This window comes from Acinetobacter sp. DMC2, assembly GCF_056314305.1.
In genome coordinates this window covers 115343-170780 of the sequence record NZ_JBQUYP010000008.1, presented here as the reverse complement: position 1 = coordinate 170780, position 55438 = coordinate 115343, and the positions used below count along the sequence as shown (strand labels likewise).

General features: G+C 40.5%; 52 protein-coding genes, 2 tRNA genes and 1 pseudogene (1 of these 55 only partly in view). 18 read left to right on the top strand and 37 right to left on the bottom strand.

The window, feature by feature from the left end; translation table 11 throughout:
• Positions 1-210: 210 nt before the first annotated feature.
• Positions 211-778, bottom strand: a pseudogene (locus ACT53H_RS17495) (TetR/AcrR family transcriptional regulator).
• Between the two features lie 88 nt (positions 779-866).
• Between ACT53H_RS17495 and ACT53H_RS17490 the strand changes: the two are divergent.
• Entirely contained in the window at positions 867-2081 is a 1215-nt protein-coding gene (locus ACT53H_RS17490; protein WP_476009761.1) for an oxygenase MpaB family protein, read from the top strand.
• 68 nt (positions 2082-2149) lie between these two features.
• Here ACT53H_RS17490 and ACT53H_RS17485 read toward each other — a convergent pair whose 3' ends face one another.
• From ACT53H_RS17485 to def, 4 genes are all read right to left on the bottom strand, one after another.
• The gene (locus ACT53H_RS17485) at positions 2150-2362 is read right to left on the bottom strand and encodes a hypothetical protein (protein ID WP_174731527.1); all 213 of its coding nucleotides are present in this window, start codon (positions 2360-2362) and stop codon (positions 2150-2152) included.
• Positions 2363-2416: 54 nt separating this feature from the next.
• Positions 2417-4531 carry a TonB-dependent copper receptor gene (locus ACT53H_RS17480; RefSeq protein ID WP_476009760.1) on the bottom strand — a complete coding sequence of 705 codons (2115 nt, stop codon included), beginning with the start codon at positions 4529-4531 and terminating at the stop codon, positions 2417-2419.
• A 72-nt stretch (positions 4532-4603) separates the two neighbouring features.
• The gene (locus ACT53H_RS17475) at positions 4604-5029 is read right to left on the bottom strand and encodes a DUF2946 domain-containing protein (protein ID WP_476009759.1); all 426 of its coding nucleotides are present in this window, start codon (positions 5027-5029) and stop codon (positions 4604-4606) included.
• A 43-nt stretch (positions 5030-5072) separates the two neighbouring features.
• Complete coding sequence (def, locus tag ACT53H_RS17470) at positions 5073-5603, bottom strand: peptide deformylase (protein ID WP_004795267.1); 531 nt, start codon at positions 5601-5603, stop codon at positions 5073-5075.
• A gap of 122 nt (positions 5604-5725) precedes the next feature.
• Here def and ACT53H_RS17465 point away from each other — a divergent pair, with 122 nt between their 5' ends.
• Genes ACT53H_RS17465 through tsaC form a run of 3 tightly spaced genes read left to right on the top strand, consistent with a single transcriptional unit; the run spans position 5726 to position 8654 of the window.
• Positions 5726-6880, top strand: coding sequence for a LysM peptidoglycan-binding domain-containing protein (locus ACT53H_RS17465; RefSeq protein ID WP_476009758.1), 1155 nt, complete (start codon positions 5726-5728; stop codon positions 6878-6880).
• A gap of 20 nt (positions 6881-6900) precedes the next feature.
• Entirely contained in the window at positions 6901-8034 is a 1134-nt protein-coding gene (dprA, locus tag ACT53H_RS17460) for a DNA-processing protein DprA (RefSeq protein WP_174731515.1), read from the top strand.
• A 50-nt stretch (positions 8035-8084) separates the two neighbouring features.
• The gene (gene tsaC / locus ACT53H_RS17455) at positions 8085-8654 is read left to right on the top strand and encodes an L-threonylcarbamoyladenylate synthase type 1 TsaC (protein WP_013199176.1); all 570 of its coding nucleotides are present in this window, start codon (positions 8085-8087) and stop codon (positions 8652-8654) included.
• 390 nt (positions 8655-9044) lie between these two features.
• Here the strand turns inward: tsaC and ACT53H_RS17450 are convergent, their stop codons facing one another.
• A complete protein-coding gene (locus tag ACT53H_RS17450; protein WP_476009757.1) occupies positions 9045-9965 on the bottom strand; it encodes a DMT family transporter in 921 nt (306 codons plus the stop codon).
• A gap of 111 nt (positions 9966-10076) precedes the next feature.
• Positions 10077-10730: a TetR/AcrR family transcriptional regulator gene (locus ACT53H_RS17445; protein ID WP_151767486.1), complete on the bottom strand. Its 654-nt coding sequence runs from the start codon at positions 10728-10730 to the stop codon at positions 10077-10079.
• A gap of 135 nt (positions 10731-10865) precedes the next feature.
• On the opposite strand from ACT53H_RS17445, the gene ACT53H_RS17440 reads away from it, so the two are divergent.
• The 4 genes from ACT53H_RS17440 (at position 10866) to ACT53H_RS17425 (ending at position 14271) form a co-directional block, all read left to right on the top strand.
• Positions 10866-12080, top strand: coding sequence for an MFS transporter (locus ACT53H_RS17440; RefSeq protein ID WP_004795280.1), 1215 nt, complete (start codon positions 10866-10868; stop codon positions 12078-12080).
• A gap of 21 nt (positions 12081-12101) precedes the next feature.
• Entirely contained in the window at positions 12102-12866 is a 765-nt protein-coding gene (locus ACT53H_RS17435; RefSeq protein ID WP_174759164.1) for an AraC family transcriptional regulator, read from the top strand.
• A 120-nt stretch (positions 12867-12986) separates the two neighbouring features.
• Complete coding sequence (locus ACT53H_RS17430) at positions 12987-13532, top strand: glutathione peroxidase (RefSeq protein WP_476009756.1); 546 nt, start codon at positions 12987-12989, stop codon at positions 13530-13532.
• Between the two features lie 142 nt (positions 13533-13674).
• Positions 13675-14271, top strand: a complete 597-nt coding sequence (locus ACT53H_RS17425) for a hypothetical protein (protein WP_476009755.1) — start codon at positions 13675-13677, stop codon at positions 14269-14271.
• 45 nt (positions 14272-14316) lie between these two features.
• Here the strand turns inward: ACT53H_RS17425 and ACT53H_RS17420 are convergent, their stop codons facing one another.
• The 11 genes from ACT53H_RS17420 to ACT53H_RS17370 form a co-directional block, all read right to left on the bottom strand.
• Positions 14317-14799: a DUF2846 domain-containing protein gene (locus tag ACT53H_RS17420; RefSeq protein WP_238612778.1), complete on the bottom strand. Its 483-nt coding sequence runs from the start codon at positions 14797-14799 to the stop codon at positions 14317-14319.
• 154 nt (positions 14800-14953) lie between these two features.
• Entirely contained in the window at positions 14954-15373 is a 420-nt protein-coding gene (locus tag ACT53H_RS17415) for a F0F1 ATP synthase subunit epsilon (protein ID WP_004795288.1), read from the bottom strand.
• A 17-nt stretch (positions 15374-15390) separates the two neighbouring features.
• Positions 15391-16785: a F0F1 ATP synthase subunit beta gene (atpD, locus tag ACT53H_RS17410; protein ID WP_004795290.1), complete on the bottom strand. Its 1395-nt coding sequence runs from the start codon at positions 16783-16785 to the stop codon at positions 15391-15393.
• Between the two features lie 30 nt (positions 16786-16815).
• The gene (atpG, locus tag ACT53H_RS17405; protein ID WP_002114131.1) at positions 16816-17685 is read right to left on the bottom strand and encodes a F0F1 ATP synthase subunit gamma; all 870 of its coding nucleotides are present in this window, start codon (positions 17683-17685) and stop codon (positions 16816-16818) included.
• 77 nt (positions 17686-17762) lie between these two features.
• Positions 17763-19307, bottom strand: a complete 1545-nt coding sequence (gene atpA, locus ACT53H_RS17400; RefSeq protein WP_004795293.1) for a F0F1 ATP synthase subunit alpha — start codon at positions 19305-19307, stop codon at positions 17763-17765.
• Positions 19308-19353: 46 nt separating this feature from the next.
• On the bottom strand, positions 19354-19890 hold the full coding sequence (locus ACT53H_RS17395; protein ID WP_004795294.1) for a F0F1 ATP synthase subunit delta: 537 nt from the start codon (positions 19888-19890) through the stop codon (positions 19354-19356).
• Between the two features lie 12 nt (positions 19891-19902).
• On the bottom strand, positions 19903-20373 hold the full coding sequence (locus ACT53H_RS17390) for a F0F1 ATP synthase subunit B (protein WP_004795296.1): 471 nt from the start codon (positions 20371-20373) through the stop codon (positions 19903-19905).
• A 38-nt stretch (positions 20374-20411) separates the two neighbouring features.
• The gene (gene atpE / locus ACT53H_RS17385) at positions 20412-20657 is read right to left on the bottom strand and encodes a F0F1 ATP synthase subunit C (RefSeq protein WP_000424060.1); all 246 of its coding nucleotides are present in this window, start codon (positions 20655-20657) and stop codon (positions 20412-20414) included.
• Positions 20658-20741: 84 nt separating this feature from the next.
• Entirely contained in the window at positions 20742-21617 is an 876-nt protein-coding gene (gene atpB, locus ACT53H_RS17380; RefSeq protein WP_004795298.1) for a F0F1 ATP synthase subunit A, read from the bottom strand.
• Between the two features lie 104 nt (positions 21618-21721).
• Entirely contained in the window at positions 21722-22120 is a 399-nt protein-coding gene (locus tag ACT53H_RS17375; protein WP_004795299.1) for an ATP synthase subunit I, read from the bottom strand.
• Positions 22121-22290: 170 nt separating this feature from the next.
• Entirely contained in the window at positions 22291-23130 is an 840-nt protein-coding gene (locus ACT53H_RS17370; protein ID WP_174729102.1) for a metal ABC transporter solute-binding protein, Zn/Mn family, read from the bottom strand.
• A gap of 127 nt (positions 23131-23257) precedes the next feature.
• Here ACT53H_RS17370 and ACT53H_RS17365 point away from each other — a divergent pair, with 127 nt between their 5' ends.
• The 3 genes from ACT53H_RS17365 to znuB are packed head-to-tail and all read left to right on the top strand — an operon-like array spanning position 23258 to position 25329.
• Entirely contained in the window at positions 23258-23755 is a 498-nt protein-coding gene (locus ACT53H_RS17365; protein ID WP_005309148.1) for a transcriptional repressor, read from the top strand.
• The gene (gene znuC, locus ACT53H_RS17360) at positions 23728-24516 is read left to right on the top strand and encodes a zinc ABC transporter ATP-binding protein ZnuC (RefSeq protein WP_476009754.1); all 789 of its coding nucleotides are present in this window, start codon (positions 23728-23730) and stop codon (positions 24514-24516) included. The genes ACT53H_RS17365 and znuC overlap by 28 nt, the downstream gene beginning before the upstream one ends.
• 3 nt (positions 24517-24519) lie before the next feature.
• Positions 24520-25329, top strand: a complete 810-nt coding sequence (znuB, locus tag ACT53H_RS17355) for a zinc ABC transporter permease subunit ZnuB (protein ID WP_476009753.1) — start codon at positions 24520-24522, stop codon at positions 25327-25329.
• 1 nt (position 25330) lies between these two features.
• Here znuB and ACT53H_RS17350 read toward each other — a convergent pair whose 3' ends face one another.
• The gene (locus ACT53H_RS17350; protein WP_174739668.1) at positions 25331-25957 is read right to left on the bottom strand and encodes a LysE family transporter; all 627 of its coding nucleotides are present in this window, start codon (positions 25955-25957) and stop codon (positions 25331-25333) included.
• 159 nt (positions 25958-26116) lie between these two features.
• Between ACT53H_RS17350 and ACT53H_RS17345 the strand changes: the two genes are divergently transcribed.
• The gene (locus ACT53H_RS17345; protein ID WP_476009752.1) at positions 26117-27037 is read left to right on the top strand and encodes a Dyp-type peroxidase; all 921 of its coding nucleotides are present in this window, start codon (positions 26117-26119) and stop codon (positions 27035-27037) included.
• Positions 27038-27082: 45 nt separating this feature from the next.
• Here the strand turns inward: ACT53H_RS17345 and ACT53H_RS17340 are convergent, their stop codons facing one another.
• Positions 27083-28780, bottom strand: coding sequence for an NAD-dependent malic enzyme (locus ACT53H_RS17340; protein ID WP_013199187.1), 1698 nt, complete (start codon positions 28778-28780; stop codon positions 27083-27085).
• 496 nt (positions 28781-29276) lie between these two features.
• Between ACT53H_RS17340 and argS the strand changes: the two genes are divergently transcribed.
• On the top strand, positions 29277-31067 hold the full coding sequence (argS, locus tag ACT53H_RS17335; protein ID WP_476009751.1) for an arginine--tRNA ligase: 1791 nt from the start codon (positions 29277-29279) through the stop codon (positions 31065-31067).
• A 154-nt stretch (positions 31068-31221) separates the two neighbouring features.
• Complete coding sequence (locus tag ACT53H_RS17330; RefSeq protein WP_013199189.1) at positions 31222-31836, top strand: SPOR domain-containing protein; 615 nt, start codon at positions 31222-31224, stop codon at positions 31834-31836.
• Positions 31837-31876: 40 nt separating this feature from the next.
• Here ACT53H_RS17330 and ACT53H_RS17325 read toward each other — a convergent pair whose 3' ends face one another.
• From ACT53H_RS17325 to guaA, 4 genes are all read right to left on the bottom strand, one after another.
• The gene (locus ACT53H_RS17325) at positions 31877-32545 is read right to left on the bottom strand and encodes a glutathione S-transferase (protein ID WP_111856369.1); all 669 of its coding nucleotides are present in this window, start codon (positions 32543-32545) and stop codon (positions 31877-31879) included.
• Between the two features lie 112 nt (positions 32546-32657).
• Positions 32658-33065 (bottom strand): OsmC family protein, encoded by a 408-nt coding sequence (locus tag ACT53H_RS17320; RefSeq protein WP_476009750.1) that lies wholly within the window; start codon positions 33063-33065, stop codon positions 32658-32660.
• Entirely contained in the window at positions 33062-34009 is a 948-nt protein-coding gene (locus tag ACT53H_RS17315; RefSeq protein WP_476009749.1) for a pirin family protein, read from the bottom strand. The genes ACT53H_RS17320 and ACT53H_RS17315 overlap by 4 nt, the downstream gene beginning before the upstream one ends.
• Positions 34010-34223: 214 nt before the next feature.
• Positions 34224-35792, bottom strand: coding sequence for a glutamine-hydrolyzing GMP synthase (gene guaA, locus ACT53H_RS17310; protein ID WP_476009748.1), 1569 nt, complete (start codon positions 35790-35792; stop codon positions 34224-34226).
• 385 nt (positions 35793-36177) lie between these two features.
• Between guaA and ACT53H_RS17305 the strand changes: the two genes are divergently transcribed.
• Positions 36178-37395 carry a DUF445 domain-containing protein gene (locus ACT53H_RS17305; RefSeq protein WP_476009763.1) on the top strand — a complete coding sequence of 406 codons (1218 nt, stop codon included), beginning with the start codon at positions 36178-36180 and terminating at the stop codon, positions 37393-37395.
• A gap of 67 nt (positions 37396-37462) precedes the next feature.
• Here the strand turns inward: ACT53H_RS17305 and ACT53H_RS17300 are convergent, their stop codons facing one another.
• Complete coding sequence (locus ACT53H_RS17300) at positions 37463-37900, bottom strand: DoxX family protein (protein WP_004795325.1); 438 nt, start codon at positions 37898-37900, stop codon at positions 37463-37465.
• A gap of 194 nt (positions 37901-38094) precedes the next feature.
• Here ACT53H_RS17300 and ACT53H_RS17295 point away from each other — a divergent pair, with 194 nt between their 5' ends.
• On the top strand, positions 38095-38742 hold the full coding sequence (locus ACT53H_RS17295) for a DedA family protein (RefSeq protein WP_111856346.1): 648 nt from the start codon (positions 38095-38097) through the stop codon (positions 38740-38742).
• Here the strand turns inward: ACT53H_RS17295 and ACT53H_RS17290 are convergent, their stop codons facing one another.
• The 5 genes from ACT53H_RS17290 to ACT53H_RS17270 all read right to left on the bottom strand — a co-directional run bounded on the left by ACT53H_RS17290 (position 38743) and on the right by ACT53H_RS17270 (position 41579).
• The gene (locus ACT53H_RS17290; protein WP_151964490.1) at positions 38743-39333 is read right to left on the bottom strand and encodes a LysE family translocator; all 591 of its coding nucleotides are present in this window, start codon (positions 39331-39333) and stop codon (positions 38743-38745) included. It lies immediately after the preceding gene.
• Positions 39334-39547: 214 nt separating this feature from the next.
• Positions 39548-39934 (bottom strand): hypothetical protein, encoded by a 387-nt coding sequence (locus ACT53H_RS17285; RefSeq protein ID WP_454667802.1) that lies wholly within the window; start codon positions 39932-39934, stop codon positions 39548-39550.
• A gap of 10 nt (positions 39935-39944) precedes the next feature.
• The gene (locus tag ACT53H_RS17280) at positions 39945-40787 is read right to left on the bottom strand and encodes a ParA family protein (RefSeq protein WP_151964489.1); all 843 of its coding nucleotides are present in this window, start codon (positions 40785-40787) and stop codon (positions 39945-39947) included.
• A 76-nt stretch (positions 40788-40863) separates the two neighbouring features.
• Entirely contained in the window at positions 40864-41259 is a 396-nt protein-coding gene (locus ACT53H_RS17275) for a SirB2 family protein (RefSeq protein WP_476009747.1), read from the bottom strand.
• Positions 41260-41270: 11 nt separating this feature from the next.
• On the bottom strand, positions 41271-41579 hold the full coding sequence (locus tag ACT53H_RS17270; RefSeq protein ID WP_000051228.1) for a BolA family protein: 309 nt from the start codon (positions 41577-41579) through the stop codon (positions 41271-41273).
• Between the two features lie 229 nt (positions 41580-41808).
• Here ACT53H_RS17270 and ACT53H_RS17265 point away from each other — a divergent pair.
• Both ACT53H_RS17265 and ACT53H_RS17260 read left to right on the top strand, forming a co-directional pair.
• Positions 41809-41884: transfer RNA gene (locus ACT53H_RS17265), tRNA-Gly, on the top strand.
• 45 nt (positions 41885-41929) lie between these two features.
• A tRNA-Gly gene (locus ACT53H_RS17260) sits at positions 41930-42005 on the top strand.
• Positions 42006-42174: 169 nt separating this feature from the next.
• Here the strand turns inward: ACT53H_RS17260 and ACT53H_RS17255 are convergent.
• The 7 genes in view from ACT53H_RS17255 to ACT53H_RS17225 are tightly spaced (at most 54 nt apart) and all read right to left on the bottom strand, a layout consistent with a single transcriptional unit that may run on beyond the window.
• A complete protein-coding gene (locus ACT53H_RS17255; RefSeq protein ID WP_476009746.1) occupies positions 42175-42936 on the bottom strand; it encodes a 4'-phosphopantetheinyl transferase family protein in 762 nt (253 codons plus the stop codon).
• Positions 42936-44789, bottom strand: coding sequence for an alpha/beta fold hydrolase (locus ACT53H_RS17250; RefSeq protein ID WP_476009745.1), 1854 nt, complete (start codon positions 44787-44789; stop codon positions 42936-42938). Before ACT53H_RS17250 ends, ACT53H_RS17255 begins: the two co-directional genes overlap by 1 nt.
• Positions 44790-44843: 54 nt before the next feature.
• A complete protein-coding gene (locus ACT53H_RS17245) occupies positions 44844-46115 on the bottom strand; it encodes a porin (RefSeq protein WP_476009744.1) in 1272 nt (423 codons plus the stop codon).
• Positions 46112-49765, bottom strand: coding sequence for an outer membrane lipoprotein-sorting protein (locus ACT53H_RS17240; RefSeq protein ID WP_476009743.1), 3654 nt, complete (start codon positions 49763-49765; stop codon positions 46112-46114). The genes ACT53H_RS17245 and ACT53H_RS17240 overlap by 4 nt, the downstream gene beginning before the upstream one ends.
• 24 nt (positions 49766-49789) lie before the next feature.
• On the bottom strand, positions 49790-53749 hold the full coding sequence (locus ACT53H_RS17235) for a non-ribosomal peptide synthetase (protein WP_004795343.1): 3960 nt from the start codon (positions 53747-53749) through the stop codon (positions 49790-49792).
• Entirely contained in the window at positions 53746-54006 is a 261-nt protein-coding gene (locus tag ACT53H_RS17230) for an acyl carrier protein (protein ID WP_004795344.1), read from the bottom strand. The genes ACT53H_RS17235 and ACT53H_RS17230 overlap by 4 nt, the downstream gene beginning before the upstream one ends.
• Positions 54003-55438, bottom strand: partial view of an acyl-CoA dehydrogenase family protein gene (locus ACT53H_RS17225; RefSeq protein WP_081399718.1) — the 3' portion only. 340 nt of this gene lie beyond the right edge of the window; 1436 of the gene's 1776 nt are visible here — the last part of the coding sequence; its start codon lies beyond the right edge, outside the window; its stop codon occupies positions 54003-54005. The genes ACT53H_RS17230 and ACT53H_RS17225 overlap by 4 nt, the downstream gene beginning before the upstream one ends.

Genomic DNA, 55438 nt, shown 5'->3' with positions numbered 1-55438 from the left:
ACTTAATTCCAAGTAACTGTTTTTCAACAAGTTCTTATCTGCATCACCGCCGATGGATGTGCATTATAGACCATTAAGATCCCTTTGCAAGCGATAATTAGAAACTTATGACTTGAGCGTTCACTTTTAAATCAACAACCAATTTAACCTATTGTTTTATATAAATAATTATTTTAATTATTTATTTTTGACTTAAATACGCCAGTATCATCATCGATAATTCTTGCTTAAGTTGTTGTTCTGATATAAGAAAATTGTTCTGACTCACATATCGCATCATCGTAAAAAGCGTACTATTAATAATTACAAAGGATTTATGCTTCACCTGTTCGAAGTCCCACTGATGAGGATTTCTACTAAATGTATATAGCCCGACTTCAAAAAAATGCTTTTCTAAAATCTGAGCAGCTTGCGAATGGCTATAGTTATGCCAATGTTTTAGTACTTCTATAAAAAATCCATGATCGGCTTTTAATGCATTAAACCCTAGCTCTATCGCCAAGGGGATGAGCAGGTCTAAAGGAATATTTCCTTGCTGCATAACTAGCTCTTTAAGTTGATGTCCTAATAGTTCGCTTTTACGGCGTAATAGTTCTTCTATGATTTGATCTTTATTCTCAAAGTATTGGTAAATCGAACCTACACTTACTCCTGATTTCTCTGCAATTTTAGGAGTTGTGGCATGTAGTAATCCATATTGGGCAATACAGTGCTGTGTCGCCTCTAAAATATGGTCAACAATAATTTTTGAACGCTGTTGCTGTGGGGATTTTCTCATCAGTTGTTTATTCGTTAAATGCGAATTGAATGCGAATAATTATTCATATTAGCCTATTTATTATTCAGTTTAATAAGTAAGTAACGATATGCAAACGATTAGCCCAACTCGACTTGCTCCTTTTAATGACATGCAAGACAGTAATTTTTTTACACGGTTTTTAAATATCTGTTGCGAAAAAACAGCTCAACCAAACTATACAGAATATGTGTCTTTACAACGCGCTCTTTGTGAAGGAGACATTGAAATGGATAAGGTGATTGATTGGGTTATGCAAGATCCCAAAGATCACCGCATGATTTTTGAAAAGATATTATTTCAAGGCCGCAATCACCTCTCTGAGCCTTTACCTACTGAGTTAGAGAATTTCTTTAATTACATTGAACAAAAGCCTGAATGGTTAGACCAGCGCCAAATTGATGAGGCTGTTAAATTTACTCATCGTTTAGGCGTAAATAATGGTTTTATCCTTAGAGATTTATCTTTAATGGCAGGATATTTATATCCTGGATTTAATCAGCCTCTAATTTTAACGGGTGCATTGAAGAAACAAGCGGGTACTCGTTTAGCAGAGACTACAAAATGGTGGGTTAATATTACTGAACCTCAAGGGCTTTCTCGTTTGGGTTCAGGCTTTACCTCAACCATTTATGTTCGCTTTATTCATGCACTCGTTCGCCGGCAATTGAAAAAGTCTGATCGTTGGAATAGCGAAGTTTGGGGAATTCCTCTTAATCAGTTTGATTTAGCAATGACCAATTTAGCGTTTAGCAGTGTGGTTTTACTCGGTATTAGAGCTTTAGGTGTATGGCCAACGAAACAAGAAGCTAAGAGTTTTTTACATTTTTGGCGTTATGTTGGCTGGTTGATGGGTATTGATGAAAAATGGCTTATTCAATCTGAAACTGAAGGTTGGCGATTACTTTACTGGATGCAGTTTGCTCACCCTCGCTCCGATCACAGCAGTGTTGAATTAGGATCGAGCTTATCTAAAGAGCCTTTTGAGAGAAAATATCTGCATTTACGCTCGTTACAGCAGAAGCTTGCATATCGACAACATTTAGAACTTACCCAATTTTTTATTGGTAAGAAAAGAATGAAACTACTTGGATTGCCTCAGCAGTCTGCTTCATGGTTTGCTTATTATTTGATTGTGCGCAATTCACTACTTTATAGTGGTGCGAAGCTTTCACCAAAAGTTGAAAAGTTTTTATCTAAGTCAGGTCGCAATATACAAAAGCTTGGCTTAACGCTTTATCAGAATCAAGGTAAGGCAAAAACCTTAGCGAGTATGCATCAATAACTTTTAAAACCTAAAAATAAAAAATGGAAGCCCGTTAACCAGACTTCCATTTTCAAATATTAAGGGGCTTATTGAGCTGATGAACTGTGCATGTGCATTTCAGCGTGGTTCATTTGCTCAGGCGACTCCATCATCTGTTTATTTTTTTGACTTGGCATATAGTCAGGTTCGTTATTGATCGCCAAGTAAAAAATGATCATAAACAATAAGCTTAAGATAGAAGCCACAATAAGTAACTTCCATCCCCACCAAGACTGCTCAGGCGATAATTTATTTGTCATTTCATTTCTCTCTTTAAATTAATTATTTCAGTTCATTTCATTCGCTACAGCTTATTAAAACTTCATGCTCATACGAACCCAGTAATTTCTTCCGATATTGTTAAACTGCTCTTCACTCGCAAATCCAAAGCCTGCACTACCCGCTTTGTTTAAGTGTTCGGTGTAGGTTTTATCTAATACATTGTCGATACCAACAGAGACATCAATATCTTTACGAAGGTTATAGCTTCCATTTAAAGAAAGGGTTGAAAAACCTTTACTTGGTTTTAGGTCATATCCCACGATATTACCTTGATGTAGACTCACACGGTTTTGCTCAGCAACAGCTCGCCACAATAGACCTAAGTTATATTTATCAGCCACATAGCGAATATTTAAACGACCTTCTAAAGGGGAAATTTGAGGTAGCGGTTTGTCATCTGTAGTGTTTTTACCCCACGCATACATCGCACTCAAATCTGCCTGAATATGGTCGGTAAATTGATATCCAATACCAGCTTCCGCGCCTGCGATGGTTGCATCGACATTTTTGGCACCCGCAGTAATATCATGGCTCATGTCATGCCCATCCATTCCCATACTTGGGTGATGGTGGTAACTCATTAAAATGTAGTCATCTACTAAGCCCGCATAAGCAGATGCCCATGTATTTAAAGCACCATGTTGCTGTTGGAAGCCCAGATCTAACTGTAGTGTTTTCTCAGGATTTACACCGTTAAATGTATTGGTTGAGCCAGCATTACCATGTTTAGGCGAGAAAAGCTCCCAATAATCAGGCATACGCTCTACATAACCTAAACCGATATAGCTTTTTAGGTCATGCTCAGGATATTGGTTTTCCCAGCGTACAAATGCACTTGGTAAAGTCTTTTCAAGTTTGGTGTTAAAACCTTGTGCTTGAGAGTCGGCACGTTCATCTTCAACTGTGACTCGATCTAAACGTGCACCTGTAACCAATTTGTTGAGATCGTTCCATTGATAACCAAGCTCACCAAAAGCACCATATGATTGAAAACGCATATCTTGACGATATGGAACATTCATAGAAGGCATATTTGGCGATGACATGCTACCGCCATGTTTATTGAATTGAGAATCTACACCTGTAATCAAACTCCACTTATTCCATTCAGAAGTCATGGCCAAACGTGCGTTTAATGTACGGCGCGTTACCTGCATTGCCATCGCGTTCGGCATCAGCATGGTCATACCACCATGATTCATTTCAACTAATGGCGGAGTACGTAAGCTAAAGTTATCCATAATATGGTCGTTATAGCTGTAGTTCACCTGCCCTTCAATTTTCTTAATGACATCAGTGATATTTTTCTTTTCGAACCGCAGACCTAAGCTTTCACGCGCAAACTGAGAACCGTCCATTGAACGCCCAGCATAAAGCGATTCACCATCAGATTTCCCACCCGTGAGTTCAATCCATGTGTCTTCATCTGGGGTGAAACCAAGTGCTACATCAGCATTCCACTTTTTCCATGCTGAAGGCACGGTATTGCCGTCACCATCTTGATAACTATTAGACTCTGAACGGTTGGCATTTAAACGAATATATTTCTTTTCATCGCCAATGGCCGCTTCAACATTATGGTCAATACGTCCATATGAACCTAATAAGACACTCGCTTGTCCACGATAAGGTTTTTCAGAGGTGAGTTTCTCAGGCTGACGTTCAAAAAGAACAGTCGCAGCAGAGCCTGTATTGGCATATTGAACCGTTTGTGGACCTTTAATGACAGAAATACGATCATAACTTTCTGGAGAAATATAAGAAGTTGGAGCATCCATACGGTTTGGACATGCACCTAGGTTTTCTGTTCCATCTGTCAAAATTTTGATGCGTGAACCAAACATACCTCGGAAGGTCACATCACCATTTGTTCCACCGCTTTGTATTGAGTTAAAACCCATAATACTTTGTAGATAATCTGCCCCATCTGTAGCAGGTACTGGCTGAATCGGCTGTTTCGGGTCGGCATGTACAATCAGACCATTTGCATCGTTACCTTGTTGTGCTGTAACAACAATAGGTGCTAATGAGTGAAGTGTTTTGGTATCAACATCATTTTTTTCTGAATCTGCAAAAACTAGACCCGAATGAGAGACAGCAAGCATCGCAACCCATAGAGGCTGTAATAAGAATTTAGAATGTGGCATTTTTATACGCTCTAAAACATAAATAAAGTGATATTGAAGTCAGTTAAGACCCCAACAAAAAATTGCTTTTATTTATGCAAATAGAGGAGGTGCACGCCCTTGCGGGAGTAGGAAAAGTCGCTGTAGCGCAAAGTAAACATGTCGAAATGCTTGTTGATAGGCAATTAAACGGACTTGTATACGGACTAAAACTTCTTTTACACCAAATTCAGGTGGTAAAACCAGATTGGCATAGACGGTACAATATTGACACTGGTGATTTGCATCATGATGGTCATGTTGCCCAGAAGCTTGTGCCTGTTCAATATGATGTTCATGATGTGAATGCACGGTATGTGACATGACTTCCGTCTGTGCTTTAGGTTTAAGCAAAGCGCGGGTAATAGTTTCACAGACCGGAGCAATTTGATATTGCTTCGGTAAAAGCGGCTGTAGAAATACCGCAACCTGTAAAAATACTGCTGCACATGCAAGCAGTAAACCACTACGAAAAACCAAAAATCACATCCACACTATATTAATGTTTCAAGAATAGAAATTTTTAACGTTTTACTGCAACTTTTTCACGCTCACGTTGACGAACAACTTTTTCGACTTTTTCTCGAGCACGCTGGCGTTTAAGTGGCGACAAATAATCCACAAATAATTTGCCATTTAAGTGATCCATTTCATGTTGGATACAAACAGCGAGAAGTCCATCAGCTTCTATCTCAAATGCTTGACCTTCAAGGTTAATTGCCTCAATTTTCACACGTGACGGGCGCTCAACTTTGTCGTATATTTGTGGCACCGATAGGCAGCCTTCTTCGTACTGCTGCTTATCTTCTGTCAGTGGAGTGATTTTGGGGTTAATAAAAACCAAGGGTTCATCTTTAGCTTCAGATAAATCTATAACGATTAACTGAATATGACGATCTACCTGTGAAGCTGCTAAACCAATACCTGGTGCGGCATACATGGTTTCAAGCATATCTGCTGCAAGTTGACGAATTTCATCAGTAACTTCTTCAACAGGCTTAGCAATGGTACGAAGACGGGGATCAGGAAAACTTAAAATAGGTAATAAGGCCATACTGACGTCCTCACTTATGCCATTGATTGAAAAACCAAATGAAGGAAATACTTCATCGAAAAATTGTGTGTAAGCCGCCTATTATAACGCATCTGCACGCATAATTTTTAGGAATTATCATAATGAAAAAGGTTTTTAACGGCATGGTTGAATTTCATGCTTTGGGGATAAAAAAGCATTTACTTGCTTTCGCACTTTTTACAGGGGTTGCAATGGGTACAGTAGTAGAGGTTCATGCTGCTAGTCCGAACCATAATCCACCCTCTTTAAAAAGTAATGCACCACATGTCTACGTTGTAAAACGCGGAGATACGCTGTGGGATATTTCCGGTCATTTCCTAAGTAAACCTTGGCGCTGGCCAGAAATCTGGGCAAATAATCAACATGTCAAAAATCCACACTGGATTTATCCTGGTGACCGATTGTTGTTATGCAGTGTAGCCGGTCGACCATTGATCGGTAAAGATGAGGGAGATGGTTGCGTTGGCATTATTCGTCGCTACACAGGCCAAATGACAAACTTGCAACCTCAAGTTCGTGTGGAATCGCTTAACGACAATGTACCTGTTATTCCACTTGAACATATCAAACAGTGGTTAGAACACAGCACAATTTTGCCAGCCGATGCAATTGAACACACTCCTTATGTAGTAGGAACTGCTGATCAACGCGTGCTTGCCGCAAGAGGCCAAACCATTTATGCGCGTGGACAAGGTTTAGTTAATGGTCAACGTTATGCAGTCTACCGTGAAGGTGAACCTTATTATTTCACAGACAGTAAAGGTAAAAAGCATAGTCTAGGTATTGAACTGCAACAAGTTGCCTCAGGGATTGCGATCTCTTCTGAAAAAGACATAACAACGCTGGAGTTAACTGATAGCTACAATTCCGAAGTACGCCGTGGTGATCGGGTTATGCCGGAGGAAGAAGCAACATTACCTACTTTATTTTATCCGGTAGACGCCACTCAAGTTACAGATGCTGGTAAGATCATTCGTGTAATGGGTTCAATTGGCAGCGCTGCAAAAAATAGTGTGGTAACTTTGGACCGAGGTACAGCACAAGGGATTCAAGTAGGGCAAGTTTTTGATATTACTCAAAAAGGCGAGACCATTCGAGACCCTAAAACCAAAGAACCAATACAGTTGCCTGGACAACAAATTGGTAGTCTGATGGTTTTTAGAACTTTTGATCAGCTTAGCTATGCCTACGTATTAGAAAGTGACTTACCTATTAAAGTAGGTTCAAGTATTCAGCCACCTCGTTTTGATGATTAACGCTGGATATACCCTTTACAATGCTTACTCAACTTTCTTCACACCATTACCACACGCTTAAAGTGTGGTATTTGGTGCAACACTCATTAGTTAGCTTCAAAAAAATTGTCAATTATTTTGGTGGCTGTGAAAAAGCGGTCCAACCTGCTGGGTTATCTCAATGGTGCAATCTCGGGTTACATGCTAATCATTTAAAACGCGTAGATGAATTTCAAACTGCTCAGGGTCAAGCTCAGTTTGAAAAACTAATTGAGCAGATCCAGCAATATACCGACTTTATTTTAACATCAGAAGACCTTGGCTATCCTACGCAATTACTACCTTATACAGACCATCCACCCATCATATTTGGAAAAGGCCAAGCTCAAGCTTTGTTACAACCACAAATTGCGATTGTCGGTAGTCGAAAACCAAGCCCACATGGCCGTCAGGTTGCTTATGATTTTGCTTATTACTTAAGTGAAAAAGGATTTTATGTAAGTAGTGGTTTGGCATATGGGATTGACGAAGCTGCTCACCAAGGGGCTTCAGCACATCAACGTACCATTGCCGTGACAGGAACAGGTTTAGATAGTACCTACCCTGCTCAAAATAAAAAACTTGCAGAACAGATCTTGGCTCAAAACGGCGCCATCATTACTGAGTTTTTGCCCGGTACGCCACCATTACAACAGCATTTCCCTCGTAGGAACCGAATTGTCAGTGGCCTGAGTTTAGGTGTGTTAGTAGTAGAAGCTACTTTAAAAAGTGGTTCTCTCATTACTGCGAACAAAGCTGCCGAGCAAGGTAAAACCGTATTTGCCATTCCTGGCCATATTTACAGTGAGTTTCATCAGGGCTGCCATCAACTTATTCGTGAAGGAGCCATTTTAGTTGATCATCCTGAACAAATTATTGAAGATCTTGCTTTACCTACTCAATGGCAAAGTCAGCAACAGAACTCAACTGAAGAGGTCGTGGTTTCTTGTGCTCCAGAAATTCCTGAACATTTGATTAACCTTTATCAGTCTTTAGACTGGGTGGGACAAAATATTGATCAGCTTGTCATACACCACTCTCAACCTGTGGCAGAACTCACCTCTTCACTCATGGAACTAGAACTACTTGGTTTATGTATGCAACAATCAGGGCTGTATTTACGTTGTCGCTCTTAGTGCTGGAGCGCACAATAAAATTCTGTCTGATTGAAAGGAAGAGTATTACCATGATTACCACCTCAGTTACCGAAGCAGCCGAATGTTTACAACAAGGTCAAGTTTTGGCATATCCAACTGAGGCAGTGTGGGGGTTAGGTTGCGACCCTTTTAATGAACAAGCTTTTCAAAAGATTCTTGAGTTAAAGCAAAGGCCTATTGAAAAGGGAGTAATTTTATTAGCAGGTCATATTAGCCAAGTTGAGCACCTGCTCACTTCGCTACCTCAAACAACCCAACAAGAAATTATTGATTGTTGGACGAATCATCAACCTTCTGAAAGAGCTACTACTTGGCTATTGCCTGCTGGCGAACATATTCCTTCTTGGATTAAAGGTGAACATCCACTTGTTGCTGTTCGAGTCACCACACATCCTTTGTGTGTGGCATTATGCAATGCTTTTCATGGTTTTATTGTCTCGACAAGTGCTAACCCAAGTGGGCAAGAACCTGCTCATTCACTACAAGATGCCTGCCAATACTTTGGTTCACAATTAAACTATCTCAATGGTGATTTAGGCCAAAGTCAGCAACCAAGTAGAATTATTAATGCTCTCACTGGAGAGATTATTCGCGCCTAATTTCAGACAAAAAAAAGCTCAGTTATATAGGGATAACTGAGCATAAAAAAGGATGGGTATATACCGCATCCAGAGGGTTTGGATATCTCTGCAACGAAAGATAATTTGCAAAAAAGCACGTCTTTCGTAGTGGTCGCTATTATGTAGTAAGAGATCAAATGAGAGAAATATATTATTTCTCTAAAAAAAGCATGAAAAGTGTAGGGAATTTACGATTTTTCACTTATAAATTAAAATTATATTAATATTTTTACTCGGCTTTTTTAATATTTATATTTCAACCTACTTTTATAAACTATTTATAAATCATATAGAAAAACTTTAACTAAGAAAAAAATGGCATATTTTCATGAGTTTTTTTCAAAATATGCCATAGTTTTTTTAACGACTTTAGTTTTGCTCTTGCATTAAGTTGCTCTTTTTAGGACTGACTTTTTTCTGAGCCATAATGATACCAATTAAGATAACAATACCACCTATTGTGTGATAGATGGTCCATTGCTCAGACAACCAAAGGCTTGCAATAACTGCTGTAAAAACAGGAACCAGGTTCATAAAAATACTTGTTCTATTCGGGCCAAGTTGTTGAACAGCCAACATCCAAACTAACGGTGCAATGAGTGAAGCAAATACACCTGCATAAATAGCACTTGGTGCATTTTGTGCATTTAAAGCATCTAGTCCAAACCAAAAAATTAAAGGAAGATGAAATATTACAGAAAATCCGATCTGAACATATAAGCTTGTCATGATTGGAAGTGGAAGCTGCCATTTTTTAAGGAAAACCCCATAAAATGCATAGAAGAATACGGCAATAATCATCAATGCATCACCAAGATGTCCGCCTCCACTTAATAAGTGGCTAATATTCCCTTGGGACATAACATATAGCAAACCAGAGAAAGATAAAATACTGCCAAAAACTGCAAATCGATTAGGCACATCTTTTAAAATCGCAAGCGAAACAAAGATTGTAAAGATAGGAATAAATGCATTCACAATTCCCATATTGGTTGCACTGGTATAATGGGCAGCCGTATAAGCAAGTCCTTGATAAAGCACCATTCCAAATGCACTTAACACAGCCAGCTTAGGTAAATATGGTATTAATAATCGTCTTTGTCTCCAAACAGGCAAAAACATAAATGGAGTCAAAATAATAAAAGCAATCAACCACCGATAAAAACTAATACTTACCGGAGAAATATAATCCGAGACATAGCGGGTGACTACAATATTTAAAGACCAAATCAGTACTGCCAAAATGGGAAAAATAAATGCCCATTTGTGATATTTCATGACCTGACTCATAGTAATACACCATCTACAAAAGAGATTTTATTTTGAAGAATGTCTTAATAAATTGAAATATCGTATTTCCGACATTGATATTGAACTTAGGACATCATCTTTTTCTAGAATCTAAAATAATGTCCAAGCTTTCACCGCATGGCCTACCACTTTATGTAATTGCTCGCTACTCGCACCATCTCTTGCTTGAATAGTCAGCCCTTGAATGACAGTGGTATAAAAATCAGTCATTTCCTGTAAAGGAGCATGAGAAGATAAATCCCCTTGCTCTACTCCTTGCTGAAGACGTTTTAATAATTTTTCTTTTGTCTTTATGCGCTTATCTAATAGATTTTGCTGTACATCTTGAGTTGCATCAGAGCAATTCATAGCAGCAACAACCACCATACAACCAGCTGGCTTATTCGGCTGAACCAGTCTTTTAACAATATCATAAAGATATAACTCAACAGCAATTTTTGCAGTTTTTGCTTCTACAAATATAGTGTCAATCGGACATCCTTCATGAGCTAAATAGTAATCAACACATCTGTAAAACAGCCCTTCTTTGTCGCCGAAGGCACTATATAAGCTCGGTGCTGTAATTTCCAAAGCTTGTGTTAAATCACTAATAGACGTTGCTTCATAACCATGCTCCCAAAACAGCAACATTGCTTTTTGCAAAACCTGTTGTTCATCAAAGCATTTAGGGCGTCCACGCTTTTTTTTCAGCGCGTCTTCTGTAACAGCTAAATTCGTTTCATGCCTATTTGTCATAAAGATCACATCTATTTTTATAACAATCGTTATTAAATTAATTGACGTTCGATTTTTTATCAACTATTTTATTTTCATAATGATCGTTAGTTAATTAATAAATTGCCTTTCTTCACTCTAAATTTAGCCAAGTAAGGATTTCCTATGGACCAATCTTCTATTTCTAAAGCGCGACCCACGACCTCCCCTCAAGGGAGCTGGTTTGCCATTTTGGCCGTTGCGATTGCAGCGTTTGCATTAGTAACAAGTGAATTTTTACCTGTTGGTGTTTTAAATAGTGTTGCAACAGATTTAAATATTTCTGTAGGCACAGCTGGTCTTATCATTACTGTACCCGGCATTATGGCAGCAATTGCCGCCCCTCTATTACCTGTATCCGTGAAACAACTTGATCGGCGTTATGTGCTTATCTTGCTGACAGCCATTATGGTTATTGCAAATACCATTACTGCCTTTGCAGAAAACTTCCATGTTTTATTGCTCAGTCGCTTAATTTTAGGTATTTCAATTGGTGGATTCTGGGCGACAGCAATTGCTTTAAGTGGGAAATTAGCTCCCTCACATCTTCCTATTGCTAAAGCAACAGCTGTAGTGATGGCAGGTGTAACTTTTGCTACAGTTTTAGGTGTTCCGATTGGAACATGGTTAAGTGAATTTTATGGTTGGCGCAGCGCTTTTGGAATTACCGCAGGAATTGGTTTAATTGTTTTAATCTTACAGTTAATCTTTTTACCTAAACTTGTCCCAGACTCCGCAATTCATATAAGAGACTTACCAGCATTATTACGCACCCCTAAAGCACGTAGCGGTATGTTGATTGTTTTACTGATCGGACTTGCTCATTTTTGTGCCTATAGCTATTTAGCACCTTTCTTCAAAAATATTGCAGGCTTTAACGGCACAACAATTAGTTCATTATTATTGCTCTATGGAATTGCAGGTATTTTCGGAAATGCATTTGCCGGATATAGCGGCAATTTAAATGTCCGATATACACTTGCCTTTGTTAGTGCTTGCTTTGCAATTGTATTTTTTGGATTCCCACTTTTTGCCATTCATGAATTTGGTGCTATTGTCTTAACAGCTTTATGGGGCTTCGCATTTGGCGCTTTCCCTACCTCAGCAAATATCTGGATGTTTGTACATGCACCAAATGCAGTTGAAAAGGGTATGCCGCTTTTTGTAGGTATGTTTCAGGTGATGATTGCGACAGGCTCATTATTAGGTGGATATGTAGTTGATCATTTCAATGAAAATACTTTAATTTATGGCGTATTAAGCTTTGTTGCCCTAGCATTACTAAGTACATTCACCTTAGCAAAAGGTTTAAACAATCCTAAAGCGACTTGTGAAAATTAAAATATAAGTCAGAGTAAATAAATGAAAAATGAGGACCAGCAATTTTCTTTATTGAACAGTATAGAAGTTCATGAGTTTCTATACCAAAAAGAAGATATTGTTCGTCCTCATGCTTCTCTCTGGGGGGATTTTAATTTCAGCTTAAATGGTATTTTAGAAATACAAGTCGAGGAACAACTATATCTTTCTCCCCCTAGCTATGGTCTTTGGATTCCACCTCAAACTGTTCATCAATCCACTCATATCGACCATGAAATTCACTATATCTGTATTCGCCTGCATCCACGCCTATGTTCTATTTTAGGTGACGTCTGTAAATGCTTTAGTATTCAGCCTTTCTTTCGAACCTTAGTTTTACAAATTCTCGAACAGCAAAAACAAATCGAAAAACCTGAATATTTAGAACATCTTTTACAAGTTTTATTCGATCAACTTAAACAAGCTCCTGCATATTCACATTATTTACCGCAAACGCGACATCCTGTTTTATTGCCTATACTAGAAAAACTCTCAGATCCATTACTTTTTGATCACTCTTTACAGCAGTTGCTACAAAATTTCTCAGTGAGTGATCGTCACTTATTACGTTTGAGTCAACAAGAGCTTCAGCTTTCGTTGTCGGAATGGCGTAACCGAGCCAAAATTGTTTATGCCATTCATCAGATCCGCCAAGGGACATCCATTAAGCGTTTAGCATACGATTTAGGTTATCAACATAGCTCAAGTTTTATCGAGTTTTTTAAACGCTATACTGGGCAAACACCTATACAAATTAGAAATAACTAGAATTTAGTTTATCTTTAAAAACTTTTTCTTTTTTGAACACGAATATTATTGCACTGCTCATCAATAGCAGTTAAAACAAATGCGTTACTTGATATCAATTACAATCTTCAGGAAAGACTCATGACACAATCTGTATATCACATTCCAGTAACAGCCATTTCAGGCGAAACGGTTGACCTCGAACAATACAAAGGTAAGGTTTTACTTATTGTAAATACTGCTTCTAAATGTGGTTTAACTCCACAATACGAAGGTCTAGAAAAGCTTTATCAAGCAAAAAAAGATCAAGGTCTTGAAATTTTAGGTTTCCCTGCAAACAACTTTAAAGAGCAAGAACCAGGTTCTGATGAAGAAATTCAGCAATTTTGTTCATTAAATTACGATGTTCACTTTCCTTTATTCTCTAAAGTGTCTGTTGCAGGTGAAGATAAGCATCCACTTTATGCAACTTTGACATCAGCTCAACCAGAACGTACTGGTGAAGGACCTTTCCGTGAACGCTTAGAAGGTTTAGGTATTCCAACTAATCCAGCTCCAGAAGTTTTATGGAACTTTGAAAAATTCTTAATTAATAAAAATGGCGAGGTAGTAGCTCGTTTTGCTCCAAACCTAACTGCTGATGACGAACAAATTGTTAAAGCCGTTGAAGCAGAGTTAGCAAAATAACGTTTTTAAAAACGTGAAAAAGAGCGTTTCTACGCTCTTTTTTATTATCTGCTCAAAGTGTTGTTTGTTTGCAAAAATACAATCTTTCTCCATATTTTATGCCTATAGTACCTATTTGCTTTATTTGATGTTGTTTGTAGTTATGAAAAAAGTTTTACAGGGTGCATTTCTTCCTTTTGTAATTTTTGCCTCAGGCATGCTTTTACTCGGGTGTGATCAAGCACGAGATCATGCTACTGAACAAGAAAATACTGAAATAAGTGAACAGGCATCTGATCAAGCTATTGAACGACAAGAATCAGATATTGCTCCTAGCAAAACTGAACTCAAAAGCGGCAATATTTTTTATATGGTCCGAGATGCTGCTAATTTACAGCTTAAAGCTGGAGATTATGTTGAACAGCTTAAAGACACTCAACTTGACGTTGAACAAGCAATTCAAGATAAGAATCAAAGTGAATTAAAAACAACTGTTTCAACTTTAAAACAGCAACTACAAGCTTTAAATCAAACCCTTCTCACCTTAGATATCAAAAGTCAGGAAATTGAGAATATCCGCCAAAGTTTACTACATGCCAATCAACAAGCTCTTAGTATGCCGTTATTAAATGGGAAATTAGATCAAATCAATTTTGACCAAATTGAAAAACAGCTGAATACTATTCAAATGGATATGGTGAAGCTTGCTGCCATGATTATGGCTGGAGATGAAAAATCAGACTCAAAAACTGAATCTTAAAAATTAACTTATAAAAAAAGCCACCTTACGGTGGCTTTTTTTAATTTAGTTGGTAAGCGCTATAGTGGCTTTACTACATTTACCTATCTCGGCCAGATGGTACTCACTAATTGCTTTCTGGCCTTGTGTATCATCTACTAATTTCAGGTTAGCTCCACCGACAAAAACACCGGGTTTAATATACTGCTGTACAAAATAATTTTTCCCAGCTTCAGTTTTAAATTTCAAATGATTTGGAGAAAACTCTGATTCAGTTGAAACAGTATGCTCTTGATTACCGGAAACCTCTTTATAAAAGAATATACCACGTGCAGTTTCTCCTAAACATTCTCCATCTACCCACACATCTTTTTTCAAAGCACTGCCGACTACATTATTAGAACGGTATACATAAATTACCGCATTTCCATTTGTCGGGGCTGTCAATTGTTTTGCTTGCTGAGCTAATTGCGGATTGGCTTGTGGTACAGATGCACATCCAACAAATGCTGTAGAAACAAGAATAGGTAACCAATATTTGAAATTCATTTTAAGTATCTCTTATTTATGATGATTTAAGTTTCGAGACGCAAATTTACATTAAAAATATATTATTTTGAATAAAAATATTAATTTTTTTCTACCTAAAAAATTATTAAAAAAAAGCCACCTTACGGTGGCTTTTTCAATCTCGAACCGCGTCTTATTGAGCGCGGTTTTTGATTTTACGGATTGTTTCAAGCTGGCCTGAAATCTCTGATAGAGATGCCAAAGCAGCAGCTGAGTCCAAATCACTCTTTTGGTTCGCAAGCAATTGTTCAGCATTTTTACGTGCTTCTAAAATTGCAGCTTCATCCAAATTGTCTGCACGGATTGCAGTATCTGCAAGAACCGTTACAACATGAGGTTGAACTTCTAAAACACCACCAGATACATAGACGATTTCTTCTGTACCATTTTCCAACTGAACACGAATCGGGCCCGGTTGAAGCAAGGTTACGAGTGGAGCGTGTCCTGGTAAAATACCAAGCTCACCACCAGCACCTTTCGCGATTAACATCGTCACTGCGCCAGAGTAAATAGACTCTTTAACACTTACGACATCACATTGCATAGTCGCCATGAGATGATCTCCTTAAATTAGAGTTTCTCAGCTTTAGCAATCACTTCGTCAATACCACCAACCATATAGAACGCTTGTTCTGGGATGTGATCGTATTCACCAGCTAATAGACCTTTAAAGCCACGAATCGTTTCTTTAAGTGGTACTAATTTACCAGGAGCACCAGTAAACACTTCAGCTACGTGGAATGGTTGAGAGAAGAAACGTTGGATTTTACGCGCACGGTAAACAACCAATTTATCTTCTTCAGCTAACTCATCCATACCCAAGATTGCGATAATGTCTTTAAGCTCTTTATAACGTTGCAATACGTTCTGTACAGAACGAGCAATTTCATAATGCTCTTGACCAACAACTAATGGGTCTAACTGACGTGAAGTTGAGTCAAGTGGATCGATCGCTGGATAGATACCAGAAGATGCGATGTCACGGCTCAATACTACTGTTGCATCTAAGTGAGCAAATGTAGTTGCAGGCGATGGATCTGTTAAGTCATCGGCAGGTACATATACTGCTTGGATCGATGTGATCGAACCAGATTTAGTAGATGTAATACGCTCTTGAAGAACACCCATTTCTTCTGCAAGTGTAGGTTGGTAACCTACCGCAGATGGCATACGACCTAACAATGCTGATACTTCAGTACCTGCAAGTGTATAACGGTAGATGTTGTCAACGAATAATAATACGTCACGACCTTTACCATTTTCGTCTTTTTGATCACGGAAGTATTCAGCCATAGTCAAACCAGTTAACGCTACGCGTAAACGGTTACCTGGTGGCTCGTTCATCTGACCGTAGACCATTGCTACTTTGTCAAGAACGTTAGAATCTTTCATTTCGTGATAGAAGTCGTTACCTTCACGAGTACGCTCACCAACACCAGCAAACACAGATAAACCTGAGTGAGCTTTCGCGATGTTGTTGATCAACTCCATCATGTTAACGGTTTTACCAACACCCGCACCACCGAATAAACCAACTTTACCACCTTTTGCAAACGGGCAAAGTAAGTCAATTACTTTAATACCAGTTTCTAAAAGATCAGTAGAAGCTGCTTGTTCAGCATAAGAAGGTGCTTCACGGTGAATCGGCAAACGCTCTTCAGTCGCAACAGGACCTGCTTCATCAATCGGGCGACCCAAAACGTCCATGATACGACCAAGCGTAGCTGGACCTACTGGAACAGAAATCGGTGCATTTGTGCTGGTTACGTTAAGGCCACGTTTAAGACCTTCTGTAGAACCCATTGCGATGGTACGAACAACACCATCGCCAAGCTGTTGCTGAACTTCTAATGTAGTTTCAGTACCGTCAACTTGGAGAGCGTCATAGATCTTAGGAACGCTATTGCGCTCAAACTCGACGTCGATAACCGCGCCGATGATCTGAATGATACGACCGCTACTCATTGCTGTCTCCTCAATTCAAACTTAATAATGTTAAACGGCAGCGGCACCGCCAACGATCTCGGAAATTTCCTGAGTAATCGCGGCTTGACGCAGCTTGTTGTAAATGAGTTGTAGGTCTTTAATCAGTTGTCCTGCGTTGTCTGTCGCTGCTTTCATCGCGACCATACGAGCTGACTGCTCACATGCAACGTTTTCAATCACACCTTGATAAACCATAGACTCGATATAGCGAACCAACAAACCATTTAACAATTCTTCTGCTTCTGGTTCGTAGATATAGTCCCAACCATAAGTACGGTTGAGATCATCGCCTTCTTCTGCTGGTGCTAAAGGAACAAGTTGTTCTACTTTAGGCTGCTGAGTCATTGCATTAACGAAGCCATTTGATACGAGGTAGATACGATCTAATTCGCCCTTATCAAATGCATCAAGCATAACTTGTACTGAGCCAGTTAACTGTTCCAAACTCGGCGCATCGCCAAGTTGGGTAGTTGCACCAAGCACTTTACCGCCGTAATTCTTAAAAAACGAAACCGCTTTTTGACCAATTAAAGCAAATTCAACTTCAATTGACTGCTGTTGTTGTGCTTTGACATGCTGCACAACTTTCTTGAACAAGTTAATGTTCAAGCCACCTGCCAAACCACGATCTGAAGACACTACGATATAGCCAACACGCTTAACTGGGCGGTCAACCATATAACGGTGTTTGTATTCAGGGTTTGCTTGGACCAAGTGAGCAATTACACGGCGCATATTATCGGCATACGGACGGCCCTGAGCCATGCGCTCTTGCGCACGACGCATTTTAGAAGCAGCTACCATTTGCATCGCGCGAGTAATCTTTTGCGTGCTCTTGATACTAGCTACTTTGGCGCGAATTTCTTTTAAATTTGCCATACGCTTAACCTAGTATTCGAAAGCTCTTTCGAGCTTCCGAAGGTTGATCCGTGAACCAAACTTAACTAAAACTGAACTTAGTAAGTTTGAGTCGCTTTAAAGCTTTCAATACCTGCTTTGATTGCTGCTTCGATGTCTTTGTTGTAATCACCAGTTTCATCGATTTGTTTCATCAACGGAGCATATTCTGCGCGGAAGTAAGAAATTAACGCAGCATCAAAGTCTACAATTTTCTTAACTTCTACGTCAGCCATATAGCCTTCGTTAGATGCATAAACAGAAACAGCTTGGTCAGCAATTGAGTAAGGAGCATATTGCTTTTGCTTCATTAACTCAGTTACACGTTGACCATGTTCAAGTTGCTTACGAGTTGCTTCATCAAGATCAGAAGCGAACTGAGCAAACGCAGCCAATTCACGGTATTGTGCTAAAGCAGTACGGATACCACCAGACAATTTTTTGATGATCTTAGTTTGAGCAGAACCACCAACACGAGATACAGAGATACCCGCGTTCACAGCAGGACGAATACCTGCGTTGAATAATGATGTTTCTAAGAAGATCTGACCGTCAGTAATCGAAATTACGTTCGTTGGTACGAATGCAGATACGTCACCTGCTTGAGTTTCAATAATTGGCAATGCAGTTAAAGAACCAGTTTTACCAGTTACTGCGCCATTAGTGAATTTCTCAACGTAGTCAGCAGATACACGAGAAGCACGTTCAAGAAGACGTGAGTGAAGATAGAATACGTCACCCGGATACGCTTCACGACCTGGTGGACGACGCAAAAGCAATGAAATTTGACGGTAAGCAACTGCTTGCTTAGACAAATCATCATAAATAATAAGAGCGTCTTCACCGCGATCACGGAAGTATTCACCCATTGTACAGCCAGAGTACGGAGCTAAGTACTGCATTGCAGCAGGATCAGCAGCCGCAGCAGCGACAACAGTTGTATACGCCATAGCGCCAGTTTCTTCTAGCTTACGTACAACGTTTGCAATTGTTGATTGTTTTTGACCAATCGCAACGTATACGCATTTAATACCAGAATTTTTCTGAGCGATAATCGCATCGATCGCCATCGCTGTTTTACCAGTTTGACGGTCACCAATAATCAACTCACGCTGACCACGACCCACAGGAATCATGGTATCAACTGATTTGTAACCAGTTTGAACAGGTTCGTCTACAGATTGACGCCAAATTACACCTGGTGCTACTTTTTCAACAGCATCAGTTAATTTTGCATCAATTGGGCCTTTACCATCAATTGGGTTACCCAAAGCGTCGACAACACGGCCAAGAAGTTCCGGACCAACTGGAACTTCAAGTACACGACCTGTACAACGAGCTTTTTGACCTTCTTGAAGGCTTAAGTAGTTACCTAAGACAACGGCACCCACTGAATCCTGTTCTAGGTTCAGTGCCATACCAAATAAGCCGCCGTCAAATTCGATCATTTCACCGTACATTGCATCAGCAAGACCGTGAATGCGCACGATACCGTCGGATACCATAACAATGGTACCTTCGTTTTTAGCGGTCGCGCTGGTGTCCAGATCGCTGATACGCTGTTTAATGAGCGCACTGATCTCGGATGGATTCAGTTGTTGCATTGCGCTATTCCTCAATCTTTTATTAGTTCAGTCTTCATCATTTGCATTATGCAAGAAGACGAGTACGCATTTTTTCAAGCTTGTTAAGCGCAGAATCATCTATCACTTGATCGCCTGCACGAATTACAACACCTGCAATAAGCTCAGGTTTAACTTCAACTGAAACAGTTACAGTGCTGTTGAAACGCTTTTCTAAAGCAGATTTCAACAATTGCTCTTGTTCAGCAGTTAATGGGAAAGCCGATTCAATCACGACATCCACATTGTTGTTATTCTGTGATTTAAGCTGTTCATATTCTGCTTCAATTTCAGGTAACAACATTAAACGATCATTATCTGCAAGAAGTGTCAAAAAGTTAGACACTGCTTGAGATTGACCTTCACCTAAAACTTTAGCAAAAAGCTTCACTTGCTCCACAGGAGTAAGTTCAGGGCGATTTAAATAAGCGGAAAATGCTTCGTCTTGCACCGCAGCACTGAGCACTTGTAACGCATTCGACCAATTGTCTGTTGCACCTTGCTCAGAAGCATAAGCAAATGCTGCTTTGGCATACGGACGTGCCAACGTCAAGAGTTCAGCCATGATTCGCCTCTCTTAAAGTTTAGCAGCCAGCTGAGACAGCATGGCATTATGAGCTTCTGCGTCAACTTGCTGGTTCAGGATTTTTTCTGCGCCAGTTACTGCCAAAGCAGCTACTTGTTGACGTAATTCTTCGCGAGCAGAATTGATATCTTGATCAACAGCTTCTTTAGCCTGTTGACGAATACGCTCACCTTCAGCCGCAGCTTGAGTACGAGCTTCTTCGATCAATTGTGCTGCACGACGGTTCGCTTGTTCGATCAATTGAGCCGCTTGTGCTTTAGCTGCATCAAGCTCTTGCTTTACTTGCGATTGTGCATCGGCAAGATCAGCTTTCGCTTTTTCTGCTGCATTTAAGCCATCAGCAATTTTACGCTGACGCTCACTAATCGCATTGATTAGTGGTGGCCAAACAAACTTCATGCAGAATGCAACAAAGAATGCAAACGCAATCGCTTGACCAATCAATGTGAGGTTGATATTCATTGCAATTCCTCAAATAGTGGATTTAGGAATTAAGATGATTAACCTACAAATGGATTAGCGAAGATGAAGAACAAGCCAATACCAACACCGATCATAGGCACAGCATCAAGAAGACCCGCGATTAAGAACATACGAGTTTGAAGTTGTGGAGCCAATTCTGGTTGACGAGCAACAGCTTCTAAAAAGCGACCACCCAAAAGACCAAAACCAATCGCAGTACCTAAAGCACCGAAAGCGATCAAGATAGCAGATGCAATTGCAACTAGACCTAAAGTGAGTTCCATGAAAAATTCCTCAGAGGTTAGGTTATTACCAAATTAAATTAAAAAAATTCAGCCCAACCATCGTTTGATAGTTAGGCAATACCATTAATGTTTTTCGCTTGCCATGCTCAAGTAAACGATGGTAAGCATCATAAAGATGAATGCCTGCAACGTGATTACAAGAATGTGGAAGATCGCCCAAGGCACAGACAACGCCCATTGAATCCAGAACGGCAATAAAGCAATTAGGATAAAGATCAACTCACCGGCATACATGTTACCGAATAGTCGGAGAGCTAATGAAATCGGACGAGCAAGGAATGTTACCAATTCCAAAATCAAGTTCACTGGAATAAGCAACGCTTTTGCAACTGGATTACTTGGGTTAAATGGGTTAAGTGCCAATTCACCAACGAAACCACTAACACCCTTTTCGCGGATGCTGTAGAACAAGATAAGTACAAATACAGATAAAGACATACCTAAAGTAATGTTTGGATCTGTAGATGGAACGATCTTGAAGTAAACGTGGTGAGGGTCCATACCAAATACGTTTGCACCTACAAACGCTGCAACTTGAGGAATCCAGTCAACTGGGATCAAGTCCATTAAGTTCATGAGGAAAATCCACACGAAAATAGTGAGTGCAAGCGGAGCGATTAAACGTGATTTGCCATGAAAAGTATCACGGACACTTGAGTCAACAAACTCGATGATCATTTCAATTGCAGACTGGAATTTAGTTGGAACACCTGCATTAGCAGCTTTCGCAACGATCCAGAACATCAAACAGAAAATAACACCAAGGCCAATTGACCAACCCATTGAATCCAAGTGAATTGCAGTGAACCCCATCGAATGAGCTTCTTCAGCAGTCTCAGCCAATTTCCATGTACCATCTGGCATTTTGCCATAGGTCATATTGGTCAAGTGATGCTTGATATACTCTGTCGAAGTGAGGGCATGTTCTTCAGCAGCCATAAATCACACCTGGTCAATGTCAATTACTAAAAAGAAGGGAAACGAACATCGGCGCACTGTCGATATCTCGCTACCCTCCAAAAAATCTTCAATTCTTCTTGTTTCTACACCCGTTTTTGTAGACGTGACACCCAAAACGGAGCGACCCACGACATTGTCTGAACGAGAATAAAACCAAACAGCAATGCTAACGGTGATAAAGGTTTAACATTGCTCAAAATCAAAATAAATCCAACGATCATGATTGCAAATTTGCCTAACATGCCCCTATACATGTTAGACAGCACTTGTTTTGATGCTCTCGCACCTGCTGTCCTGAAGGATTGCCACGAGAAATAACTCATAGCAAGCCAGCAAACCAGTGCACCAAGTGCCGCACTTAATGCTGCTGTCATGTCTTTTATGCTCCACGCCACGAGGGCGGAAACAGGGATCATACATGCTTGTAAGAAGACCAAAGCTTTTGCTAATCGTCGGTCAATCAAGCGACTAGTTTGGCTCATTATTTATCCACTCACAGCATAAATGCTTGACAAGTTTAGCTGATGATCGCTTTTAATCGCAGGCATTATAGAGTTACACCCCTGAACATGCAATCTTTTCCCGACTTTAGTCGGGGTTTTTCATGACAGGTGGTGCTGACGCTAGAGTCAGCCTTTGTTTATTTTTTATCTTACTTTTGCGTACTTAATACACATTTATCTGTTTTTATAGCCAGTTTCTTCCATGCAGTAACGAAATCATCCTCGTTATTCATGCTCTCGTCTACGGGTTGAAAAGTAATGTTACCTAATTTTTGATACTGACTTTTAGTGGTAAAACTTTCCGCTAACAAACACATCTGATCTTTTGGTCGATTATCATTAAGATACTTAATTTGAGCTGCTGTTGGTGCAACATGAGGATCATCTGTTAAAGCGCCTGCGAACTTTAAATTTAAAGAGCGTTCTAAATATTGATAGGCATCATGATATGACCAATATGGCTTACCATTACTTGTACTGTCGTAAGCTTGTGCTGCCTGAAACATTTTGCGAGCAAAGATATTGGCATTATTCCAATATTTAGCCTTATTTTCAGGATGCTGCTGGGAACGTAAGGCTGCAATAAAGAAACCGATTCGAACCGCGTTGTTTGGTTCTAACCACACATGGGTATCTACTGTATTAGGTAAAGCCGCACCGCGGGTACTACGCAGGGGTAAAACAGAAACTATGCCACTATCTAATAAAGCAATTGCTTTTTTATTATTACCTAACAACTTATTTAGAGGTGCTTCATGAGCCTTACCCAACCAAATGACCAATGATGCATCATTAATTGCTTTACGGTGCGCTGGGGTTAATTGTACGTCATGCCCAGTTTGTCCCTTTAATAAGAGTTGTGGTTCCTCAATACCTTGAGTGACTTCTTTTGCAATCAGATAGATCGGGTGTGTAGAAACCACCAAACCCTGACTCCACCCTAACGTACTCAAAAGAGAGAACATACTGAAAACAAAAAAACGGAACATGACAGACCATCAATTTAAATTAGCTCGAAGCATGTTATAATATAACAAAGTTACAAAAATACCTAAGATTAATCGAATGAAGCATCGCTTCATGCTAATATTCCGTTAAAAATTCGAGGTTATTTCTATGAGTTCCTGCTCGCATGAACATCATGATTCTTTGCATGGTGTGCATGATCACCATAATGTCGCAAACCGTTTAGCTGAAGCAGAAAATTTATGTTCTGCGACTGGTGCACGACTTACGCCTTTGCGCAAAGAAGTTTTGGAACTCATTTTAAATGCTTCGGGTCCAATGGGCGCCTATGACTTACTCGCACGTATAAAAAGTCAAACTGATCGTCCAGCTGCTCCTCCGACTGTATATAGAACTTTAGATTTTTTATTAGAAAAAGGTTTGATCCATCGCCTAACTTCTATTAATGCCTATATTCCCTGTTGCCACCCTCGCGAAGGCCATCAAGCAGCCTTCCTAATCTGTACCGAATGTCACATGGTTAAAGAAGCCTCTTCTCAAGGTTTAACTCACCAGCTTGACCAACTTGCAGCGTCAGATGAGTTCGTGGCTCAACACAGCATTATTGAAATTTCGGGGAAATGCCAACAGTGCCGCACAACTCGTTAAATCCTGTATTAATTCAACTTGAGCAGGTTTCTGTTCATCGTGATAATCGGGAAATTTTAAAAAAAGTTGATTTTGCTCTACATCAAAATGAAATTGTGTCTTTAATTGGACCAAATGGTGCTGGTAAATCAACACTGATTAAAGTTCTACTTGGTATTCTCCAACCGAGTAGCGGACGTATTATTAATTATAAAAAACTGAAAATGGCGTATGTGCCACAAAAATTTAATCCTTCACACAGTCTACCTTTGCGTGTGCAGGATTTACTTGATTTAGAAAAGTGCAGCCCTGCCCTTCGTCAAGAAATTATTCAAGACACAGGCATCTCCAAGTTACAACAATCAAAAGTACAACAACTTTCCGGTGGCGAGCGCCAACGCGTATTACTAGCGCGTGCTCTACTTCGCCAGCCAGATATTTTAGTTCTTGACGAACCGATGCAAGGTTTAGATATTCAGTCAGAAGCTGAACTTTATGAATATGTCCGTAGTCTGCCAGAACGATATGGTTGTGCAATCTTAATTGTTTCTCATGACTTACAATGGGTGATGGAAGGAACACACCGCGTAGTGTGTTTGAATAAACATATTTGCTGTAGTGGTTTACCCGAGAACATTCAACAACATCCTGAATATCAGGCTATCTTTGGAACTCAACGGGTTTTCTATCAACATCATCATGATCATTGTGCTCACGGTGATGCAGCACACCCCTGCCCTCATAACGACCGTCCTCACATCCACCCTGAACCGGAAGCTTAAGCCATGATGGAATGGTTACAATTATTGTTACCCGCATGGATTATGGGAACCTTGCTGGTGTTTTTAACCGCACCTCTTGGGTGTCTAATGCTTTGGAGACGCATGTCTTTTTTTGCTGACACTATGGCACACGGAACACTACTTGGAGTTGCTATCGCAGGTGCTTTAAGCCTTCCTCTTTGGCTTGGTGTTGCAGGCACTGCGGTTTTACTGGTCGCAATTTTATGGGCCCTACACGACAATCGCTTACCCAATGATGCGCTCTTAGCCTTATGTTCAGCGACATTACTTTGTAGTGGCCTTCTGTTTATTCAACATGTTCCAAGTTTAAGACCAGAGCTTTTAAGTTATTTATTTGGTGATTTGCTCAGCATTGATTGGCCCGACTTACCTGTTTTCACTTTAATCATTGCGCTATCACTCGCAATTCTTTACCGCTTTTGGCAGCCACAAATACAATTTGCAATTGATCCAGACATTGCAATTAGTGAAGGGGTAAATGCGAACTGGCAACGCCTTATTTTCATGCTGTTATTGGCTTTATTTACTGTATTAGCCTTACGTGCGGTAGGTTCTTTGCTTATGGGTGCATTACTCGTAATACCTGCATTAAGCGCTCGCCTACTAGCAAACTCACCAAAGCAAATGGTCGTTTGGGCATTTGTGTTAGCTCAGCTTGGGGTGAGTGTGGGATTATGGTCAAGCGCAGCACTCAACATCTCTACAGGCTTAAGTATTGTTTTATGCATGGCTTTAACTTTCGCTGTTATTTTTATAACTCAAAAGCTAAAAAATCAGACACAGGCGACCTAAATTAGGACGCCTGATGAACTGTACTCAATAATAAAGCCGCACAACTAAACATCACAGCAAAACCTCGATTCAAATATTTTTGCTGTTTAGGGGAGCGAAGTAATCTTAGAACCTTTGATGCTAACCCTGTATATCCAGCCATTACAATCAAATCAATCGTAATCATTGTTACAGCCATAATCAGGTACTGTATCCATTGAGGCTTACCCAAATCTAGAAACTGGGGTAAAACAGCTAATAGAAATACAATCGCTTTGGGATTACTAATATTGACCACAAAGCCATTTAACAGCAGAGCAGAAATAGACTTATTCTTTTTTTCATGTTGAATTTCTATATCTTTTATAGGCGCTGTCCACTGTAAATAAGCAAGGTATAACAAATAAATCACACCAAACCATTTAACAAACTGAAAAGCCAAAGGTGTCGTTGCAAATAAAACCCCCACACCTGCTGCCACCACCATAATTTGAAGTAGCAAAGCGATTTGTAAACCTATTGCATTCCAATAGCCATGCCTAAAACCATAGTTTAGACCACTCGACATTGAAGCAATTGCTCCCGCACCCGGTGAGATACTAATAACCCAACAGGCCAACATATAAGCGAACCAAACTTGCAGAGACATAGCAAAAAATAGACTATAAAAGTGGAATTATACTGTTTTATAAAGCTATCTTAGTCAGAATTCAAACAATAAAATCAAGAAATAGACTACTAACGGCTCTTCGCATCAGGCACAATAATTAAAGCTCATACTAAATTATAATTGAGGAGATACCTTCCAATGACTGCTCAATCTGTCATTTTGCCATTGCCATCAGATCATGCTCGCTTCATTGTTCTTCGTTTAAAAGACTTATCAATTAATGAATTAAAAAAACAAATTGCAGCTTTATTTGAAGCACGAGACCGTCTAATTACTCAGCATTCTGATGCTCAAATTAAAACAGCAGTCGCTTTTGGTCCTGAACTATGGAAACAGCTCTATTCACAAACTCCTGTAGGATTTAAACAGCTTGAGCCAGAACAAGGTGCATTCAACATGCCATCTGTGCCAGCAGATGTACTCATTCATATTGCCAGCATGCGCTCTGATATTTGTTTTGCATTAAGCCAAGCATTTTTTGAAGGTATTAAAGATAAAGTCGAAGTTCTTGATGAGCGTGTTTGCTTCCGTTATTTCGATGGTCGAGATATTACAGGTTTTATAGACGGTACTGAAAACCCTCAGTTCCCAGATGACCGTGCAGAAACAGCTCTTCTACCTGAAGAGGCTGGAGTATTTGCCGATGGTAGTTTCATTTTCGCGCAGCGCTATGCACACGACTTAGAAAAATGGAAAAAATTGAAAGTTGATGCGCAAGAAAATGTCATGGGCCGCACCAAGCTTGAATCTATTGAATTAGATGATGACGTTAAACCGGAAAATGCTCATGTCGCCCGTACTGTTGTAGAAGATGATGAAGGCGAAGAAATGGAAATCTTGCGTCATAGTCTGCCTTATGGCGACGGCAGAGGCGATCAAGGTTTATTTTTTATTGCCTACACCAAGGACCTGAGTATTATTGATGCCATGTTAAAGCGTATGTTCGGCACAAGTGGAGATGGTATTCATGACCGTTTATTGCACTTCGTGACCCCACTTGATGGTGCTTATTACTTTGCACCAAGTGAAGAATTATTAGAAGAAATTCTAGAAGACTAAAAAGAAAAAGAGGAGCATAAAGCTCCTCTTTTTACAGTCTCATTCTTAGAAAGGAATACGCTTATATTTGCGGTATTCAGGTTTCCAGAATGATTGATCAATTTTCTGTTTCAACAGATCATCACTAATCGTTACAGCTACACCATCAGCCATAGCGGCTTTCGCAACTTCGAATGCAATAACTCTAGACACTTGTTGAATTTCACCCAACGGTGGCAACAAATCAGCTTGTGGATCTTTAAGCAATGGAGAACAATTTGCTAAAGCACTACTTGACGCCATTAACATATTTTCAGTAACGCGTTTAGCACCCGATGCCACTACACCTAAGCCAATGCCTGGGAAAATGTATGAGTTATTACACTGAGAAATATTATAAAGTTTACCGTGATGATTCACAGGAGCAAACGGACTACCTGTTGCAATTAATGCTTTGCCTTCAGTCCACTCCACAATATCAGCAGGTACCGCTTCAACACGTGAAGTTGGGTTTGACAATGGCATGACAATTGGGCGTTCGCAATTTGCCGCTAAGGTCTTAATGATTTCTTCGGTGAACAAACCAGGCTGACCAGAAACACCAATTAACACTGTAGGCTTAGCATTTTTAACAACATCAAGCAGTGAAATCACTTCTTCAATATTGCCCCACTGATCAACCACCTCAGCTTTTTGTGCTAACTTACGTTGGAAGTCGAGCAAGTTTGGTTGATTCTCAGTGATCAAACCAAAACGGTCTACCATATAAACGCGAGCACGCGCTTCTGCATCGGTTAGACCTTCAGCAACCATTTGAGCAACAATTTGCTCCGCGATACCACAACCCGCCGAACCTGCACCTAAGAAAGCAATTTTTTGATCTTTTAATTGCTTACCCGCTGCACGACTCGCAGCAATTAAACTACCAACAGATACTGCTGCTGTTCCTTGAATATCATCGTTAAAACAGCAAATTTTATCGCGATATTTTTCTAAAAGTGGCATCGCATTTTTTTGTGCAAAATCTTCAAACTGAATTAATGCTTTTGGCCAACGACGCTTCACAGCATCAATCACCATATCTACAAATGCGTAATATTCATCGCCGCTAATACGCGGCTGACGCCAGCCCATATAGATCGGATCATTTAAGAGTTGTGGATTGTTCGTCCCCACATCAATTGTGATTGGTAATGTATAAGCTGGACTAATCCCACCACAAGCTGTGTAAAGCGAAAGTTTTCCAATAGGAATCCCCATTCCGCCAATACCTTGGTCACCAAGACCTAAGATACGTTCACCATCAGTAATCACGATGACTTTTACATTATTTTTGTTTACGTTCTGCAAAATATCATCAATCACATCACGATCTGGATATGAAATAAAAACACCACGATGACGACGATAGATATCAGAGAAACGCTGACATGCCTCACCTACTGTTGGGGTGTAAATAATCGGCATCATTTCTTCAAGATGATTTTCGATTAGATGATAGAACAAAGTTTCATTGGTATCTTGGATATTACGCAGATAGATATGTCGATTGATATCATCAGTGAAAGCGCAATATTGTTGATAAGAGCGCTGGCTCTGCTCTTCAATAGTTTCAATAATATGGGGGAGTAAACCGTGTAAGTTAAAGTTACTTCTTTCTTCTTCAGTGAAAGCAGAACCTTTATTTAAAAGTGGTAACTCTAAAAGTGTAAAACCTGCATATGGGATATAAAGGGGATGTTTACTTGGGTGTCCTGATATCATTGCCTATCTCATTTTCCAGCTTAGAGTAGAGAAAAACACGTTTTTGTATGGTCTCTAAAACTCTTTGTGCGTATAAGCTTAAGCCTAATTCGTTCAAAATAGATATTTTAAACCGTGATGGTAAAATTAAAGACTATTTAGTTAAAACATGTATAAAAATAAATAATAAATATCAATATCTTAATAATTTTATGCTTTTAAAAAATCTTTTATTATTTTAATTTTAGCGGCCTAAACCATATATTTTAATACTACCATATATTTCTCCAAGAAATAATAGTAGGTTTTTAGTGTCATTTACTGATTAAAAAACCACAGAAGGCTTGTATTTATTTGTTTTTAGAATAATGAGACAGTCCACCCTGCAATATTCATTTAAAAAATAATACTCAGTAAGTGGCACAAAAAGAATTACTCGAATATTAAATCCACTCCCCTAACTCCTAGGAAATTTGCTATATTTGACGTTTTTCTGCGACATCTATTTTCGATTGATATGAATACGGCAATACAAGCAGCTCTCGACCATGCAGTGCAAACTCTTCAACAAGAAGGGGTGCTTCCTTCCGACTGGAAAAACACAAGCAACTTAACACGCACCAAAGACCGAAGCCATGGCGACTTTGCTTCTAATATTGCCATGATCGGCTCGAAAGCTGCTGGTATGAAACCACGTGATTTAGCTGAGAAAGTTCTAACTGCATTACCAGAAGTTGCAGATATCAGCAAAGCTGAAATCGCAGGACCTGGTTTTATTAACTTCTTTTTAAATGCAGACCAGCGCTTTGCTATTCTTGACCAGATTCAAGCACAAAAAGAAATCTTTGGTCGCAGCCAAGCGAATGCGGCGAAAAAGATCCAAGTTGAATTTGTTTCTGCAAACCCAACGTCTAGTCTACATGTAGGACATGGTCGTGGCGCTGCATATGGTATGACTGTTGCCACGTTACTTGAAGCAACAGGTGCTAAAGTTGACCGTGAATACTATGTGAATGATGCTGGCCGTCAAATGGATATTTTGGCGACTTCTACTTATTTACGTTATTTAGAATTACTTGGTCAAAACCTTGTATTTCCAAAAAATGCTTATCAAGGCGATTACGTTAAAGAAATCGCACAGACTATTATTGATAAAGATGGCGATGCCTACCTTCGCGAAGTGGCTGATGTCTATAAAGATGTGCCAGAAGACGTACAATATGCAGAAGAATTAGATAGCGACGGCAATAAAGTCGTTTTATCTGGCGACAAAGAAAAACATATTGATGGCCTTATTGCCAATTCACAACAATTATTAGGTGAAGGCTACCGTGTATTCCACCAAGCTGCTCTTCATGCCATTTTAGATGACATTAAAGATGACCTTGCTGACTTCGGTGTAACTTTCAATCAATGGTTTAGCGAAGCGTCTCTTAGTGCAAAAATTGATGAAGCATTAGAAACACTTGATCAACGTGGCTTCCTTTATGAAAAAGATGGCAACATCTGGTTTAAATCAACTGAATTTGGTGATGAAAAAGACCGAGTTGTTAAACGTCGTAACGGCCAAACTACATACTTTGCATCAGACATTGCATATCACTTGAATAAATTACAACGTGGTTATACGGACCTAATCGACATTTGGGGCTCTGACCACCACGGTTATATTTCTCGCGTAAAAGCGGCAATTGATGCGATGGGTTACGACTCTAAAAAATTAACTGTACTTTTGGTTCAGTTCGTAAGTCTATGGCGTGGTGGCGAGATGGTTCAAATGTCATCTCGTTCAGGTCAGTTCGTGACTTTACGTGACTTGCGTAAAGAAGTGGGCAATGACGCGGCTCGTTTCTACTACGTAATGCGTAAGAGCGAACAACACATCGACTTCGACCTTGACCTTGCTGTGTCACAAAGTAAAGACAATGCTGTGTACTATATTCAATATGCGCATGCACGTATTTGCCGTATGTTAGAAAAAGCAGCAAGCACAAACTTACCATTCGATGTGAACACTGCTCGTCCACATGCGACACGTTTGTCTCTTGATGCTGAAACTGAGATTCTTGCTAAATTAGCAGCTTATCCAGATGCAGTATTGCGAGCTGCAAATGCGTATGAACCACACCAAGTTGGTAACTACTTAAAAGAGTTAGCTGCCTTGTTCCACGGTTGGTACAATGAACATAAAGTATTAAGCGATGATGCCGAGCTTACACAAGCACGTTTATTACTTTCAATCAATGTACAACAAGTGTTGCGCAATGGTTTAGAATTGCTTGGTGTATCTGCACCAGAATCTATGTAAAAATTATATTGCATGGCACTAAAATAAAGGTCATGCAATATATAGTAAGCAGTGGTTTGTAGAGTTAAAATAGCTAATACGAACCACTGTTTCAGCATCGTAATACGAGATCAAACTCGAATTAAAACAATCAAAATACAGAGGAATAATCCACGTGTTTGGCAAAACGCAACGCGGTGTATCTGAAAGACCTAACAAGCCTAAAAAGCCCCTAATTCCTAAATGGTTAGGGACACTTGTCGCTATTTTGGCGGTCTTATGTATCGCTGTAGTGCTTATGCTTTGGAAACCTTGGCAACCTGTTCCCGCAAAAAATCAGATTACCTCTGAACACTATCAAGAAGAAGATACCAATAAAGACTATCGTTTCTACGATCTATTACCTCAACAACAAGTAACACCTATTCCAGAGCAAGCGATTCCTGAGAGCAAAAATCAAGGTACAGCCATGATTGTTGAGGCACCAAGTGCAGCTCAACCAGCAGCTTCAGAAAGTGCAGGAATTGATGCTAATCCATCAGCCACTGCTCCTCAGCAACCAACCTATATTTTACAGGTTCGCAGCTATAATGACCCCGATCAGGCTGACGCTCGCCGTGCAGAAATCATTTTGAATGGCTTATCTGCAGATGTAGTCAAAAGTAGTGAAAATGGGCAAATATGGTACCGCGTTATTTCAGGTCCTTATGACTCCCAAGATGCTGCATTGGCCGCTCAACAGACCTTACAACACAGTGGCATTGATTCTATCGTGATCAAACGCAAATAAAGGGCAAATAAAAAAGGAACAAATAATTGTTCCTTTTCTTTTAAATATCAGCACAATTCCTTTCATTAGTACCCATTCCCTTTTGTTTCGCTTTCTGAAATGCGGGTCTTTGCTGAATACGATGTAAAAAAGCCTGAATATTAGGGTATTTCCCTTGCAAACGAGATTGCAAAGCTTCCAGCGGGAAACTCATTTGAATATCAGCAAATGAAAAATCGCCTGCGAAATATTCATGCTCTGCCAAATAGTTTTCTAAAAAACTAATATGATCTTTCATACGTGGGCGAACAAAATTTGCCTTCACCCCTTCCGTGATTTTTTTTGCTACGGGTTGAATTAACCATGGCACATGCTTGTTTACACTATTCATGACCAAAGTCATGACTAATAGTGGCATAAGTGAACCTTCAGCATAGTGCATCCAATAAATATACTGCTGTAAGTCTTGGGGCTGTGTAGGTTTAAATTGCTGCTTCTGATCATAACGCTGCTGTAAATATTCCAAGATCACAGCAGATTCTGCGATGACTTGTTCATCATCAGTCAAAATTGGAGCTTTACCTAAAGGATGAATACATTTCAATGTTTCTGGAGCGGAATAGTTAGGTAAGCGTTGATAATAATGAATATCATAATCTAAGCTTAATTCTTCTAAAGCCCATAAAATTCGAAACGATCGCGAACATTCCAGGTGGTGTACACTAATCATGTTATTGCCTGCTTTTATTTTTCTTTTTACATAAAAAACAGCATGTGAATATGCTGTTTTATTCCATTTGTGGAATGGATATAAAATCATCCACCTCCACAAAATAGCATTTTTACACTGTAACAAGCACAGTATGAATGTCTAAACTACGTAACAAAGTTTTAGTCACTGGCGTTTTACTACATACGGTTAAGATTTTTTGCTGAAGTTCTTCATCGGGTAAGTCTTTAAAAACAATACGACGTTCTATATGTTCTTCATGCTCTCTATTGGTATGAAAATCAATTTCAACCGAGAATTCACCAAAATCATAACCTTTATGCTTTGCATACATTCTTAAAGTAATAAGCGTACACGCAGCTAAACTTCCAGTGAGCAAATCATAGGGTGCTGGGCCTTGGTCCTGCCCTTCAAGTTTTTCAGGCTCATCACAAAAATATTGATGACGTCCACTGGTGATTTCACCCTTCCATTGTTCAGCAAGGGGCTTTGCTTTACTGCTTGCGATTAATGCTGTCATTTTGATGCTCTCATTTGATCTGGAAGAACAGGGGCTTCTAAACGTGCACCCACATAATCTGGAATTTCACCAAAACGCGCATCATGGTTAATCCATTGCTCGCGTGCTTCTTTTAAATCATCCATTGTGCGCGCAACAAAATTCCACCAGAGTAAAATTGGCGTTTCAAACGGTTCACCGCCAATCAAGAGAATACGATTGCCTTTTTTTACTTCAATCTCGATTTCACTAAGACCAGTATCTAATACCACCATATTGTCAGCAGTTAACTCATGACCATTCACATGGGCAATACCTTCTAATGCCATAAAACCATATTCATAATTAGGATTTAATGGAATACGGGTTTTAGTATCTTCGGTAGCAATTAAGTCGACACCAACTAACGGCGTATGAACCACTACTGGAGAAGTCGTTGCCAAATATTCACCTACAAGAACAGTAAATTCTAGTCCGTCTTTCTCAACAACAGGCAGCTCTGGGTAATGTTCAAATTTCGGATCCATATTACGCTTAGCATCTGGTAAGGCAATCCAAAGCTGCGCCGCGTGCATTTGAGTTTCTGTATCAGGTGCAACTTCTGTATGTGAAATGCCGTGACCTGCTGTCATTAAGTTCACTTGGTTAGGACGAATAAGTTGTTTTGAACCTAAGCTATCAGTATGCATCATGGTACCTTCAATCATCCAAGTGAAGGTTTGCAAACCAATATGAGGATGAGGACCAACATCTAAACCATCACCCGCAGGAAAGGTTACTGGTCCTGCATGATCTAAGAAACACCACGCTCCAATCATTCGCTTTTGTCGGCTAGGTAAAGCCCGCTTAATGACTGTCCCCTGTCCAATTTCAGCAGAGCGAATTGGAAATTCCTGAATAAACTGATTGGCAAATTTCTCGCAATCCTTTGAATCAGAAATATCGTAATCATTATTATTGCTCATGATATTACTCTCTTTTACCTATGCTTTTGCAATGAGTTGTTCTAATAATCTTAACAATACACTCATTATTCAATATAGTCTTTTAGTAATACACAGGGTGTTATGAATGAGACAATCAAAGTTTTAAGTATCAAAATTAATTTTTATCTTTAAAAGTTAAGTAATAAAAAAGGACGCTAACGCGTCCTTTTCTTTACCAACAAACAGAGGAAAATTATTCCCACTCAATCGTTGCTGGTGGTTTAGATGACACGTCGTATACAACACGTGATACATCTTTAATTTCATTCATAATACGTGTTGAGATTTTATCAACTAACTCGTAAGGTAAATGTGCAAAACGAGCTGTCATAAAGTCAACTGTTTCAACTGCACGAAGTGCAATCACCCAAGCATAACGACGACCATCACCCACTACCCCAACTGACTTAACAGGTTGGAATACGGCAAATGCTTGAGCTGTTTTGTCATACCAGCCGCTGTCGCGAAGCTCTTGCATAAAGATGTCATCAGCAAGACGAAGAATATCTGCATATTCTTTTTTCACTTCACCCAAAATACGAACACCTAAACCAGGGCCTGGGAATGGATGACGGTAAATCATACTGTGTGGCAAGCCAAGTGTCGTACCTAATTTACGAACTTCATCTTTAAACAAGTCACGTAAAGGTTCAACCAACTCAAACTCTAAATCGTCAGGTAAACCACCCACGTTGTGGTGAGATTTAATAACGTGTGCTTTACCTTGTTTGCTTGCAGCAGATTCGATTACGTCTGGGTAAATTGTACCTTGTGCTAAGAATTTCACACCATCAAGTTTACGTGCTTCTTCAGCAAAAACTTCAATAAACTCACGACCAATGATTTTACGTTTTTTCTCTGGATCAACTTCACCAGCCAATGCAGTTAAGAAACGTTGTTCAGCATCTGCACGAATAACACGGATACCCATGTTTTCAGCAAACATTTGCATTACTTGGTCACCTTCGTTTAAACGAAGTAAACCGTTATCAACGAATACGCATGTTAACTGTTCACCAATTGCTTTGTGTAAAAGCGCAGCAACAACAGATGAGTCAACCCCCCCAGAAAGACCTAAAAGAACTTTTTCATCACCAATTTGTTTACGTAATTGTTCTACACGCAAATCAATGATGTGTTCAGGTGTCCAAAGACCGCCACATCCACAAATTTTATGAACAAAATTTGCAAGTAATTCTTCACCTTTTGCCGTGTGCGTTACTTCTGGGTGGAATTGCACACCATAGAAACGGCGTGTTTCGTCACTTACAGCAGCAACAGGACAACTTGGTGTGCTTGCAGTAATGCTAAAACCTTCTGGAATCTGGCTCACTTTGTCGCCATGGCTCATCCAAACATGAAGTTGGTCTTCACGATCTTGTAAGTTGCCAATCAATTGGTCACGTTTAACGATATCAACTTCGGCATAACCAAACTCATGTACAGTACCCGGCTCAACTTTACCGCCTAACTGTTCAGACATGGTTTGCAAACCATAGCAAATACCCAATACTGGAACACCCAACTCAAACACCACTTGCGGTGCACGTGGGCTGCCTTCTTCATGCACACTCTCAGGTCCACCTGACAAAATAATGCCATTTGGCTTAAAAGCACGAATGTCTTCTTCAGACATATCAAAAGCATACATTTCAGAGTAAACACCGGCTTCACGTACACGACGTGCAATGAGCTGGCTATATTGAGAGCCGAAATCCAGAATCAGGATACGATCTTCAGTAATTTGAGTATTGGTAGTCATGACAAACCACTAAATGGCAAAAGAATTAAGCGCGTCATTTTAACATTTTTCACGCTTCGGCGCACCGCAAATCATCATATATCTTATTTTTTTCATTTCTGAATCATTTCTATCGTTGAATTCTTTGACATAAATTAATATTTACTTATATTTATCAAACATCTGGGTTAGTCTTAAAAACTACACACGTATTGATAAATTCATCACATTCTATGCAACATCACCATGAATTTGATGTTAAGATGACCCGATAAAACAGGCATTACCATGGAAAGGTAAATACCATAAGCGATATTTGTCTGTGCTTAAACAATTATCCATTTTTATGGCTTGTTGCCCCCTATCAAAATCAATAGAAATCTAAGGAACAACAATGCTTCAAACTATGATTGCAGATTTCCAGCAACATTTTTGGTTGTATATCTCTATTCCTTTTATGAGTGGTTTAATTGGCTACATCACCAAGGTGATCGCCATTCAGATGATGTTTTCGCCACTTGAATTTAAAGGCATTAAACCATTTCTTGGTTGGCAAGGCATCGTGCCACGCAAAGCCGAGAAAATGGCAACAATTGCTGTCGAGCTCATGACAGCCAAACTCATTAAACCTGAAGAAATTTTTGCACGCCTAGATCCTAAACGTATTGCCAAAGAAATAGAAAAACCACTGCTTGCCGCAGCTGAAGATATTACCCGTGATGTTGCGCAAGAATATCAGCCGGGGTTATGGGAAGGCATGCCAGAGTTTGCGCGTCAAAGACTCATTCGTCGTGTGCAATCAAAAGCACCCGAGATTGTTGAACACATCATGAGTGAAGTACAACGTGATGTGAACCGATATTTTGATATTAAACATCTTGTTATCAGCAACTTGCTTAAAGACAAACGCCTCCTCAACAATATTTTTAAACGAGTGGGCAAACAAGAATTTAAATTTTTTAGTAATGTCGGATTTGTATTTGGCTTCGGTATTGGTGTGATTCAGATGCTGTGCTGGATTATCACGCAAGGAAAATACCCGTGGATGCTTCCAATGTTTGGCGGCTTTGTGGGTTTTTTCAGTGACTGGATTGCACTGCAAATGATGTTTAGACCTCTTTATCCTAAAAAAATCTTTGGTTATACATGGCAAGGTTTATTTATCAAACGTCAAAATGAAGTTGCAGCCGACTATGCTGCGCTCATTTCTAAACAGCTTCTGACTTCACGTCATATGATGGAAGAATTATTTTCTGGTACACATTCTGATCGTGTTATTGATCTGGTTAACCGTCATGTAAAACAAGAAATTGATATGCAAGCTGGTGTTATTCGCCCATTGGTTGTATATGCAATTGGCGGAGAAAAATATCAGAATATGAAATCGCAAGTTGCTGAACGTATTATGCAACGGCTTCCAGAGACGATGAAATACGTAGAATCTTATGCAGAAGATGCTATGAATATTCGCAGTACTTTAATTGAACGTATGCAAAAACTAACACCATCTGAATTTGAAGGTATGTTACGTCCTGCGTTCAAAGAAGATGAGTGGGCACTCATTGCAGTAGGCGCAGTACTTGGTTTTGTGGTTGGGGAATTACAAATCCAGTTCATGCTCTAATTTTACGTCCCTAGAAATAAAAAAAACCGGATGAGTTGATCATCCGGTTTTTATTTTGTCTTGAATATTATTTCTCGATTGCATGATCCAAACTAATACGTCCAGCGCCATGAAGCATCAGGAAGAATAAACCACCCGCCATTGCAAGGTTTTTCATGAAATGGATGCCATTGTTATATTGCGCCGCTGCATCAGCACCACCTTGGTGGAATAAAAATGCAGTAAGAATACTAAAGATTCCAAGTCCAAAAGCTGCAAAGCGTGCTTGGAAACCAAATAACAAGGCTAAACCACCACCAAACTCAACCAAGATCACTAAAGGAAGAATTCCTGCTGGAACCCCCATTGCTTCCATATATCCAGCAGTTGCTGCATAACCGGTAATTTTCCCCCAACCTGCAACAAGGAAGATATAGGCGATAAGAAGACGCGCAATAAGGCTAATGAAACTATCTGCGCCTGATTGCGTTACGATATTTTTGACCACTACATTTGGATTAAACATATTGCCACCTTTATTTAAATGCTTATTTATTGATGAGCTCATTCTAGGTTTGGGACATTGATAATTAAATACTCAAAATCCATATATATCGTTGCATAAACGAGATGATCAATTTGTATTTTTTTGATGCTTTATACTGACTTTCTATAGGCTCACTGCTAGGATTTGAGCACGGTTTACCACTTGCTCTTATCATGGAACTTATTGATTTTATTCTACACGTTGATCAACATCTCGCCGAATTTATTATAAATTACGGAACGTGGATTTATGGCATTCTATTTTTAATTATTTTTGTTGAAACCGGTTTAGTGGTTATGCCGTTCTTGCCGGGAGATAGTTTACTATTTGCAGCTGGTGCTTTAGCAGCATCTACAGGTGCGATGGATCCATGGGTACTGGGCACTCTACTCTTCATTGCTGCCGTTTTAGGTGACACGGTAAACTACCATATTGGACGGTTTATCGGTCCACGTGTGTTTGAAATGAATTCCCGATTCATTAATAAACAGCACTTAGTTAAAACTCAAGAATTCTTTGCTCGCCATGGCGGCAAGACGATTATTTTTGCTCGCTTCGTTCCATTTGCCCGCACCTTTGCGCCTTTTGTTGCTGGGGCTGGTAGCATGAACTATAAGTTTTTCTTAACTTATAACCTGATTGGAGCATTCTGTTGGGTCGCTTCTTTTGTAACTTTAGGCTATTTATTTGGAAATATGCCAATCGTTAAAGATAACTTTACCCATCTTATTTTCGGCATCATTATCATTAGTGTTTTACCAGGCATCATCGGATTTATACGTGAAAAACTCAAAAACCGAAAAGCCAATGTTCGAGACTAATTAGAAGAAACGGAATACCACCGGAAGCATACATAAAATGAGTAACATGGCCGATCCTTTATATAAATGATCGGCTTTTATTTTTTTGATTGGACCCGTTAACAACGCTCGTCCAAAAAGCATCCAGAAACTTGCTGCCGGAATCAGGATTAATGTAAAAACACCAAATACGATAAGAAAATTTTCAGGCGAATTCCATGCTTCAGCAGGAAAGATACCCGCTGCAAACAGCAAAGCTTTAGGATTCTTTAAGGTTGATAAGAATAATTGACGTGGTCGAATATTACGGTGACTTTGACTGAACTGTTGTAAATGGGTGTTTTTCCATAAGTGAAAAGCAAGCCAGAATACATAAAGTACACTCGTAATATGCAAAATGAGCAGTAGTGCTGGCCAAATTGGAGCAGCTAAATGAATAAATACAGCCCAAAAGCTAATACCGTAGGCATAGCCTAACCATTCCATTGGGATAAGCCAGAATGCTTTAGATAAACCTTGAGAATGAGCAGCGGTTGCAAGTAAAGCATTTGTCGGCCCCGGAATGAGCAAAACAGCCAACATTGCCAATACAAAAAACCAACTCTCAATCATAAAATTTCCACAACATCCAAGATGGGGCCACCTTAAACGAAATAGGCAAAATATAGCAAGTTTATGAGGGCTTTTGATTATAGAAAATACAGAATTTATTAAGCTTTAAAATTTAAAATGTATTGATTTATATTAATTTTATTATGAAACATTTTGCTAAACTTTAATCATCACAATATGCCTTAATTAGCATATTGTGATGCAAAATAGGCTATTAATTGGCCTTTTTTCGAACTATAATTGGGCAATTTTTAAACTGAGCAGCCTGAACTATGGCTTCTTGCTGACCTAAAACACGTGAAAGTTCGGTATTTTTCGTTGAAGAAGATTGTCCCATATTTACAGAGATAGATGGACCGAATCCCCAACCGCCTCGTCCCCAGCCACCGCCAAGTCCAAGCCCAACACCCATACCAGTACTTTTCGGAGTTTGTACGCCATTATCGATATATTGTTGGATACGGTTATATTCACTTTGTAGCTGCTGACAGCCCAAAGATTGATATTGAGTCGGAGACACGTAAGTCGGTTTTACCGTCGTAGCACAAGCGCCGAGTAATAAAGTGGCTGCCACCAAAGGCACAATATATAAGCCTTTCATCATTTTTCTCTTATCGTTTTGGTTCAATTTCACCAAACAATGTCTCGTAAGCTTGAGTCAATTTATGTTCTGGTGCCAAATGAGCCAAAGGTAAATTTTTCTGATGCGATTCTTTCATTAAAACCGAAGGCGGTAACATGCTATTAAGTACAGGCAACCCTTCATCTTTCAACTGCTGAACCACTTCCCGAGGTAATTTTGCTTGAGCTTGAAATTGGTTGACAACAATTCCTTCAATTTCCAAGCGATCATTATGATCATCTTGCGTTTCGAGAACATTTTCAATCAATGTTTGTAACGCACGCTTTGAAAAGACATCACAATCGAAGGGAATTAAGACTTTATCTGCTGCAATGAGTGCCGATAAAGTAAAAAAGTTAAATGCAGGTGGTGTATCTATATAGATACGATCATATCGTCCAATTAAGTTTTGAATTGAATCACGTAATTTATAAATTTTATGTTTACTTTCAAGTGCATGCTCAAGAGCGCCTAGTGTTGGGCTAGCAGGAAGCACATCTAATTTTGCAAAGGGAGTTGAGTGTACAAAGCTGTCAATATCTTTACTTCGTGGAGCTTTCAAAATCGAACCTAATGCATTACCGATTAAACCCTTTTGTTGATTGTTTCCCAACACATCATCAAAGAAATTTTCGATATTTGGTTCTAAAATTGATTTTTCAGCAGAATAGGTTGCATCATCTCCTAAAAGGTACTGACTAGAGTTGGCTTGAGGATCAAGATCAATGACCAACGTTCTTAAGCCATGTTTGGCACTAATTGCGGCCAAATTTACAGTAATACTTGATTTCCCTACACCGCCTTTTTGGTTAAACACCACACGAGTTAACATGTTTCCCTCTGCATATTTTTTTACTGTACGCAGTTTAACCTAGAGCTTAAGCAAAAAGGCAAAGAATGTAGAACAATTAAGCAAAAACAGGTTTCACAATTACTAAAATAATAATAGCAATAAATGCGATCGCACTAATGATTAAACCCGCCCTACGTTGTGCCAATAAAAGAGTGTCATCTTTTTTAAAGGCTTTCATCAGAGAAGATAACAAGACTAAAAATAGAATAATTTTAGCGTAAAACCACGGCTGTACCTGAAAGTCTTTCATGACCAATAAAATTGCACCCGTAATAAAAACTACGGTAAACGATAAATGTTGTAAGGCAACTAATATTTTGTTGCGTCCCGCAGGATTTGGTTGCTCCCCTTGCGCGCCTACAAACAGAGTTGAAGCGCGTAAGACAAAAACCATAAGTGCAGCAGCCACCGCAGTCATATGAATAATTTTAGTGAGTAAATGTGCATCCATGAAATTAGCCCTTAGCTTTTAGGTGCATGTGCACATTCTGGGCTAGCAGGTGCTTGACCTTGCCACTCACTTGGTAAGTAGGCATGAATTGCTAAAGCGTGAATTTGACCTGGATTCATTAAGTCTGAAGCTAAGGCATAAACTTTTTGATGACGTTGAACTAAACGTAATCCGTTAAATTCTTCACTCACTACAATCACTTTAAAATGTGACTCTTTACCGGGGAAATAACCACCATGTCCAGCCGACTCATTAATAACTTCCAAATGGCTAGGTGCAAGGGTTTGTAACCGTTCAATCAATTGTTGTTCAAGGCTCATAGCTTTTCCTTTACGATTATTCGTATATTTGAACCTAGTATACCCTGTCTACACACAAACAAAAGTTGCTCTTGTATGCTTTGACCCCAAACAAAATGTCTATTTATTCGGCAACTTAACGATAAAAATACATCTAATTGCTCATTTCTGTTTTTATTTTATGCAATCAGCATATTTATTTGCATAAAGTTGTTGACCCATGTTTCGCTTAATGTATTATAAGCGGCACGCGGGAATAGCTCAGTTGGTAGAGCATAACCTTGCCAAGGTTGGGGTCGCGAGTTCGAGTCTCGTTTCCCGCTCCAAATTGGTTTTTTTTGAGAAAGTTTTCGTAAAAACTGCTTATATATGCGGGAATAGCTCAGTTGGTAGAGCATAACCTTGCCAAGGTTGGGGTCGCGAGTTCGAGTCTCGTTTCCCGCTCCAAATTTAAAAGGCCCTAGTCGAAAGACTGGGGCTTTTTTCTTTTCATTAATTCATAATTTTTTTACGGTCTATCTATTCACAGCATAATTTATTGAGAATGGTTCAGCTCAAAGCCAATTATTTCATTACTAGATTCACATTTTTAAATCGTCAGTTATAACGGTTCAATCTAGTTATATTTACAAGGCGTTGGAGTTATTCGATGCGTAGATATAAAGGGTAATAATTGAAAACAGTCCAAATTAAATCTTTCTAGGTTATGGCTTTGCTGTAAACAGATAGAAAAGATGAAGTTGGGTTCATATATATAGCTTTCAAAATAATACTCTTCTGTCTTTTGAGCATCATTGGTTGAGTCGAGAAATTGTATATGCTCAGGCAACACATGAAAGTTGAGCTTCTTTAAATGACGGCTCATTCCTTCGCCAGTACATTTAATATAGGATTCTTTTAAGGTCCATATTTGAAAAAACCGCTGAAATACACTGGATGAATCAGTGAGTTCTTTTTCTTTAATCCATTCAATTTCACTTAGGTCTAACACACTATCTACACGCATCCACTCGAATTCACGATCCACTTTTTCAATATCAACTCCTATTTCCCCTTCTTCAGTCACAGCAAGAATAATAATGTCCGCTGAGTGAGTAAGATTAAAATACACAGCCTTGCTGCCTTGTACAAAAGGCTTGCCGTTGGGATGTAATAAGAGGTTAACCTCATGCGGAGAAATGCCTAGCTTATCCGCCAAGACAGTCTTCACTAATACGCGAGAGATTAAGAAAAGGCGAGCCGCCTTAGGATGATATTGATCATATCTCAGCTTCTCTGCCGAACTGAGAAAGCCGAGATAATGACTCAATACCAAATGGTCTTGTGGTACCCGTGAAACTGGGCAGACATAAACCTGCACTTGGGCACGATCAGACATTAGGAAGCGGTAGTGCTGTTGTATTTCATCAGAACAGGTGCGAGATAGTCAGAAACCGCATCTACATGTGTAACGTGCGGATTATGGCCTGCGCCAGCGATAATATGTATAGGAATATCTGAGCTTATTGTGGTAACAACTGGATCTTTATCTCCCACAATGATTTCAACTTTAGAACGAAGCTCATTTAACAAAGCTGTCTGAGTTGCTCGCTGCTGCGGCAAACTAATACGGTGCATGTACTCACTAATATGCTTGGCTACCGACACTCGACGTAATGAATCCATCGCATAACCAACAGACGGATTTTGTTGTCCATCTGGATGTAGGTCTTTAGCAATCATATCTTTTGGCACAAAACGGAAAATCAGATTAGATATGGTTTTTATCTGAAACATTTTAGCGGCCTGCGCCTGAACAAAATAAGGCGATATGAGGATAAGACGTGCAACTTTATCTGGATATTTCTTTGCAAGATTCAACGCAAAGAGACCTCCTAACGAATGCGCAATAACAACACTATTTGGCGCTAAAAGCTTTGCAGCGGCATCAATAAATTGATGGCTGTTGTCTTCCATCATCTCATAACTGCCTGAACGCCCAAGTCCCGGCAGGTCCATCATAGCGACCTGGTCGTATGTAATTTTATTGATGATTGGAGACCAGCATGCACTATCAAATGGAATCCCATGTAAAAATAATGCAGATGAGGTGTCAGAACTAATCGGCTGTTTAGTATAGATTTCTGTCCAATATCGATTCTGATAGCTAAAAGAATTAGGTGTTGATACTTGCATACGACCAAAGCGTGTAAGCACCAAACGATCAATCCAACGAGAAAAATAAGGAGTGACATTGATCAGGTCTGCGATGCCCATTTTCGCTGCCATCGCCTCTGCCCCAGCAACATGATAGTGCTCGGTAGAAATGAAAGAGAGTTGTTCTTTAGAACCATCAAGCAATACCTCAGGTAATTTCTCTAATAGACCTTTGGGTACTTGTAAATATGGTGTGCTAACTCCCAAATGCTCGGCAGCTAGGTGAACGAGACGATGAAATTTCGGCGTCGCAGGATCAAGCAACATATACTCCTGAGCAATAGTCTCAGGATAAGACATCGTTCGGATCAAAAAGCTCACGATATACTGCATATTGCATAGTGGCAGGAATGTATCACGACCACCTGGCAATGCCAGCAGACGTCCCTGATAGAGCTTATCAATCATGTCAGCAACACCGATATATTGCATATCGCCATAGTTATAAAAACCATCAATGACCGTCGCTGGATTTATTGCAGTCCATGGCACATTTAAACGCTTACAGGCCTCAATGAAAGCTTGATAACCCAAAATTTTTGAAGCTTCATAGCCACCATGTTTGCAATACAACTCATCAGCTGACTCTTGTGGCGGAGTAGCCACACGATATCCACCAATCCAGATAAATCGCTCAAGCTGCTTCAATGTTGCAGCCCATTCAATCAAGGCAAGTCCTGACTTAATATTGGTACGCTCAGCTTCAGCTTTGCTAATGCCCCAATTAAAGGATGCAGCAAGATGATAAATCACATGGATCTTTGCCTGAGCATCCGCTAGCAGAGAGTCCAGCTTAAAATCGCGGCTTAAATCATATTCGACAAACGAAATAGACGGATCGACCAGCCCTTCTGTTGCAATGAAACCTAACAGCTTATCTTTCTTGGTTGCAGCATTACGCAGCGCAGCAATCACCTGATGGCCTTCACGCAGAAGATCAACGATCAGTCTGCTACCAATAAAACCTGCTGCACCTGTTACTAATATGGTCTTCCGTGAAAAATTATCTTTTTTTGCGTTATTTAAATTATCCATAAATCACCTTATTAGGGACTGGGCACTCCCAGCATTGTTTTGGAGCGAATTATCTTAAAAATTATATCGAACCTGGGCATACACCAGACTGTTATCTCTAAATTGTCCTAACACCGTATCATTTCTACCCCAGAAGCGATCTCCACCTACATTCAATTGCCAGTGATCATCAAGGCTGTAATTAATACGTACTCTCAACAATTCATTAGGCTCTGGTGCAAAGTAGAATCCTGTTACTTCTAATTTTAGATTATCATTCAGTAGGTTAAGTGCATAGCGCAGCATAGCTCCATACTGATCCTGCTCATATTGATCACTGATTGTTTGTTGATAACGGTAAACTTCTCTCAATACTGGATTTGTTAAGCTGTCGGCAGATCTAAAGTCCTCCGTATGTTTATATACGCCAACCAAACTTAGCGTGGAATTCTTCAATGCTAATTCTGGACCCATGACCACGGTCAGATTATTTTTTTTGTGCGTAAGATCTTCACTACCATTCGAGTCAGTGTGGGTATATGCCGCTTCACCGCGCCATACGATATCGTTATGGTTATAACTGAAATCAAATCCATAGACGGACATAGGATTATTTTTCAGTTGTAATGTTGCTCCTGTTGGAGATAACGACTGTAGTGATAGATCAGGCATGTGATCTAAACCTGAAAAATATGATGCCCCGACATCTAGACCATCTACAGAATAATCCCAACGTACTGCAAACATAGGACGGCTCTTACGGTCTATGTCATACTGAACACCAGAAATCTGGCGCAATGGAATCACATCTGAACGACTACGCGGATACCACAATGCTGTCCATTTATTGGTTCCTGATTCAGGAATATATGTCAATTTGATTGCATCATTTCCAAGACGTTGATCAGTCTCATCGGGCACTAGGCGCGTATAGGCACGGGGCGATAGATTATCTGTCGGATTAATCCCATCAGCTCTCCCCCAGACTACAATCTGGCGACCAATATCGACATAGACTGTCTGATCCCAGTTATAAGAGGCATACAATTCACGTAAGTTGCGATTTACCTTACTCACTTGATCTGGGTTTGCAGTATGGTCCGTTTCGTCTCCAATATTTATGTCGTAATGGATCTTAAACTCTGGATTAAACTTGAGCGTACCATTGGACCAGAAGCTTGCTTGTCCAATGTTTTTTAACGAACTTAAATTACGATCTGATGACCACACATCGAGTCTGGCTGAGTTCTGGCTCACAAAACTAATTTCGCTGTCATCTGCATAAGTATGCTGCAGTAGCATAAAGCTACTGCAGCATACAAATACCCAATAGGCACCTTGCGTCATTTTTCAAGACTCTGCGGTGAGAAAAGCTTATCGGATAAGGTTTTCTCTGCGACAAAATCATTGACGATAACTTGTGTCATATGCTGAGTTTGCAGATTTTTCGCCATAGATTTCATGGCCTGCCATCTTGGTTTCACTTTGCCGTAAGGACGGATATCCGTGAACTCAATATGCTTTAACGGTTTACCTGCAGTATCCCAAATATCGATGGTTGCTGTAACAAAGTTGTCTTTGAGGATACACATGCGACGTTTGCTATAACCAAAGTCACTCTTCACAGTATTATTGATTGGCGTTGCTTCAATCGTGTAGCAATCTTTGCCATTAAATTTGCCATCTGCTAGTTTAGTGTACTTCCAGTCACTTAGCTTATAACCAAGCACATCACCATAACTAAAGTCCGTACCAATAAAAGCATCGCCCTTATTCGCTGATGCCAAACGACGTACTTTTTTTAATGCAGGCAAATAGACAAACATGCTATCACTGCCTTTTGCATTCTCAATCAACAGCGTCGTGGTTCCCTGTACATCTGCTGGTGAGATGAATTCAGTCAAACGCATATTGTTCTGAGTATTTCCAGCAAGCTTAGTCATATTTTTAGTCAAACGTACGCGTTGCTCGCCGCTTTTAGATGTCAGCACAAATTTAGCACTAGCACTTGAAGACAAGAACTTAGAGGCATCATCACTACGGCTAACAATGTCTTGAACCTCATCTGCATGAGATGTTTTAGGCATCGACATTGTGAGCGCCGTACCCAACAAGAGACTTGTCACAACAGTTTGTGCAACGGTAATGTTCTTCTTATTTGAGGGAAAGATAAAACGAGGTTTCAACATTAGAATCATTGTAGGTACCATAATTAAGGTTGCAAATACACTGAAAAGCATCGCAATCACAATAAACATCGCTAGCCATTGATGCACATGAAAGCCTTGCGATAAGGACAATACGCCATACCCACCAGCAACAGCAGTCGCAACAAAAAGCGAAGCCTTACCAGCAGTACTTAAAGTTTTACGAATAGCATCTTTGATATCACTGCCCTCTTCACTCAAGATTTCTCGCAAGCGATAGAGGAAGTAAATGGCATAATCTGCACCAATACCAACCGCCATGGCTGAGATCAGAGAGTTCGGAATATTGAGCGGAATGTCGAGCCAGCCCATCACACCAAAGATCGCAAGAATCGAGAATAGAAGTGGTGTCAGGACAATGAGTCCCGCAGAGAACGAACGGAAAACTAGCGCAGAGATAAAGAATACGGCAAATGAAATCTGTAGAATGTTCATGAGCTTGCCGTGAACCATGGTTTCAGTTAAAGCAATGGTTTGAGTCACATCACCACCGAAACTCACAACAGCTTTATCACCCAATTGACCCGCCATATATGTTTTTAGCGACTCAAGGATTTCTTTAATACGGTGATTACTACCTGTTTTTAGCAGAATCGTAATCTTGGCATAGCGTTGAGTTGTATCAATGTAAGATTCAAAATCAGTCGGCTCACCAGACATTGAATACAACAGCAGATATTGAGCAACCACATCTTTGGTTGCTGGAACCTGAAATGCCTGTGGCTGATCAGCATTCATTGCCTGATTCATTCTTTTGATATAGTCAACGATAGAGATGGTTTTACCAACCTCTGGAATTGAATTCGCGAACTTCTCTGTATTATCAACCGCTTTTAGGATTTCTGGGTTTTCAATACCATCACGAACTTTGGTATCGACCATGATATAGAGACTGTTTGTGCCACCAAGAGACTGATTCAAAAATCTGTCGTCTTGCTGCATTGGTAGATCGCGCGAGAAGAAGTTTCGGCTATCGTTATCCACCACAATACGACTCGTGCCGAGAGCAAGAAAAACGCCCAGTACTGCAATCACAGTCATTAGCATCATTCGCGGACGAACTGACAAAATGACATCACCAATGCGTTTTGGAATCCAGTCCCAGATCGGCAAACCTTTGCGTGCAACCTTAGTAACCGAAGGCGGTGGTAACATCGAGCGAAGTACAGGAATAAAAGTCATCTCAATGATCAGCGTACTGATGATCCCGATTCCCGTAAAAATACCGAATGAACGGATAGTCGGAATATTAAAGGTCAACAGAGAGAAGAATCCAGCCGCTGCAATTCCCCCAGCCAATATCATAACCGGACCAACACGAACCATAGACTGCACTACGGCTTCGCTATTTGCAGCTTTAGGCTCCATCCCTTGGGCAATCAGACGATCAAAATCTTCATAGTATCGCTTGAGCAACTGCACGGCGTGCCCTGCCGCGATGGCCAGAATCAGAATTGGTGTAGGAGAGTTAAAAATATCCATTGGCTGTTTAAACAGCCCCATCATGCCCATACCCCATGCTACAGACAGCAAAGCTGTAACCAATGGCAGGATCAGGCCTTGTTTACTGCGGAATGCTTCGAAGTGCAATAATCCAATAACCAACACGGCAATTGGGAACAAGATATTGATACGCTTAGAGTAATCTTCGGCTTTATCTAAATAGACTGGATTACCACCAACACTGATGGTCATATCCTTAGACTGTTCAGCCGCTACGATTTTGTTGATCGGGCCCATCATCTTTTGGAAGCCTTCTGGACTTTCCTCAAGTTCAAGCAAAATAGCAGCAGTTTTCTGATCTTTAGATACTACCGAATTCATATAGATCGGATTCAGTGCCAACAGTTTTTTCAGGTGATCGACATCACTCTCGGTCACAGAACTATTCGGCAGTAGTTTCTTGGCATCAAATCCATCTGAATTAGCGGTGATCCCTTTGGCCTGACGTGCAGCCAGACTCATTAGAGTAGATCGAACCACACCCGGAGCATTATCAACTTCTTCAGTAATACGTTTAACTTTTTCTAACACTTGCGGCTGATAAATATCTCCCTGCTTCGGCGTAATACCGATCACGACCATGTACTTGGAGCCGAATTTCTTTTCAATCAGCTTGGTGGAGGTGATATAAGGATGACCTTTGGGGGCAAGCGCATCTGGGTCAATAATAATTTTTACGCCAGATGCGAGATATGCCAAAGCAAGCGTTAAAAGCATCACCACAGTCAGTACAATACGGCGATGTCTGAGAATCCAACGCGCGTATTGTTCCATCATCTGATGAGTTTTACGAAGTGGTTTACTATTGGTCTCATGCGTTTGCTTACCATCGTTGCCAACCGACTCATAGGCTTCACCCTTCTGAGCCAATGCTTCAAGATTAGCAACATCTTTTTTAAACTGAGCAAGAACCATCTTTTTTAGCAGTGCTGGGGGCAATACACCAAAAAAGCTGCCTGGCTCTGCCTCAAACACCCATTCAATCAAAGTACCTTCTGCATGTGGTTTGAAACGGTAAGTCCCAGTGTAGTGAAAGGGTCCTTCCACTACTTTAAACGCATACAATTCATTCGGTACTAGATGTGTAATTTCACCTTTAAAGGACATCTCACGACCAATAAAGCTAAAACCGATTTCATACTTGCTGCCCACACGTGGAGTATTGTCTAGCAGTTCAGAATGCTTACACGACAATTGCCAACCTGCATCATTGGCCGGGTTTGCAAGATAGTTAAAAACCTTGTCAATCTCGGCCGGTATGAGGAAAGCATGTTCTATGGTCACCATAGTGGTTCTACCTTCTTGTATTTCTTATGCGGGAATTGGATACATCTGATCAATTGTCTGGGCAACAGCCACGACATTCTCAGCGTACATAATTGATGAATGGTCACCAGGAAGATCCACCTGTTTAAAGGTGTCTTTAACCAATTGATCCCAACCTAGGCTTTCCCCAAAATCTTCTGGTTCATCTTTGGCCTTCACAAAAAGAATCGGAAACTCTTCAGGCTCTGGGAAATAAGTCTGGAGTGCGATGCCATTCGCCAAATAGGTATCAAAGTAAAGTCGGAAATCTGAGGGGTCTGCATCTAGAGGCAGGACATTGATGGCCTTGGCTTCTTTAAGCACATGATCAAACATGTGATCTGGACTCAATTCACGCAAGTATTGCGCTGGGATCGTCAACTTCTTGCCATAAGGCGCAGCCAAATCACGGGCAAACCAAGACAAAAGCATCGCATCATCAGCATCTTCAGGTACATTCTCTGGAATTGGAGCACGGGTATCGATCATGACAATACCTGTGACCTGCTGTCCCATTTGACGCAGCTGATGACTGATCTCGTATGCGATCGCACCACCAAAGCACCATCCACCGAGGAAATAAGGTCCCTCAGGCTGCATCTTTTGCATTTCAGCAATATAGAGCGTTGCCATATCTTCGATTGCCACTTCTGCAGCATCTGCCTCAATCAGTCCAGGAGACTGAATAGCACGCAAGGTACGTTTCGGATTGAGATGGCGCGAAAGTTCCATATAACAGAAGGTGCTACCACCAATTGGATGGAACAACCACAGTGGTTGCTCGTAAGTTCCACGGCGTAGTTCAATTACAATGGAAGGCTTAATTTCTTTATTTTCACGAATGATCTCACCCAAACTCTCCACAGTGGAATATTGGGCCAGCAAAGCAACTGATAGTTCGGTACCAAATGCTTTTTTGAGGTGATTAACAAGCTTCACAGCAAGTAACGAATGTCCACCCAAGTCAAAGAAGTCATCATGTATACCAACCCGTTTAACCGATAAAATCTGCTCAAAAGTAGTACACAGTTCAATTTCAATCGGATCACGTGGTGCAACATAATCGTTACTTTGTTCAAACACAGGCTCAGGAAACGCTTTACGATCCAACTTATTGTTGGCCGTCATTGGAAATTCATCCAACGTCATAAACGTATTTGGTACCATGTAAGCTGGTAGATGGATTTGCATCGTCTTTTTCAAACTAGCAATGTCAATCTCATGTCCAGTTAAATAAGCCACCAGTTTTTGATCGTTGCTGGCTGTACTCTTAACCAGTACAACTGCATCGGTGATACCGTCGATCTGTTTGATAACATTCTCGATTTCGCCTAGTTCAATACGGAATCCACGAATCTTGACTTGGAAATCTAGACGTCCATGATGAGTCAAACTTCCATCCGTACGCAGACAAACTTTATCTCCGGTACGATAGAGTCGACCAGCATTTGGTAGAGATGGCAAAGTTCTAAATTGAGCATCTGTCAGTTCAGGTCGATGCCAGTAATCAACTGCTAGACCATCACCTCCAATCCAAAGCTCACCCATGACGCCCGGTGGGACTAAACGTTGCTGTTCATCAAGAACATAAAGCTGGGTGTTCGCTAGTGGTTCGCCTAAATCAATACACTTTGCATCGGTGATACGAGCTGCACTAGACCACACTGTAGTTTCGGTTGGTCCATACACATTCCAAAGACAGCCGACTTTACCCAGCAGTTTTTCTGCAAGAATAGTATCTAGTGCTTCGCCTCCACAGAGTGCAGTCAACCCTGTATTGCCGCTCCACTCGCTATCTAAGAGCATTTTCCAAGAAGCCGGTGTTGCCTGCAAAACATTGATAGATTTAGTATTTAGATAATCCACCAATTGATTGCCGTCTTGTGATACCTCACGTGGGCAAACATGTACTACACCGCCGTACATCAGCGGAATGAGCAACTCAAGAATCGAGATATCAAATGCATAAGTGGTGATTGCTAACAACTGAGTCTCAGTCGTTACTTGCAACCTATCATTCATAGATAGCAAGAAATTGATGATTGAAGGATGCCCAATACGCACACCTTTAGGCTTACCTGTCGAGCCTGAGGTGTACATCACATAAGCGGTTTCACCAAAGGCCAGCGTCTCGCGCACTTGCTCCAGTGGCACAACGCCAGCTTGATTGATATCTAAACGCGGCACAGAAACGTTAAGAGCATCCATCAACTCGGTTTGAGTTAAGATGACTTTAGGTTCAGCATCTTCGATGATGTTGTGCAAACGTTCACTTGGGAAATTAGGATCTAGCGGTACATAAGCTGCTCCTGCTGCCCAGATCCCGAGGATTGCTGCTGGCAATAAAGCTGTGCGATCTAACATCAGACCTACACGATCACCACGAATAACGCCATGCGCACGCAAATATTCAGCAATACCAGCGATATGTTGACCTAACTCACGATAGCTAACTGCATGATCCTTCGAGGTCAAAGCATGATTTTCACCACGCTCATCAATCTGCTTTAGAATCATTGCCAGTAGATCATGTTGAGGATAATCAGTCGCCTGTCCACGTAGGGCCTCAAACTGGATGCCATCCACATAATCAGGTGCAATATCTAACTCAACGATCTTACGTTCAGGATGAGCCACCATCTCTGATAGTACAGCTTGCAGCAGTTGCACCATATTCTCGGCAGACTGTGCAGAAAATAGCTCGGAGTTATATTTCAATACACCAACCAGTTCGCCTTGGTATTCACCGCCCATTTCCAGCGTAAGATCTAATTGACCTTCTTGCTGGCGAACTGGAAAACTTCCTAAGGTCAGGTCTTGGCCGACCAAAGTCGCTGGGGTCTGGATTGGCAGGAGTAGTTCTTTAAACTCATCCATGCCACCTAGACGTTCCCAGAACATCCCCACCTGAGCTAATGGGTTAATACTGCCATCACGCTTTGGTGAAACAGCTTCAACCACTCTGGAAAAGGCAACTTTTTGATGCTTGAGGCTCTGTCTTAATTGTTCCTGAACCTGCTGTGTAAATTGACGTAAAGTCTGGTCAGCATCAATGTCCATGTGAATAGCAATCGTATTGACAAACTGCCCCAGCGCATTGCGCAACGAGCGCTCAAGTCGACCAGCTACAGGTGTAGCAATAACGAGTTCATTTTCATTTGATAGCTTGTGTAGCAGGATATAGAAGCCAGAGAGTACGAGTCCAAACAGCGTGATCTCATAATCTTTCGCTAAGTTCACAAGACCAGACGACACTGACTCAGGCACACGGAACACCAGTGAGCTACCTTTGTGTTGCTGCACAGCAGGTCGAGGATAATCAAGCGGAATGCTATGCACATGTGGTGCATGTTGTAACGCATTTTTCCAGAAAAGTAGACTCTCATCAGCATCGTCAATCACAGTACTCTGCTGCTTATCAGCATACTGTGCGAACTCGATTCCATTCACTGTATCCGACTCTGTAACTAGTCCAAAACGTTTGCCGACATCGCGCAGCAAGAGACCAATCGACCAGAAATCCATGAGGGCATGATGAATCACGACTGCAATCACATAGTGATTTTCACCACGTTCATAACAATGAATACGCCACAGCGGTGGCTGAGTTAGGTCAAACGGCTGTTTAGTATCCTGCTCGACCAATTGTGTCAAATCAGATGCATCAACATGGCGAGCATCAGAGAAGACGATATTAGGATAGATTCGATCCCAGATAAGTTGCTCAATACCCTGATCATTGGCAGGCATACTTACACGTAGCAGCGGATAATCATGCATTACCGCTTCTAGAATCTCCATCGGCTTATTGCCTAATGGTTGGTTGACCTTCACATCAAAGGCCACCACCATATTGTAGGCACTGCAGGTCGACTCAAGGCGCTGGATATACCAGATGCCAAGCTGTTCTGCAGAAATCGCATGACGTGACAGAACTTCTGGTTCTAGTCGTACAAGGTTATTCACGAAGCAACTCCCTGTTGCAACTCAGAAACAAGATATTCAGCCAACGCATTAATTGTCGGGTAATCCCATAGTAGTGTCGGTTCAAGCTCTAGTTTTGTCAGATCTTCTAAATCCCCAGACACAGACAAAGCAACGATCGAATCAAGACCGTAACTGGTAAATTTTTGATCTGGATTAATCGTCTCAGGCTCTACGCGCATTTCTTTGGCTACTAGCGTACGAATAATTGCGCTCCAGTAAGCTTTATCTTTATTCATGGGGTAATCTCCTCTTTAACCGGCTTGGCATCACGTGGTGCCAGTGCAAAATCGATGACAGATAACATATGGTTGGTTGAAATTCGGTCTAGCAGATCTGCCAATGTGCTTTCACGTAGTGATGTCATTGGAGGGGATGCCTGCCCTTCAGCAGCATTTAGGAAAATGATCAGCCACGCACCATCCTGTAAAGCAGGTCTTAAGCCATGACGGTTAAATATCCAAAAACCCAGCACAGCAATGCGAGAAAATAACTCAGCATAGTCACGGGCCAAGCTGAAACGTAATGTTTCAAACTCTTTGGCCGCTTCTGAATTTGAGAAATAATCCTGAATTTTTTGATCTAGCGTGTGCTGCTCGATAAGAAGTTGATCAGCACGTTCACGTAGCGGGGACAGAATCTCAGCAGTCAGTCCCTCTGTAACGTCCGCATCGTTAAGCATCCCGATGATCGTTCCCAGTGACTCCATCACCAAGTCACCATCGCGGTTGAAAATCTCAAGCTCACGAAAATCAATAGCATCCGTCTTCACCTGTAAGTCATATAACTGGTGATAGCGTGCTTTAGCTTCGGCTTGGTCGAGATGGTTTACTTTTTTGCTACGGCCTTTATTGGCAGATTTGAGCTGAAAACTCAGGCTGTCTAGACAGACGGTGCTACTGCCGTCAAACACACTAACAATCAGATGATCTCTGAACGCTTTCTGGTACATTCCATCAGCATATGCATTTCTTAAGAAAAAACGTGACCCAAGCACTGAGGAAGTGATCTTAGCGAGTGACTCTACATACTCAGGCACCAGTACCTTAATGATCGGTGACCATGTGCTGAACTGATTGATACAAACATGTAACCCACGCGCACCAACGAGTGACAACACCTCAGCAGCCAATAGATAGGCATAGGCTGTAGCCAGTTGCTCACGCACCAGCGGAATGCTTATTACTTTTTTGTTATATAACTCACGCTCAATAGCAAACTCAGTCGCGATGCGCAGCATCGTATCGCCCGCACCCAAAGAGAAGCTGCTGCAATATGCACGCGTCACCTGTAGCGTCTTGAGTCCAAGCTCTAAGCCCTGACCTTCTTCACCGATCAGAGCATCTTTGTGAATTTCAGCATTGTTAAAGCCAATACCACTGATATCTAATCCGCGCATACCCACTGTTGGCAGACGGTTCAGGCTATAAGTTCCTTTAGAAACCATATGACGCTTATCAAGCCAGAATGCACTGAGGCTACGTGGTCCACGGTCATCCGACGTTTTAGCAATCAGACTTAAAGAGTCACCTAGAGTAGCGCGATTGATTGACCATTTTTCGCCATTCAAAACATACTTGCTTTCAGTAGCTTGTGCAGTTACTTCACTAGATAGCAGGTCAGCTCCGTGCGCTTTTTCACTATAAGCCAGCGCTGGTGCAGCACCACTCA

Coding starts and splice junctions, on each gene's coding strand:
- ACT53H_RS17245 (WP_476009744.1), bottom strand. CDS start 46,115: ATGACGCAAGGTGCCTATTGGGTATTTGTATGCTGCAGTAGCTTTATG.
- ACT53H_RS17300 (WP_004795325.1), bottom strand. CDS start 37,900: ATGTTTAATCCAAATGTAGTGGTCAAAAATATCGTAACGCAATCAGGC.
- def (WP_004795267.1), bottom strand. CDS start 5,603: ATGGCCTTATTACCTATTTTAAGTTTTCCTGATCCCCGTCTTCGTACC.
- ACT53H_RS17285 (WP_454667802.1), bottom strand. CDS start 39,934: ATGAAAGGCTTATATATTGTGCCTTTGGTGGCAGCCACTTTATTACTC.
- ACT53H_RS17315 (WP_476009749.1), bottom strand. CDS start 34,009: ATGAGCAATAATAATGATTACGATATTTCTGATTCAAAGGATTGCGAG.
- ACT53H_RS17320 (WP_476009750.1), bottom strand. CDS start 33,065: ATGACAGCATTAATCGCAAGCAGTAAAGCAAAGCCCCTTGCTGAACAA.
- ACT53H_RS17390 (WP_004795296.1), bottom strand. CDS start 20,373: ATGAATATCAACCTCACATTGATTGGTCAAGCGATTGCGTTTGCATTC.
- ACT53H_RS17340 (WP_013199187.1), bottom strand. CDS start 28,780: ATGATATCAGGACACCCAAGTAAACATCCCCTTTATATCCCATATGCA.
- ACT53H_RS17240 (WP_476009743.1), bottom strand. CDS start 49,765: ATGGTGACCATAGAACATGCTTTCCTCATACCGGCCGAGATTGACAAG.
- ACT53H_RS17325 (WP_111856369.1), bottom strand. CDS start 32,545: ATGATTAGTGTACACCACCTGGAATGTTCGCGATCGTTTCGAATTTTA.
- ACT53H_RS17465 (WP_476009758.1), top strand. CDS start 5,726: ATGAAAAAGGTTTTTAACGGCATGGTTGAATTTCATGCTTTGGGGATA.
- ACT53H_RS17270 (WP_000051228.1), bottom strand. CDS start 41,579: ATGAGCCTTGAACAACAATTGATTGAACGGTTACAAACCCTTGCACCT.
- tsaC (WP_013199176.1), top strand. CDS start 8,085: ATGATTACCACCTCAGTTACCGAAGCAGCCGAATGTTTACAACAAGGT.
- ACT53H_RS17435 (WP_174759164.1), top strand. CDS start 12,102: ATGAAAAATGAGGACCAGCAATTTTCTTTATTGAACAGTATAGAAGTT.
- ACT53H_RS17305 (WP_476009763.1), top strand. CDS start 36,178: ATGATTGCAGATTTCCAGCAACATTTTTGGTTGTATATCTCTATTCCT.
- znuB (WP_476009753.1), top strand. CDS start 24,520: ATGATGGAATGGTTACAATTATTGTTACCCGCATGGATTATGGGAACC.
- ACT53H_RS17290 (WP_151964490.1), bottom strand. CDS start 39,333: ATGATTGAGAGTTGGTTTTTTGTATTGGCAATGTTGGCTGTTTTGCTC.
- ACT53H_RS17230 (WP_004795344.1), bottom strand. CDS start 54,006: ATGAATAAAGATAAAGCTTACTGGAGCGCAATTATTCGTACGCTAGTA.
- ACT53H_RS17375 (WP_004795299.1), bottom strand. CDS start 22,120: ATGAGCCAAACTAGTCGCTTGATTGACCGACGATTAGCAAAAGCTTTG.
- atpB (WP_004795298.1), bottom strand. CDS start 21,617: ATGGCTGCTGAAGAACATGCCCTCACTTCGACAGAGTATATCAAGCAT.
- ACT53H_RS17490 (WP_476009761.1), top strand. CDS start 867: ATGCAAACGATTAGCCCAACTCGACTTGCTCCTTTTAATGACATGCAA.
- ACT53H_RS17480 (WP_476009760.1), bottom strand. CDS start 4,531: ATGCCACATTCTAAATTCTTATTACAGCCTCTATGGGTTGCGATGCTT.
- ACT53H_RS17450 (WP_476009757.1), bottom strand. CDS start 9,965: ATGAGTCAGGTCATGAAATATCACAAATGGGCATTTATTTTTCCCATT.
- ACT53H_RS17280 (WP_151964489.1), bottom strand. CDS start 40,787: ATGTTAACTCGTGTGGTGTTTAACCAAAAAGGCGGTGTAGGGAAATCA.
- atpG (WP_002114131.1), bottom strand. CDS start 17,685: ATGGCAAATTTAAAAGAAATTCGCGCCAAAGTAGCTAGTATCAAGAGC.
- ACT53H_RS17430 (WP_476009756.1), top strand. CDS start 12,987: ATGACACAATCTGTATATCACATTCCAGTAACAGCCATTTCAGGCGAA.
- argS (WP_476009751.1), top strand. CDS start 29,277: ATGAATACGGCAATACAAGCAGCTCTCGACCATGCAGTGCAAACTCTT.
- ACT53H_RS17275 (WP_476009747.1), bottom strand. CDS start 41,259: ATGGATGCACATTTACTCACTAAAATTATTCATATGACTGCGGTGGCT.
- atpD (WP_004795290.1), bottom strand. CDS start 16,785: ATGAGTAGCGGTCGTATCATTCAGATCATCGGCGCGGTTATCGACGTC.
- ACT53H_RS17485 (WP_174731527.1), bottom strand. CDS start 2,362: ATGACAAATAAATTATCGCCTGAGCAGTCTTGGTGGGGATGGAAGTTA.
- ACT53H_RS17415 (WP_004795288.1), bottom strand. CDS start 15,373: ATGGCGACTATGCAATGTGATGTCGTAAGTGTTAAAGAGTCTATTTAC.
- ACT53H_RS17370 (WP_174729102.1), bottom strand. CDS start 23,130: ATGTTCCGTTTTTTTGTTTTCAGTATGTTCTCTCTTTTGAGTACGTTA.
- atpE (WP_000424060.1), bottom strand. CDS start 20,657: ATGGAACTCACTTTAGGTCTAGTTGCAATTGCATCTGCTATCTTGATC.
- ACT53H_RS17425 (WP_476009755.1), top strand. CDS start 13,675: ATGAAAAAAGTTTTACAGGGTGCATTTCTTCCTTTTGTAATTTTTGCC.
- ACT53H_RS17420 (WP_238612778.1), bottom strand. CDS start 14,799: ATGAATTTCAAATATTGGTTACCTATTCTTGTTTCTACAGCATTTGTT.
- znuC (WP_476009754.1), top strand. CDS start 23,728: ATGCCAACAGTGCCGCACAACTCGTTAAATCCTGTATTAATTCAACTT.
- atpA (WP_004795293.1), bottom strand. CDS start 19,307: ATGCAACAACTGAATCCATCCGAGATCAGTGCGCTCATTAAACAGCGT.
- guaA (WP_476009748.1), bottom strand. CDS start 35,792: ATGACTACCAATACTCAAATTACTGAAGATCGTATCCTGATTCTGGAT.
- ACT53H_RS17350 (WP_174739668.1), bottom strand. CDS start 25,957: ATGTCTCTGCAAGTTTGGTTCGCTTATATGTTGGCCTGTTGGGTTATT.
- ACT53H_RS17440 (WP_004795280.1), top strand. CDS start 10,866: ATGGACCAATCTTCTATTTCTAAAGCGCGACCCACGACCTCCCCTCAA.
- ACT53H_RS17345 (WP_476009752.1), top strand. CDS start 26,117: ATGACTGCTCAATCTGTCATTTTGCCATTGCCATCAGATCATGCTCGC.
- ACT53H_RS17395 (WP_004795294.1), bottom strand. CDS start 19,890: ATGGCTGAACTCTTGACGTTGGCACGTCCGTATGCCAAAGCAGCATTT.
- ACT53H_RS17365 (WP_005309148.1), top strand. CDS start 23,258: ATGAGTTCCTGCTCGCATGAACATCATGATTCTTTGCATGGTGTGCAT.
- ACT53H_RS17295 (WP_111856346.1), top strand. CDS start 38,095: ATGGAACTTATTGATTTTATTCTACACGTTGATCAACATCTCGCCGAA.
- ACT53H_RS17250 (WP_476009745.1), bottom strand. CDS start 44,789: ATGGATAATTTAAATAACGCAAAAAAAGATAATTTTTCACGGAAGACC.
- ACT53H_RS17255 (WP_476009746.1), bottom strand. CDS start 42,936: ATGTCTGATCGTGCCCAAGTGCAGGTTTATGTCTGCCCAGTTTCACGG.
- dprA (WP_174731515.1), top strand. CDS start 6,901: ATGCTTACTCAACTTTCTTCACACCATTACCACACGCTTAAAGTGTGG.